The organism is Chryseobacterium flavum, assembly GCF_003385595.1.
GTDB lineage: Bacteria > Bacteroidota > Bacteroidia > Flavobacteriales > Weeksellaceae > Chryseobacterium > Chryseobacterium flavum.
This window is the reverse complement of sequence record NZ_QNUE01000015.1, coordinates 1-57,671: the sequence shown is the minus strand read 5'-3', so window position 1 is coordinate 57,671 and position 57,671 is coordinate 1. Positions and strand designations below refer to the sequence as shown.

59 protein-coding genes (1 of these 59 running past the window's edge) are annotated in these 57,671 nt (G+C 37.1%); 17 read left to right on the top strand and 42 right to left on the bottom strand.

The genetic code is table 11. The features are described from left to right. On the top strand, positions 1-87 hold the end of the coding sequence (locus DRF59_RS16550) for a DUF1223 domain-containing protein (protein WP_115962711.1). The gene continues 690 nt to the left of window position 1, outside the view; the window shows 87 of its 777 coding nt (coding positions 691-777); its start codon lies off the left edge, out of view; its stop codon occupies positions 85-87. A 68-nt stretch (positions 88-155) separates the two neighbouring features. Next, positions 156-548, top strand: coding sequence for a DoxX family protein (locus DRF59_RS16545; RefSeq protein ID WP_115962708.1), 393 nt, complete (start codon positions 156-158; stop codon positions 546-548). Between the two features lie 138 nt (positions 549-686). On the opposite strand, the gene DRF59_RS16540 is transcribed toward DRF59_RS16545, so the two are convergent. The 4 genes from DRF59_RS16540 to DRF59_RS16525 all read right to left on the bottom strand — a co-directional run bounded on the left by DRF59_RS16540 (position 687) and on the right by DRF59_RS16525 (position 4,315). Beyond that, the gene (locus DRF59_RS16540) at positions 687-1,679 is read right to left on the bottom strand and encodes an MBL fold metallo-hydrolase (protein WP_115962705.1); all 993 of its coding nucleotides are present in this window, start codon (positions 1,677-1,679) and stop codon (positions 687-689) included. A gap of 77 nt (positions 1,680-1,756) precedes the next feature. Then, positions 1,757-2,758 (bottom strand): aldo/keto reductase, encoded by a 1,002-nt coding sequence (locus DRF59_RS16535; RefSeq protein ID WP_115962702.1) that lies wholly within the window; start codon positions 2,756-2,758, stop codon positions 1,757-1,759. A gap of 86 nt (positions 2,759-2,844) precedes the next feature. Then, a complete protein-coding gene (locus DRF59_RS16530) occupies positions 2,845-3,750 on the bottom strand; it encodes a helix-turn-helix domain-containing protein (protein WP_115962699.1) in 906 nt (301 codons plus the stop codon). A gap of 115 nt (positions 3,751-3,865) precedes the next feature. Further along, a complete protein-coding gene (locus tag DRF59_RS16525; protein ID WP_115962816.1) occupies positions 3,866-4,315 on the bottom strand; it encodes a hypothetical protein in 450 nt (149 codons plus the stop codon). 385 nt (positions 4,316-4,700) lie between these two features. On the opposite strand from DRF59_RS16525, the gene DRF59_RS16520 reads away from it, so the two are divergent. After that, on the top strand, positions 4,701-4,988 hold the full coding sequence (locus tag DRF59_RS16520; protein WP_115962814.1) for a GNAT family N-acetyltransferase: 288 nt from the start codon (positions 4,701-4,703) through the stop codon (positions 4,986-4,988). Here DRF59_RS16520 and DRF59_RS16515 read toward each other — a convergent pair whose 3' ends face one another. After that, entirely contained in the window at positions 4,989-6,086 is a 1,098-nt protein-coding gene (locus tag DRF59_RS16515; protein WP_115962696.1) for an MBL fold metallo-hydrolase, read from the bottom strand. It abuts the gene before it with no gap. Between the two features lie 161 nt (positions 6,087-6,247). Between DRF59_RS16515 and DRF59_RS16510 the strand changes: the two genes are divergently transcribed. Beyond that, on the top strand, positions 6,248-7,795 hold the full coding sequence (locus DRF59_RS16510; RefSeq protein WP_115962693.1) for a S41 family peptidase: 1,548 nt from the start codon (positions 6,248-6,250) through the stop codon (positions 7,793-7,795). A gap of 46 nt (positions 7,796-7,841) precedes the next feature. Here the strand turns inward: DRF59_RS16510 and DRF59_RS16505 are convergent, their stop codons facing one another. After that, positions 7,842-9,470, bottom strand: coding sequence for an NADP-dependent glyceraldehyde-3-phosphate dehydrogenase (locus tag DRF59_RS16505; RefSeq protein ID WP_115962690.1), 1,629 nt, complete (start codon positions 9,468-9,470; stop codon positions 7,842-7,844). 170 nt (positions 9,471-9,640) lie between these two features. On the opposite strand from DRF59_RS16505, the gene tpx reads away from it, so the two are divergent. Both tpx and DRF59_RS16495 read left to right on the top strand, forming a co-directional pair. Next, a complete protein-coding gene (gene tpx / locus DRF59_RS16500) occupies positions 9,641-10,213 on the top strand; it encodes a thiol peroxidase (protein WP_115962811.1) in 573 nt (190 codons plus the stop codon). Between the two features lie 212 nt (positions 10,214-10,425). Continuing rightward, entirely contained in the window at positions 10,426-10,803 is a 378-nt protein-coding gene (locus DRF59_RS16495; RefSeq protein WP_115962687.1) for a helix-turn-helix domain-containing protein, read from the top strand. 85 nt (positions 10,804-10,888) lie between these two features. Here DRF59_RS16495 and DRF59_RS16490 read toward each other — a convergent pair whose 3' ends face one another. Next, on the bottom strand, positions 10,889-11,488 hold the full coding sequence (locus tag DRF59_RS16490) for a SusC/RagA family TonB-linked outer membrane protein (protein WP_115962684.1): 600 nt from the start codon (positions 11,486-11,488) through the stop codon (positions 10,889-10,891). Between the two features lie 441 nt (positions 11,489-11,929). Here DRF59_RS16490 and DRF59_RS16485 point away from each other — a divergent pair, with 441 nt between their 5' ends. Continuing rightward, positions 11,930-12,355: a hypothetical protein gene (locus DRF59_RS16485; RefSeq protein WP_123873704.1), complete on the top strand. Its 426-nt coding sequence runs from the start codon at positions 11,930-11,932 to the stop codon at positions 12,353-12,355. Further along, positions 12,355-12,807 carry an HAD domain-containing protein gene (locus tag DRF59_RS16480; protein WP_115962678.1) on the top strand — a complete coding sequence of 151 codons (453 nt, stop codon included), beginning with the start codon at positions 12,355-12,357 and terminating at the stop codon, positions 12,805-12,807. Before DRF59_RS16485 ends, DRF59_RS16480 begins: the two co-directional genes overlap by 1 nt. A 48-nt stretch (positions 12,808-12,855) precedes the next feature. Here DRF59_RS16480 and DRF59_RS16475 read toward each other — a convergent pair whose 3' ends face one another. The 10 genes from DRF59_RS16475 to DRF59_RS16430 form a co-directional block, all read right to left on the bottom strand. Then, a complete protein-coding gene (locus DRF59_RS16475; RefSeq protein WP_157967468.1) occupies positions 12,856-13,281 on the bottom strand; it encodes a cupin domain-containing protein in 426 nt (141 codons plus the stop codon). A gap of 1 nt (position 13,282) precedes the next feature. Next, the gene (locus tag DRF59_RS16470; protein ID WP_115962672.1) at positions 13,283-13,672 is read right to left on the bottom strand and encodes a tautomerase family protein; all 390 of its coding nucleotides are present in this window, start codon (positions 13,670-13,672) and stop codon (positions 13,283-13,285) included. Positions 13,673-13,715: 43 nt separating this feature from the next. Next, the gene (locus DRF59_RS16465; RefSeq protein ID WP_115962669.1) at positions 13,716-14,261 is read right to left on the bottom strand and encodes a Crp/Fnr family transcriptional regulator; all 546 of its coding nucleotides are present in this window, start codon (positions 14,259-14,261) and stop codon (positions 13,716-13,718) included. 169 nt (positions 14,262-14,430) lie between these two features. Next, positions 14,431-15,192: an MBL fold metallo-hydrolase gene (locus tag DRF59_RS16460; RefSeq protein ID WP_115962667.1), complete on the bottom strand. Its 762-nt coding sequence runs from the start codon at positions 15,190-15,192 to the stop codon at positions 14,431-14,433. 160 nt (positions 15,193-15,352) lie between these two features. Continuing rightward, positions 15,353-15,895 (bottom strand): Crp/Fnr family transcriptional regulator, encoded by a 543-nt coding sequence (locus DRF59_RS16455; protein ID WP_115962664.1) that lies wholly within the window; start codon positions 15,893-15,895, stop codon positions 15,353-15,355. A gap of 14 nt (positions 15,896-15,909) precedes the next feature. After that, on the bottom strand, positions 15,910-17,895 hold the full coding sequence (locus tag DRF59_RS16450) for a urocanate hydratase (RefSeq protein ID WP_115962661.1): 1,986 nt from the start codon (positions 17,893-17,895) through the stop codon (positions 15,910-15,912). 237 nt (positions 17,896-18,132) lie between these two features. Beyond that, positions 18,133-18,426, bottom strand: a complete 294-nt coding sequence (locus DRF59_RS16445) for a hypothetical protein (RefSeq protein WP_115962658.1) — start codon at positions 18,424-18,426, stop codon at positions 18,133-18,135. Between the two features lie 52 nt (positions 18,427-18,478). Next, on the bottom strand, positions 18,479-19,462 hold the full coding sequence (locus DRF59_RS16440; RefSeq protein WP_115962655.1) for a 2-hydroxyacid dehydrogenase: 984 nt from the start codon (positions 19,460-19,462) through the stop codon (positions 18,479-18,481). Positions 19,463-19,529: 67 nt separating this feature from the next. Then, on the bottom strand, positions 19,530-19,793 hold the full coding sequence (locus tag DRF59_RS16435) for a prevent-host-death protein (protein WP_115962652.1): 264 nt from the start codon (positions 19,791-19,793) through the stop codon (positions 19,530-19,532). A gap of 225 nt (positions 19,794-20,018) precedes the next feature. Next, positions 20,019-20,669: a protein-L-isoaspartate(D-aspartate) O-methyltransferase gene (locus tag DRF59_RS16430; RefSeq protein WP_115962649.1), complete on the bottom strand. Its 651-nt coding sequence runs from the start codon at positions 20,667-20,669 to the stop codon at positions 20,019-20,021. A 124-nt stretch (positions 20,670-20,793) separates the two neighbouring features. Between DRF59_RS16430 and DRF59_RS16425 the strand changes: the two genes are divergently transcribed. The 8 genes from DRF59_RS16425 (at position 20,794) to DRF59_RS16390 (ending at position 26,832) form a co-directional block, all read left to right on the top strand. Continuing rightward, complete coding sequence (locus tag DRF59_RS16425) at positions 20,794-21,756, top strand: Gfo/Idh/MocA family protein (RefSeq protein WP_115962646.1); 963 nt, start codon at positions 20,794-20,796, stop codon at positions 21,754-21,756. Then, positions 21,757-21,942: a hypothetical protein gene (locus DRF59_RS16420; protein WP_115962643.1), complete on the top strand. Its 186-nt coding sequence runs from the start codon at positions 21,757-21,759 to the stop codon at positions 21,940-21,942. Between the two features lie 122 nt (positions 21,943-22,064). After that, positions 22,065-22,484: an energy transducer TonB gene (locus DRF59_RS16415; protein WP_115962640.1), complete on the top strand. Its 420-nt coding sequence runs from the start codon at positions 22,065-22,067 to the stop codon at positions 22,482-22,484. A gap of 41 nt (positions 22,485-22,525) precedes the next feature. Continuing rightward, positions 22,526-24,256: a cellulase family glycosylhydrolase gene (locus tag DRF59_RS16410; RefSeq protein WP_115962637.1), complete on the top strand. Its 1,731-nt coding sequence runs from the start codon at positions 22,526-22,528 to the stop codon at positions 24,254-24,256. Between the two features lie 65 nt (positions 24,257-24,321). After that, complete coding sequence (gene bla-A, locus DRF59_RS16405) at positions 24,322-25,200, top strand: CGA/CIA family class A beta-lactamase (RefSeq protein WP_115962634.1); 879 nt, start codon at positions 24,322-24,324, stop codon at positions 25,198-25,200. 31 nt (positions 25,201-25,231) lie between these two features. Continuing rightward, positions 25,232-25,639: a hypothetical protein gene (locus DRF59_RS16400; RefSeq protein WP_115962631.1), complete on the top strand. Its 408-nt coding sequence runs from the start codon at positions 25,232-25,234 to the stop codon at positions 25,637-25,639. A 9-nt stretch (positions 25,640-25,648) separates the two neighbouring features. After that, positions 25,649-26,539, top strand: a complete 891-nt coding sequence (locus DRF59_RS16395; protein WP_185144930.1) for a 3-hydroxybutyryl-CoA dehydrogenase — start codon at positions 25,649-25,651, stop codon at positions 26,537-26,539. Positions 26,540-26,592: 53 nt separating this feature from the next. Beyond that, complete coding sequence (locus DRF59_RS16390; protein ID WP_002977986.1) at positions 26,593-26,832, top strand: hypothetical protein; 240 nt, start codon at positions 26,593-26,595, stop codon at positions 26,830-26,832. Positions 26,833-26,890: 58 nt separating this feature from the next. On the opposite strand, the gene DRF59_RS16385 is transcribed toward DRF59_RS16390, so the two are convergent. The 5 genes from DRF59_RS16385 to dnaN all read right to left on the bottom strand — a co-directional run bounded on the left by DRF59_RS16385 (position 26,891) and on the right by dnaN (position 32,880). Further along, positions 26,891-27,301, bottom strand: coding sequence for an META domain-containing protein (locus DRF59_RS16385; protein ID WP_115962625.1), 411 nt, complete (start codon positions 27,299-27,301; stop codon positions 26,891-26,893). Between the two features lie 210 nt (positions 27,302-27,511). Beyond that, positions 27,512-29,914, bottom strand: coding sequence for a phenylalanine--tRNA ligase subunit beta (gene pheT, locus DRF59_RS16380; protein WP_115962622.1), 2,403 nt, complete (start codon positions 29,912-29,914; stop codon positions 27,512-27,514). Positions 29,915-30,166: 252 nt separating this feature from the next. Further along, complete coding sequence (locus DRF59_RS16375; RefSeq protein WP_115962619.1) at positions 30,167-30,778, bottom strand: DUF417 family protein; 612 nt, start codon at positions 30,776-30,778, stop codon at positions 30,167-30,169. 62 nt (positions 30,779-30,840) lie between these two features. Beyond that, a complete protein-coding gene (locus DRF59_RS16370; protein ID WP_115962616.1) occupies positions 30,841-31,671 on the bottom strand; it encodes an AraC family transcriptional regulator in 831 nt (276 codons plus the stop codon). A 78-nt stretch (positions 31,672-31,749) separates the two neighbouring features. Continuing rightward, a complete protein-coding gene (dnaN, locus tag DRF59_RS16365; RefSeq protein ID WP_115962613.1) occupies positions 31,750-32,880 on the bottom strand; it encodes a DNA polymerase III subunit beta in 1,131 nt (376 codons plus the stop codon). Between the two features lie 266 nt (positions 32,881-33,146). Here dnaN and DRF59_RS16355 point away from each other — a divergent pair, with 266 nt between their 5' ends. After that, on the top strand, positions 33,147-33,503 hold the full coding sequence (locus DRF59_RS16355; RefSeq protein WP_115962607.1) for a diacylglycerol kinase family protein: 357 nt from the start codon (positions 33,147-33,149) through the stop codon (positions 33,501-33,503). A gap of 60 nt (positions 33,504-33,563) precedes the next feature. Here the strand turns inward: DRF59_RS16355 and DRF59_RS16350 are convergent, their stop codons facing one another. The 20 genes from DRF59_RS16350 to DRF59_RS16255 all read right to left on the bottom strand — a co-directional run. Continuing rightward, a complete protein-coding gene (locus DRF59_RS16350; protein WP_115962604.1) occupies positions 33,564-34,022 on the bottom strand; it encodes a GyrI-like domain-containing protein in 459 nt (152 codons plus the stop codon). A gap of 201 nt (positions 34,023-34,223) precedes the next feature. Then, positions 34,224-34,565, bottom strand: a complete 342-nt coding sequence (locus DRF59_RS16345; RefSeq protein ID WP_115962808.1) for a gamma-glutamylcyclotransferase family protein — start codon at positions 34,563-34,565, stop codon at positions 34,224-34,226. A gap of 1 nt (position 34,566) precedes the next feature. Next, on the bottom strand, positions 34,567-35,196 hold the full coding sequence (locus DRF59_RS16340) for an SGNH/GDSL hydrolase family protein (protein ID WP_115962601.1): 630 nt from the start codon (positions 35,194-35,196) through the stop codon (positions 34,567-34,569). A gap of 224 nt (positions 35,197-35,420) precedes the next feature. After that, on the bottom strand, positions 35,421-35,840 hold the full coding sequence (locus DRF59_RS16335; RefSeq protein WP_115962598.1) for a ribonuclease inhibitor: 420 nt from the start codon (positions 35,838-35,840) through the stop codon (positions 35,421-35,423). Continuing rightward, a complete protein-coding gene (locus DRF59_RS16330; RefSeq protein ID WP_115962595.1) occupies positions 35,821-39,516 on the bottom strand; it encodes a phosphoribosylformylglycinamidine synthase in 3,696 nt (1,231 codons plus the stop codon). The genes DRF59_RS16335 and DRF59_RS16330 overlap by 20 nt, the downstream gene beginning before the upstream one ends. A 187-nt stretch (positions 39,517-39,703) precedes the next feature. After that, positions 39,704-40,675 (bottom strand): WG repeat-containing protein, encoded by a 972-nt coding sequence (locus DRF59_RS16325; protein WP_115962805.1) that lies wholly within the window; start codon positions 40,673-40,675, stop codon positions 39,704-39,706. A 22-nt stretch (positions 40,676-40,697) separates the two neighbouring features. Continuing rightward, positions 40,698-41,714 (bottom strand): hypothetical protein, encoded by a 1,017-nt coding sequence (locus DRF59_RS16320; protein WP_115962592.1) that lies wholly within the window; start codon positions 41,712-41,714, stop codon positions 40,698-40,700. A gap of 47 nt (positions 41,715-41,761) precedes the next feature. After that, positions 41,762-43,189 carry an adenylosuccinate lyase gene (gene purB, locus DRF59_RS16315; RefSeq protein ID WP_115962589.1) on the bottom strand — a complete coding sequence of 476 codons (1,428 nt, stop codon included), beginning with the start codon at positions 43,187-43,189 and terminating at the stop codon, positions 41,762-41,764. A 662-nt stretch (positions 43,190-43,851) separates the two neighbouring features. Then, on the bottom strand, positions 43,852-43,992 hold the full coding sequence (locus DRF59_RS20815; protein ID WP_157967467.1) for a bacteriocin-like protein: 141 nt from the start codon (positions 43,990-43,992) through the stop codon (positions 43,852-43,854). A gap of 277 nt (positions 43,993-44,269) precedes the next feature. Continuing rightward, entirely contained in the window at positions 44,270-44,905 is a 636-nt protein-coding gene (locus tag DRF59_RS16310) for a DEAD/DEAH box helicase family protein (protein ID WP_123873703.1), read from the bottom strand. A gap of 277 nt (positions 44,906-45,182) precedes the next feature. Further along, on the bottom strand, positions 45,183-45,617 hold the full coding sequence (locus tag DRF59_RS16300) for a hypothetical protein (RefSeq protein ID WP_115962580.1): 435 nt from the start codon (positions 45,615-45,617) through the stop codon (positions 45,183-45,185). After that, positions 45,617-46,435 (bottom strand): hypothetical protein, encoded by an 819-nt coding sequence (locus DRF59_RS16295; protein WP_115962577.1) that lies wholly within the window; start codon positions 46,433-46,435, stop codon positions 45,617-45,619. Before DRF59_RS16295 ends, DRF59_RS16300 begins: the two co-directional genes overlap by 1 nt. A 502-nt stretch (positions 46,436-46,937) precedes the next feature. Continuing rightward, positions 46,938-47,195, bottom strand: coding sequence for a hypothetical protein (locus DRF59_RS16290; RefSeq protein ID WP_115962574.1), 258 nt, complete (start codon positions 47,193-47,195; stop codon positions 46,938-46,940). Positions 47,196-47,199: 4 nt separating this feature from the next. Then, positions 47,200-48,597 carry an RHS repeat-associated core domain-containing protein gene (locus DRF59_RS21230; RefSeq protein ID WP_115962571.1) on the bottom strand — a complete coding sequence of 466 codons (1,398 nt, stop codon included), beginning with the start codon at positions 48,595-48,597 and terminating at the stop codon, positions 47,200-47,202. A 71-nt stretch (positions 48,598-48,668) separates the two neighbouring features. Beyond that, complete coding sequence (locus tag DRF59_RS16280; protein WP_115962568.1) at positions 48,669-49,220, bottom strand: hypothetical protein; 552 nt, start codon at positions 49,218-49,220, stop codon at positions 48,669-48,671. Between the two features lies 1 nt (position 49,221). Beyond that, positions 49,222-50,193 carry an RHS repeat-associated core domain-containing protein gene (locus DRF59_RS21225; protein ID WP_206606751.1) on the bottom strand — a complete coding sequence of 324 codons (972 nt, stop codon included), beginning with the start codon at positions 50,191-50,193 and terminating at the stop codon, positions 49,222-49,224. A 51-nt stretch (positions 50,194-50,244) separates the two neighbouring features. After that, a complete protein-coding gene (locus tag DRF59_RS16270) occupies positions 50,245-50,568 on the bottom strand; it encodes a hypothetical protein (protein WP_123873702.1) in 324 nt (107 codons plus the stop codon). A gap of 18 nt (positions 50,569-50,586) precedes the next feature. Then, positions 50,587-54,165, bottom strand: a complete 3,579-nt coding sequence (locus tag DRF59_RS21015) for a DUF6443 domain-containing protein (RefSeq protein WP_206606750.1) — start codon at positions 54,163-54,165, stop codon at positions 50,587-50,589. A gap of 6 nt (positions 54,166-54,171) precedes the next feature. After that, positions 54,172-57,456, bottom strand: coding sequence for an RHS repeat protein (locus tag DRF59_RS16260; protein ID WP_115962562.1), 3,285 nt, complete (start codon positions 57,454-57,456; stop codon positions 54,172-54,174). 11 nt (positions 57,457-57,467) lie between these two features. Continuing rightward, a partial coding sequence (locus DRF59_RS16255; RefSeq protein WP_133297274.1) for a T9SS type A sorting domain-containing protein occupies positions 57,468-57,671 on the bottom strand: 204 nt, incomplete at its 5' end.

Genomic DNA, 57,671 nt, shown 5'->3' with positions numbered 1-57,671 from the left:
GTACCGGAGAATTGGGAAATCATTGCCTTTATCCAAAATCCGAAAACAGGAGAAATCTCAGGCTCAGCAAAAGCAGATTTCAACTAAATATTCTCTATTCCCTTTCATACAACACGTATTTAACCTACAACAATAACAATTAAAATAACATCACAATGAAAACAAAAACAACAAAAATCATTTATTGGTCCGGAGCTATTTTCATGTCTCTATGGTTTGGAGCCAGCGGCTTCTTTGAACTTACAAAAAATCCTGTTGTATGGGATATTACCCAGCAGCTTGGCTATCCTCCGCATTTCATTTACATTTTAGGGGTTTTCAAAATTTCGGGTATACTGGTCCTTCTGCTTCCCGACAGATTACTGAGATTAAAGGAATGGGTATTTGCAGGAATGTTTTTTGATATCATTTTTGCCTTTTTTTCAAAAATTGCCGTTCTTGGCTTTCCGGCAACTATAGATGCCATTATAGCATTCTTCGTGCTTTCGGTTACTTACTTAATGTTCAGAAAACTTTATTCTCCTGAACTGGTTTTTGGAGAGGATTAATAATCAAACATCTATAAATTACCCATGTATACAATATATCCTCCCATTGCCAGGGAGGATATGTTTTTGTCCCTTCAGTCTTTAGCTGCCGCACTCCGGATAAGGAAAAGACAGGGATCATTATATTATATTGTAAGATTAATTCATAAAGCCTTCTGGAATCCACTCAAATGCGGCTCCGCTTTTCTTTGTAAATCCCAGCCCCGGCCAGGGCAAATGGTAAGCAAAAGCTCTTGTTTTAGTTTCTGCCAGCTGCTGAAGAAGGTTCTTTCTTGAGGCTGCTGCGATATCCAGATCGGTATCTCCAAAATATCCCCATTCAGGATGCTGGAAGAGAATCACATCTGAATGAATAAGATCCGCAACATACATCAGTTTTTCATTGCCTGAAGATATGGTGGTAACTGTTAAGCCGGGAGTATGCCCCGGTGCCAGCTGAAAGTTGAAATGATCATACAAAGTATTGTTCAGATCATAAAACTTTATTTTCGGACGGATGGTCTTCAATATATTCTGAACTGCCGGAATAATCTGGTTAAGAAGATCAGGCTGTGTTTTTAACCCACTGTTGCTAAAATCTTTCACGGAAGTACTTTTCCAGAAATCGTACTCCACTTTTGAGATAAAAATATCAGCGTTGGGAAAAACAAGATTGTTCTGTTTATCTACTGCACCTCCTATGTGGTCCGGATGTGCATGGGAAATAAACACCTCTGTAATATCTTTTGGTGAAAATCCTGCCTTCTGTAGGCTTCTCAAAAGGAAACCTGTCCTTTCATCGGCAAATATTCCCATCCCGGTATCCATCAGGATCAGCCTGTTCTTCGTTTTAACCAGCAGGATATTCATCGCCATATCAATAAAATCCTCAGATCTGAAACTGTCTTTGAGAATAGCTTTCAGTTCAGAAAGGTTTCCTCTCGGTGCAAAAGAGTTCAGGTTGGTTTCATGAATGTATCCGTCTGTGAGAATAAATAGTTGCAGGTCTCCCAGCTGAATCTTTTTAAAGCCGGAAAGGTCTTCCTTATTTTTTTCAGTAATCTTCTTTTCTTCAGCAAAGACTCCGGAAAAGGGAACAAAACTTAATGTACCTGCGAGTAACCCGTTTTTTATCAGTTCTCTTCTATTCATATTGACAAGTGATTTTGTGTTATGTTCAAAAAAACAGGGCTTCTTTCATTCAGAAACCCAGCTTGTACTGTTTGTTCTTAGTTATTGACCAATTTCATAGACCCTTCGTTATATCTTTCTCCCACATTAGGGTATTTTTTAAGAATGGCATCTATGGTATCCAGATCTGAAGGGGTAAGCTCAATGTTCACTGCTTCAATGTTTTCTTCCAGGTATTTGATTCTCTTGGTTCCCGGGATCGGAATAATATCATCTCCCTGGTTCAGTACCCATGCCAATGCCAGCTGAGTTCCTTTTACGCCTTTGGAAGCAGCAAATTCATTGATCTCATTGGCCAGACGGATATTATTTTCAATATTTTCCTGTTGATAACGCGGTAATGACTTCCGGAAATCATCATCCCCGAAATTCTGCACTTCATTGATATTGGAAAAAAGACCTCTTGCTAATGGAGAATAAGGAACTAAAGTAATCCCGAGCTCTCTGATCACAGGAAGGATCTCTTTTTCAATGTCCTTTGTAAGAATTGAATATTCTGACTGTAAGGCAGCAACCGGGTGAATTTCATTTGCTTTACGGATGGATTCTGCTGAAGCTTCTGAAAGCCCGATATACTTCACTTTTCCTGCTTTTACCAGCTCTGCCATTGCTCCTACCGTTTCCTCAACCGGAACATTAGGATCTATCCTATGGGCGTAGTACAGATCAATCGTATCAATTTTCAGTCTTTGAAGGCTTAAATCTACCGCCTGCCTGATCCATTCAGGTGAACCATCAAAATAGGTGCCCGGGGCTCCGCTGTGACTGGCTTTTCCATCTTTAAACCTGAATCCGAATTTGGTGGCAATAAAAATCTTATCCCGGTTTGGAACCAGAACTTTGGAGATCAGTTTTTCATTTTCCCCATCAGCATACATATCGGCCGTATCCCAGAAGTTAACGCCCAAATCCAATGCCCGGTGTAATGTATTGATGCTTTCCTGCTCATCTGCGGGACCATAAGCAAAACTCATTCCCATACAGCCTAGTCCTATTGCGGAAAGCTGCTCGCCTGTGTTTCCTAACTTTTTAAATTTCATGATGTTTGGTTTATAATTTTACAAAACAAAATTAGAGTATGAAATCATCACTTCTGCTATAGAATTCAAACCAAGAATTATAAAATTCAAACAAGACTCATTCTTAAAGCATTCGGGGTTATTCCGGTTTGTTTCTTAAAATAATTCGTAAAATAAGCCGGTTCCTCAAATCCCAGCCCATAGGCAATTTCGGCAATATTCCAGTCGGTATGTTTCAACAGCGCCGTGGCTTCCTGAATAATTCTTGTGGTAATCTGCTGACTGGTGGTTTTTCCGGTAATTTCCTTCACGGACCTATTTAAGGAATTTACATGAATAGAAAGACTCTGCGCATAATCATTTGGGGTTTTTAATTTCAGGAATGCATCAGGGCTGTCTATAGGAAACTGCCTTTCAAGAAGTTCCATAAACAAGGAGGCAACCCGTTGTGAAGCATTCTGATAAGGTTCAAAACTTTCTGCAGGATGCATTTTCATTGTCTCATGGATCATCAGGTAAAGGTATGCCCTGAGCATATCATACTTATGAACATAATCCGATTGAATTTCAGTCATCATTTTTGAAAAAAGATCGGAGAGTATTTTCTGATGATCTTCCCCTACAAAGAAAACCGGTGTTCCCCCAATCTTAAAAAGCGGAGAATCCTGAAGGTTTCCCCACCGGCTTCCATTCTGTAAAAACTGTTCTGTAAACAGGCAGAACCACCCTTTCTGTTCTTCACTATCAGATTCCCAGGAGTATGGAATAACAGGATTGGAAAATAATAAAGCCGGCTGGTCCACCTGGATCCATTTATTGGCATAATGAAGCCTTCCTTTTCCTATAATCAGTGAAATTTTGTAATAATCCCTCCTGCTGTAAGGAGCTACAGTTGAACAATATTCCCGTGAAAACACATTGAAATGCCCCATTCCATGAGTGCCCAGACACTGAGGTCCCAGTCTGGAAGCATTCCTCTGATAAAAGCCTTCTAATGATTCTTTGGGCTCCATAATCTTAAATTATAAAATTCAAACAAATATACTTATAAAAACAATTGCCTGACAAATAAAACGGCTGACATAGATGCCAGCCGCTTAAAAGTGAATATATATAGTTGATAATGGTCTAATCCCAATCATCATGATCATGATGATTGTGCTGCTTTTTATAATACTTGGAACGTTCTTTGTAATATTTCTCCTGCTGCTTACGGTATTTTTTATAGTCGTTCTTATTTCTTCCGTAAACAATGACAGGATTCTGACCCCTGTAATACTTCTTTTTAAAGAGTATATATTTTTCTCTTCCCAGGATTCTTTCCAATTCCGAATACCGGTCATCTCTCCATCTTCCCGGCTCTACTACATATACCCGGTTCCATGTATTATAATCATGATACCTGTCATTCAGAGCATAAATCTGATTGGCCTGTGCTGCCGAGAGCACAAGGTCAGTAACTACTCTCTGCCAGTTGATATCTGTAATACTTCTTCTGTAATCGTTATAATAATCTGATTGAGCATAACTCAGGCTAAAAGTCCCGATAAAAAATGCTGTTAACAAAATTTTTTTCATTTCATCCACTTTAGAATTAAACATCATGACATAGTCAATTAAAGTGCCATTTTTTATTTTAAACTGCTAATGTTTGTTAACAAAAACCATAAAACACTGATTTTCTGAAAGATATTTTACAACCGATTCCTCCATGTAATTTATCAAAAAAGACCCGCTTCAATGTTTATAATTATTAAACAGCATATTTTAAACACATTTTTAAAGGAAAGATTTATGATTCGGGGACAGATTCCTCATTATCAATATTTTTGTATTTATATTATAAAATTCGTTAAGATTACCCCAAATATTTAATTTCATAAGATTAAAATTTGTAATTTTAAAGAAGAGAATGCTTTTTAGCATCTCCTGTAAATCATTAATCCACCAAATCTCAATAATTATGGAAAATATAAAGTTCAAAGTATCTCCATACCAGGATGAATTACAACTGCTCATCGATGATAAAAAAGTGGGCTATATGTCTATAGAGGTTGACGGGAGACTACTGATTGTATATTACACCAAACTGGATGAAAACCGTGAAGGCCAGGGATATGCCAAGCTTTTACTTGATGAGCTGGTACGGTATGCAGAAGAAAAAGATCTGCTGGTAGATCCGGAATGTGATTTTGTGCGTCAGCAGTTTGAGAATCATCCTACAAGATATAAGAATATCTGGCATGCCTGATCAGTCCTCCCACCAAATACAGAACTGCTGATCCGAGCTGTTCAGATCCACTACCTCCCCGATCATCGGGGTCAGGACAGACTGCTTATTTTCTTTTCCTAAGCGGGTTATCTTTTGCAGAGGCTCATTCCAGGGATGTAAAGCCAATGCAAATTTGGCAGCATGCACCGGAATAATATATTCTGCATTGATGTCAAGAGCTGCCCGGATTACATCTTCAGGAAGTGTGTGAATATACCGCCATGCTTCTCCATATTGCCCGTTCTCCAGTATAGCATAATCAAAGGGTCCATATTTTTCTCCGATCATTTTAAAATGGGAGTCATAGCCACTGTCTCCTCCTAAGAAAACCCGTCTTTTCGGCGTGATCAGTACGTAAGAGGCCCAGAGGGTATTATTCTGTTTTACCCCTCTCCCGGAAAAGTGTCTGGCAGGGGTAAAAATGATCTTTATATTATTTTTCAGTTCCACTTCTGCACCCCACTCTTCTTCAATAAGCTTATCCCCGGGATATCCCCATCTTTCCAGATGTGCTCCTGCCCCTAACGGGACAACTGCTGCACCCGTTCGTTCCCTGATGGCTTTTACCGTAGGATAATCCAGATGATCAAAATGATCATGGGTAATGATAAGATAATCCAGAGCCGGAATATCCTCAGGTTTAAAAATATCGGAGCCTTTAAATGCTTTATTGAAAAATTTAAAAGGAGAACCGTAAGAGCTAAGTACAGGATCAATGAGAAAAGAAACCCCATCCGTCTGAATATAATAAGAGGAATGCCCTAACCATATAAATACATCCCTGCTTTTATTAATGCTGCTCAGATCTGTATGTACAGAAGGTATATCTTTTAGAGGTTTCAGTAACGGATCTTTTTTTCCCAGAAAAAAGTCATAGGTAACCTTTGACATTTTGTAACCTTCCGCCAGAGAAGGTGTATAGCTGATATTCTGAAATTGCTTATCCCGGTAAAGTTTCGATTTTCTGATACGTTCCAATCGTTTTCCTTTTGGCACCGCACCGAATGCTTTCATATTGATCACCAGAAAGTAGCCTGCAACAAGGATCAGAATTATTGTAATAACCCAATACATCATCTGTATAAAAATAACATCAAATGTATTAACTTTTCAGGGATAGGAAAAATATAAACTGTATTGCTTTATTTTTTAACTAAAATTCTTAAATTTTATCATTCATTTAAGTGATGATTATTTTTAATCTTTTTATTTTAGCAGCCTGAAAAAACTCAAAGACATTGAAAAATTACCCGGTAATTTTACTTCTGGCTGTACTCTGGTCATGCTCTTCCATTAAAAAACATAATGAGCAGCGGGCTTCGTGTATTGAACCGGAACAGCTTAAAGAAGATGTGGATTATGCCTATTCAAAGCTTGAAAAAATGCATCCCCACTTGTATTGGTATATCTCCAAACAGGAGCTGGACCGTAAGTTTGATAGTCTCAAACAAACGCTTAATGAACCTCTTACCCCCCTTCAGTTTTATTTCCGGTTTCAGCCCGTGATTGCCAGTATCAGAGAAGGGCATCTTTCCCTGAGGATTCCCAGAAAGAAATTTACCAGGCAGGAAATTAAAAATTTTGAACAGCAGAAGGGGTTGTTCAGCCGTTTTGAATATTATGTAAAGCGGGACAGAATGTTTATTATAGAAAATAGGGATGGTATAGAAAATATAAAGCCGGGGACTGAAGTTCTAACCATCAATAGTATTCCTGTTTCAGAATATATCCGAAAATACAGAAACCTGATCAGCAGTGACGGTTATAATACTACTTTCCATGCTTATTATCTGAAAGATCTGTTTTTCAATTTCTATACAGCAGAAAACGGGCTTTCTGATTCTGCCATAATTGAAACCCTCTACAAAGGAAAAAAGAATACCATCACCTTACACCGGGAGTCTAAATCCGAATCAGATCTTGAAAAAGATAAGGAAATGAAAAAAAGAACCCAGGAAAGGAAAATAAATGATTATGTAGCTTCCAGCAATTCGTATAACAGAAGCTTTAAATTTCTGGATAAAGACAGTACCATTGCTTATATAAAAGTAAAAAGTTTTTCCAGGGAATATTCAAACCGGTTTTATAAAGAGACTTTTGCAAAGATCAGGAATGCAAAATCTCCTTACCTTATCATAGATGTACGAAACAACTATGGGGGATCACTACACGAGATCAATAACCTGTACTCCTATCTGGCTGACCAACCTTTCACCCTGATCAGACCATCACAGGTCACATCAAAAACCACTCCGCTTAAAACCAACTATTTCAGGAAAAGTTCTCCCTTTGAATATGCTTTAAAGAGTATCGTTTATCCAAGCTACTTTTTTGCGCAGGCTTTCAGCACCTATAAAAAGGATGGAAAAGTGTTTTATAAAATGAGGGTGGATAAACCTACAAAACCCAATAAAGAAGCCTTCCACGGGAAAGTTTTTGTACTGATCAACGGAGGAAGCTTTTCTGCCTCTTCCATTATTACAGCCAAACTTAAAAATGATAAAAGAGCCATTCTCGTAGGAGAAGAAACAGGAGGGGCTAATGACGGTACTGTAGCAGGGTTTTATTCTTACCAAAAGCTTCCCAATTCCAAGATCAGGTTTCCTATCGGACTGCTTCTGGTACAGCCTAATATCAACATGTCTGACAGTAAAAAAGGAGTAGTTCCTGATGTGATCGTTAAGGAAAGCATGCAGGATATTATTAATAAAAAAGACCCTCAGCTGGACTGGATCCGGAATACAATTGCAAAGGAAAAAGAAAAGCGCTCTGTAAAAAAACGTTAAAATATTTCGGCGGGCTCTTAGCCCGCCGAAATATTTTAATACTTGTTCAGAAAATATAATCTGTACTCAGGAAATTGGAATCATGATCCCTGACAATGGTATTCAATAATTCTTTGTTGGCATCGGTAAGTTTAGCGGCTACCAGAGACCGTATTGAAAATGAACGGAGAGCATCAAATACGGAGAGTGTTCCTTCCGCGCTGTCTTTTCTTCCTGTGAAGGGGAAAACGTCCGGGCCGCGCTGAGCCTGACAATTGATATTGACACGGCTTACCAGATTTACAAACGGATCAATCAACCTTGCCACCTCCTCTGGATCTTCACTGAAAATACTTACCTGCATCCCATGTGAAGCATTCACCTGGTATTCTATAGGCTCTTTTATATCTTCAAATGGCACTACAGGAATTACCGGCCCGAACTGCTCTTCATGATACAGCCTCATATCACTGTTTACCGGATATACCACGGCCGGAAATACAAAAGATTCTTCTGTATATCCTCCGTTTTTATTTAAAACTGCTGCTCCCTTCAATAAAGCATCTTCTATACATTCTTTCAGATAAGGAGGTTTACTGACTTCCGGAAGCGGAGTAACCTTCACATCTTTTTCCCATGGAAGTCCTGGTTTCAGTGCTGAAACAGCTTCACTTAATCTGGACGTAAATTCTGCAGCCACTTCTTTCTGTACAAAAATCAGCTTTAAAGCAGTACAGCGCTGGCCGTTGAAGGATAAAGCTCCAAGGATGCACTCACTTACCGCAACATCCAGATTTGCATGCTTCGTTACAATCGCTGCATTTTTAGCATCAAGGCTCAGAATGGCTCTTAACCGGTTTACTTTCGGATGTAGTTTCTTTAATCCGTTCGCTACTTTACTGGAACCTATGAACGCCAGTACATTCACTTTTCCGCTTTCCATGATCGGGGTAATGATTTCCGATCCTTTTCCATAAAGCGTATTTACCGTTCCCTTTGGAAAGGCTTCTTTAAATGCATTCAACAGCGGATAATGGGCCAGAACGCCATGTTTGGGAAGCTTGAATAAAATCGTATTCCCCATAATCAGGGCCGGAATCAGTGTTGTAAAGATCTCATTCAATGGATAATTGAACGGTCCCATACTTAAAACAACACCCAGCGGAGCCCTTCTGATCTGTGCAATGGTACCTTCCGCCTGCTGAAAGCGGGAAGATTCCCTGTCCAGGTCTTTTAATGCATCAATCGTCTGGTTGATATAGTCTACAGTACGGTCAAACTCCTTGGTAGAATCTGCCAGTGTTTTTCCGATTTCCCACATCAGCAGCTTAATAATCAGATCTCTCTGCTGAATCATGAGATATACAAACTTCTGCATACATCTGATCCGCCCTTCTACCGACATGGTGGGCCATTCGCCTAAACCGTTGTCATACGCTTTTACACAGGCATCAAGAACTTCCATTGCTTCTTCAGGACCAATTTCCGGAATACTTCCGAGCAGTTTTCGTTCCAGCCCGTTTCCGGATGGAATACATACAGGGGAATATATATTCTGGACTTCTCCCTTCCACTCTACCAGTTCACCATTCAGCAAATATTCCCGCTGATAGATTACGGGAACTTTATATTCTTCAGGAATTTCACTTTCACTTTTAAAAATATCTTGAAATGACGGGGTGCTAGTTGAACTCATATTTTCTTACGTTTAATAATTTGAATGTGGTTTTTAAAGAATAAAGGTAAATGTAAAAATTGATTTTAAAACAGGTCATTTAATAGATTTGTTCTATTTGAAAGCTGTTTAAACAAAAATTAATGATGACTCCTAAAAAAATAATAATTTTGTTTAAAAATAAATTTTCAATGTTTTCAAAAATAGTTTTCAGTGCATTATTCTTTCTGTCAGTTTCCGGTTTTGCCCAAACTGCTAAAACAGCCAATACGGTTTTGATGAAAGGACAGCCTGTACGTACTTATTCCAAATTACCGGCGGTCAATAAACCTGCTCCCAAATTCATCCTTACAGATGTTAATATGAATGACCAGACGCTGGAAGCCTACAAAGGAAGGTATGTGATCCTGAACATCTTCCCGAGTGTAGATACAGGAGTTTGTTCTGCTTCCGTCCATCATTTCAATGAAGAAGCGGCCAACCTTCCCAACACCGTAGTTCTCTGCATATCCAAAGATCTACCTTTTGCCCAGAAAAGATTTTGTGGCGCTGAAGGAATTGAAAATGTAGTGATGCTTTCAGACTTCCGTTCTGATTTCGGATGGAACTATGGAGTGGAAATGATAGACTCTCCCATGAAAGGACTTCTCAGCAGAGCGGTGGTGGTGATTGATCCTTCGGGAAATATCATCTATGAAGAGCAGGTACCTGATATTTCGCAGGAACCAAATTATGAAGCAGCTATTGCAGCAGTGAAAAAATAAATTTCCTATTTTTCAGCATAAAAACCTCCGGCATTGTGCGGAGGTTTTATTTTTTGATTTCAGCAAAGTATAGCTTTAAAAATTATTCTAATATAGACCATAAGCTTTAAAATTTAAATACGATCCATACAAATTCATTATAAGTAAGAATAAGCTTTCCATAAGACTATTTTTTTTGACTAATATTTTGCATATTTGTAGAAAATACGGTCATGCAAAAAGAAAAACTACGCAACCTGAGAAAAAGAAAGGGAATTACGCAACAGCAAATTGCTGATATGCTTGCTACAGATGTTTCCAATTATAACCGGAAAGAAAAAGGAGAAGTCGGAATCCGAAAGGAAGAATGGGAAAAAATTGCTAAGTTTCTTGAGGTTTCTTTAGAGGAAATATATGAGGAAGAGGAAGGTAGACAGATCAATAATTTTGAGAATAATAGTAACAGTAATAATATAGGGAATGTAAGTGGTAATTATTACTGCAATGTACCGGAATTCCTCCTGGAAAGCCAGAGAGATCTTATAGAGTTCCTGAAAGAAGAGAACCAAAGATTACACCAAGAGCTTGAAGCTTATAAAAACAAGCAGTAAACCCCTCTATAGATAAAAAACTCAGCATCTGCTGAGTTTTCCTTTTTCATGGTTATTACTTTTTATCCTTTACAGAAAGAAAAATTTATTTTTTGGATTTCCATTTCTTTTTGGTGGTAATGATGATAACGCCTTCTTTTCCTTTATATCCATATCTTTTAACGGCTTCTTCAGCCTGAAGAATACTGACACTTTCTACACGTTCAGGATTTAATGCACTGAATTCCTCTTTAGTGATATTTTTATTATCCAATATAATCATATGTTTTGCCTCCGGTCTTGTTACAGGAGCACCAATCCTGATCTGCTTTCTTTTATAAAGTGAATCATTAACTACTACTTTACCAATAGTTCCAGCCAGATATTCTGCCACACTTATTTCTTTAGGTTTTATTTCCTGTGCATTCACAGAAACAAAACCTCCGGCAGTTAAAACAAAACCAACAGCAAACTTTATAAAAAGAGCATTAATAAAAGAATATTGTAAATCCCTGTTGAGCTGGAATTCATTAAAGCGTCCGCATACATTCTCCTCCTGATCCGAAAAAGCATTGATGAGCTCCTGATCTGATAAAGCTGTAAAATCATACACCGTTTTGGAGCAAACAGAACAAAATCTTCCTTTTTCTTCGGGTGCCATCATTTCCCAGTTTTCATGACATGGTTTAGGTATGGTAATTTTCATAGGTATCCTTATAGTAAAGATGCTGCTATTATGAAAAGGGTTGGAAACCTGTAAAATTTAACCACAAAGTCACAAAAGTTTTTTAATTAATCCCATTCGCAGTTCTGAGCCTTAATATGTTAAAATTAAGATATCAAAAAATTCCGCAACATCCACACCTGTTTCTTTAATAAATATTTTAATGCTAAATAATAATTATAATAAACAATTTTCCATCTTTTAAAAATAAACATCTACATTTATTATTCATCATAAACAAAATAATTAAAGAAAAAAAATTATTAATTATCTCTCATCGAATAATAAAGAAATAGAGTAATACTAATTTAAATGTAAGGTATAAATATTGCATTAGTAATAAAATAATTATATTTACACAGTTTTCAAGACAAACACTTTGATTAATAAGTGGTTATATTTACTTTTATCAAAAGAATAGGCTTGATAACTAATGAAAATAAATTATCTGAGAAAGATGATAATGTAAAACCGGAGTTTCATAAGCAGTTAGATGATTTTCTGGCTAATGGTAATCATAAATACCAAACAGTTCAAAAACTGGTTTGTGTACATGTTATAGAAAGAATATACAGGAGGGTAAAGCTTGGTTACGGACATCATTTTGGAGGAATAAAAGTTAATATTGAAGAGAACTTAATTATTGATGGCAATCATCGGTATATAGCCTATGAAATGGCTGGCTTTGAATATGAGGTTATCCCCCAGGGTAAAAACCATTGTGATCAACCTCCATACAGGGACATCAAAAAGTTTTCTGTAGATTATGAATTTGACTGGGATATGGCACAGCCTGATACAAGAAAATTCTGTAATGATGATTTTTTAAAAGATTTGGATACTAAATAATGAAAGTATTTTTAGATATTGATGGTGTAATGGTTCATGCCAATCCTCATAAAACAGTAGAACTGGAGGATGACGGATTCTACAGATTTGCTTACAAAGCAGTATCTGCCATAAATTCTATTGATAATGCTGAATTTATTCTATCTACTTCACACAGGCATAGGTTCACCATTAACAATTGGGAGAAGATATTTGAAAAGAGGGGTATTCATTTTATTTCCATATCTATCATTGAAACGGAAAACTCATATAACGTATCAAGACGGGAGGAAATTGAAAGATGGGTAGAATTTAAACATTATAACGTTAATGAAATTATCATTATTGATGATGACAAGTCTTTAAACGGTCTGCCCAAACACCTCAGGGACAGAGTTGTTTTAACAAGTCCATACAGAGGTTTAGACGATGATCACGAGATTAAGAAAATAATAGAAAACAGAGCGTATTAATAGGCTCTGTTTTATTTATCCGGTATCCAGGCAGATGAGATGTATAAATCAATCAGCTTCTACCGGAAGATCTCCTCCGTTGAAATCAAATTCTACAAAATATCTATCTTCGCCGCCATGACTTTTAGGGGCTGAAGCTAAAATCAAAAGGGGTTTTGTTCCTGTATTAATAATCTGGTGCACCATATTGGGGCTTATTGAAAATGTATATCCTTCTTCTACATTTTGGACATAAGGATCCAGCACTTTTTCATTTTTAAATTCTCCTGTGGTTATTCTTCCCTGCCCTTTCATAATATAATAGATCTCAATTTTTTCTTTATGATAATGGGCTGGTAATATTTCATTGGGCTGCAGCTCTATCATAAAAAAGGCATTATTATCATCCCCGGTAAGAAAAACCACTTTTTGATTTATCACCTGATCATCTGTACTGCTTTCCAGCAGTTGTTCTGTATTTACAATCTCTACCATTTTATATATGATTAAAGTTTTGCAGTTCGCCATTACCAAATGACCAGTTTTCTTTGGAGTTTTCCAGTAGAGTAATGATAATGTTTTGTGGATTTATGTTGATAGAAGCCGAAATTTCTGTCGCAATACTTTTATAAAGTTTCTGCTTTTGTTCTCTGGTCCTGCCGGTAGAAGCAATGATCTGAATAAATAAAATTCCTGCGTCATGCTTCATACCCAAATATTGATCGGGAAAAAAGAGTCGTGACGGACTTATCTGCTCAATAATGTGAAAGTAATCATCTTCCGGGACATTAAATTCCTGAATCATTGCACTATGAACCGACTGGGAAATTCTACCGCACTCTTCCTGAGAATAATTTTCTGATAAAGTAATTCTGATTAAAGGCATTGTATTCTGTTATTTGTTACAATACAAAAATCAGCAAGAAAAATCATTTATGATCTTGATGTAGATCAACACTTTTAATTCTGGATAAAGTTTCAGGGCGAATTTTGAGATATGATGCTATAAGATGCTGAGGAAAATCCTGTTCCAGATGAGGTCTGCAGCGGAGCAATGCCAGATAACGTTCCCTCGCCTTTAACTTAATCAATGATGTTTCTTTAAAACATTTATTGGTAAACAATTCATCTGAAATTTCTTTGAACACTAAAGTCCATTCCTGATACTGCATCAGTTCTCTGTATACTTTTTTTTCGATTGCATAAATTTCCGAATCTGAATAGGCCTTTATATAGGCCGGGGAAGGAATTTCATTTAAAAAACTTCTATAAGACGTGATAACAGATTGCTTACTATACAATTCATTTACCAGCATATTAGCATCAGAATCTTCAAAATAAGAATATAGAGTACCACTTTTTACAATGCCAATATACCTGCAGATATCATCCTCTTTCACAAAATGATCATTCCGCTTTATCGTAATGGTTGTACTGATTCCTATAAATTTTTCTAAAGATTCGTATGGCAGCATATCTTATAAAATATAGGTACAATTTATTAAAAAATAAGAAGGTTTCAAAGTTGTTTTAATGTTTCACAGGAACTGTAAATTTCGCCAGAAATCAATCTCAAAAGAAAACGGGCCAGGCCCGTTATTATTGATTTTTTAAATGTTTTTCTAATCCTCCCAGTCCCATAATTTAAACCTCCATCAACACCGCTCCGTCCTTCAAAATCATATACTCCTGCCCTATTTCCTCCGACAAATGTTTCAGATCATGGTCGTCAAACAATTGAGGAATATAACATTTTTCATGTGCAAATAATCCGTAATGAATAGGCACCAACTTTCTGGCGTGCAGTAAGCGGGCTGCTGCAAAAGCTTCTTTCAAGCTAAGGGAAGCCGGAACGGGGCTGTACTCCAGACCTATAATTTCAAAATTAACCACCACTCCGTTTGCCGGTAAAAAAGCATAATCTATCGGTTCATTTTCTTTACCCAGATTCCAGAACTGATTATGCCAGATGGTATCTCCACCATGAAAGATTTTCGTTATTCCGTCTGATACAATCCATGAGGACTGTATTTCTCCTACTCCATCCATCGCAAAAACAGGTTTAAAGGTAATTTGATTTTCCGTAAATGTTTCATTCAGGTCAAGAACAACCATATCCACATTTTCCACAAACTTTTTTACGTAAGATTCCAGCCCGGAATATACCACCAGTTTCCCGTCTTCCTTTAGACATTTCTTGATGATGCTTTTATCAAAGTGGTCCAGATGCATGTGGGTAAACAGGATATAATCCGCCCTTACCTCATCTGAAAACCGGACCAGATCTTCAACAGCATCTCCCAAAACAGGTTTGTAATAAGAAAAATCTTCAACAGCATCTATTAAAATGGTTTTACCATGTGATGTAATTCTGATTCCTGCCCAGTTTAGTTTTTGTATTTCCATATTCTTTTTTCAGCAAAGGAAAAAACTTACGGAAGGCCAAACAATAAACAAAAGTTAATTAATTCAGACAGATAGAGAAATGAAGATGGAAGTTAATTTAAACGCAAAGCTTTATTTTAAAGTGGCCGTAACTTCTTTTCCTCATCTTCAAACTTACAGCTTACAAAATCCTTTTTCTGATTCTGCTTAAAGAGATCGGAGTAATCCCGATATAAGAAGCCAGGTATTTTAGCGGAATATTCTGAATAAAATGAGGTTTGTTCCTGAGCAGATATTCGTAAAGATCCTGCGGCGTATTTTTAAGAAGCAGCATTTCGCGTTTCATGGCTGCACTTAGTTTTCTGCTCAGATAGTAATTCTGTACAAAACGGCATTGAGGATTGACGGTAAACATTTCTTTAACCTCCTCCAGGGTGATTTCCCAGGCCAGGCCGCTGTTCAGGGATTCATAGATCCCGTCAGAGCCATTTTCACCTACTGTAAAGATATCTCCGGGAAAATAAAAATCTGCAGAAATTTCCGTATCAATATCCGGTGTCGTATGGATATAATATTTACGGATGAGCCCATCTTCAACAAGATAGGCTCTATTGTCCGTAAATATATTTTTTTTTGAAAATTCAACCCGGGAAAACTTTTCCCAGACAGGATCATTATCCTCAACATTAAGGTGTGAAAACAGTTTTTTGTTGATTCCTGCCATGGCTGTCTTTTTATTTATAATAAATTTTCATCTACCAGGTTTGGAAGGGTTACCTTTAACTTAGGCTCTGCTTCCATAGCCCTTTTAATGGCGAAAATAGCGCCTTCATTTCTGGCCCAGCTCCTTCTTGAGATTCCGTTGTTCACATCCCAGAACAGCATGGATTTCAATCTCCGGTCTGCATCATCACTTCCATCAAGCAGCATCCCGAAGCCACCATTAATTACTTCTCCCCAGCCAACACCGCCTCCGTTATGAATAGACACCCAGGTTGCTCCACGGAAACTGTCACCAATTACATTGTGAATTGCCATATCTGCAGTAAATCTGGAACCGTCATAAATATTGGAGGTTTCCCTGTAAGGTGAATCTGTTCCTGAAACATCGTGATGATCTCTCCCCAATACAACTGGTCCGATTTCACCGTTATTAATGGCCTTATTAAAGGCTTCCGCTATTTTCATTCTTCCTTCTGCATCTGCATACAGGATCCTGGCCTGTGATCCCACAACCAGCTTATTTTCCTGTGCCCCTTTGATCCACCGGATATTGTCTTTCATTTGCTGCTGAATCTCTTCCGGAGAGTTTTTGATCATTTCTTCCAGTACTGCGCATGCGATATCATCAGTTTTCTGAAGGTCTTCCGGTTTTCCGCTTGTACATACCCAACGGAACGGCCCGAATCCATAATCAAAACACATAGGTCCCATAATGTCCTGAACATAACTCGGATATTTGAATTCTCTGCCCAATGTCGGGTTCTCTGCCATCACATCTGCTCCGGCTCTGGAAGCTTCCAGTAAGAAGGCATTTCCATAGTCAAAGAAATAGGTTCCTTTTCTGGTATGTTTGTTAATGGCCGCAGCATGTCTTCTTAAAGTTTCCTGTACTTTCTCCCTGAACAGCTCGGGATCTTCCGCCATCATTCTGTTTGATTCCTCAAAACTCTGTCCTACCGGATAATATCCTCCCGCCCATGGATTATGAAGGGAAGTCTGATCTGAACCGATATCAATTCTCAAGTCTTCTTCATCAAATTTCTCCCACACTTCAACTATATTTCCAAGATAAGCCAGCGAAACGGTTTCGTTGTTCTGCTGAGCCTCTCTTACTCTTTTCACCAACTCATCAAGATCTTCATGGATCTCATTAACCCACTTCTGTTCATGACGGATTTTGGTGATCTTCGGATTCACCTCCGCACATACGGTAACACAACCTGCGATATTCCCTGCTTTAGGCTGGGCACCGCTCATCCCACCCAATCCGGAAGTTACAAAAAGTCCGCCTTTTGGTTCTTTTTTTATTTTTCTGAAAGCATTCAGTACCGTAATCGTAGTTCCATGAACAATTCCCTGAGGACCAATATACATATAGCTTCCTGCCGTCATCTGCCCATATTGGGTCACCCCAAGTGCATTGAATTTTTCCCAGTCATCAGGTTTGGAATAGTTTGGAATCATCATCCCGTTAGTTACCACCACTCTCGGGGCATCTTTGTGAGACGGAAACAATCCCATAGGATGTCCTGAATACATCACCAGCGTCTGCTCATCAGTCATTTCTGATAAGTATTTCATGGTCAAAAGATACTGCGCCCAGTTGGAAAACACTGCACCATTCCCACCGTAAGTGATCAGCTCATGCGGATGCTGTGCTACAGCATAATCCAGGTTATTCTGAATCATCAGCATGATAGCTTTGGCCTGCTCTGATTTTCCGGGATAGTCTGTAATTGGTCTGGCCTTCATTTCATAATCTGGACGAAAACGATACATATAAATCCTTCCGTAATCTTCAAGCTCTTTCTTAAACTCAGGAATTAAAGCTGCATGAAACTGAGGATCAAAATAACGTAAAGCATTCTTTAATGCCAGTTTTTTTTCTTCTTCCCCTAAAATCTCTTTACGCTTCGGAGCATGGTTAATATTGGTTTCATATGGTTTTGCCTGTGGCAACTGGTGAGGTATACCCTGCTGTATCTGTTCCTGAAAAGTCATATGTTATTTAAAGTTCTATATTTAAACAATGTTTGAAGTTTTAAAGATATTCAAATTGGAAAATATAGGCAAGTGAAAGAGGAAAATTGACTTATGGGAACATATCAGGTTTGTATACCTATGGCAGCCCGGATATTCAATACTGTAAAAAATATTACCAAAAATTTCTCCTGAAGAAATCTGTTCAGTATAAAAAAAGCCTTACTGAAAATCAGCAAGGCCAGTATATTAGCAAAGTTATGTGAGCACATCATCATTTTCCTCTTCGTGGTCATCTTCATTGTCACTGAGGCTCCAGTAATTGTTTTCTTCATCTTCCTCCCCTATTTCTTCCATTTCGTCATCATCTTCCGCTCCGGGGATATCCAGTCCTTTATCTAATTTATCCTCATCATTGTCTGCATCAAAAACAGGATTGCCGTCTCCGTCCAGCGGTATATGCTTTTCCCTTTTGAATATATCTTCGTTAGGATCATAATCCATGCGTTCCAACCTTCTGTTCTGTTCATTAATATTGTTTTCCGGTGCCATAATATTTTAGGTTTAAGATTTACAGAATAAGAACAAAAATAATTCCAAGTTGCTATTCATGTCCGGAATATACCTCAGGATTGGCACAATGCAGCATTTTCATGCCTTTTGAAACTGCAATAATATTTTCTGCAGCTAGTTTTGCCATTCCGTTTCTGGCTTCAACAGTTGCCGAACCAATATGTGGTAATACACAAACCTTTGAAAGTTCCAGAAGCGGATTTTCTTCAGACATCGGCTCAGGATTGGTAACATCCAGACCTGCTCCCCAGATCTGTTCTGAGGTTAATGCTTCATACAGGTCTTTTTCATTATGGAAACCTCCTCTTGCCGTATTGATAAAAATAGCATTGGCTTTCATCTTTTCAAATACAGAACGGTTAAAAAGATCCTCATGTTTAGGAGTGAAATTGGCATGCACACTCAAAACATCTGAACTTCCGATCAGTTCTTCAAATGAAACAAACTTCGCATTCAGCTCCTTTTCTGCATCTTCATTCCAATGACGGTTATGATACAGGATCTTCATATCAAAGGCTTTCTGAGATTTTTTCGCCATTTCAAAACCTATTCTTCCCAAACCAAAAATCCCCAGCGTTTTTCCGTAAAGTTCTTGTCCCAAAGCATGTAAAGGATCAAACGCTCCCCAGTTTCCATCTTTTACTTTCCGGAAATTAAAACTTGCTCTTCGTGCCACTGACTGCATCAATAAAAAAGCGACATCTGAAGTTGCTTTACTCAAAACATCCGGTGTGTTACCAACCGGAATATTCCTCCGGTTTGCTTCTTTGATATCCACATGATCAAATCCCACTGAATACAGTGCAATAGCCTTAAGATCCGGACAAGCCGTAAAAAATGCGCGGTCATATCTAAACTCAGTTCCTACACTTAATATAGCATCTGCCTTCTGACAATATTCCAGCCATTTCTCCTGCGACAGGAATTCTTGTTCCGGAAAAAATATTTCCAACCCTTCCTGTTCCAGCATCCTGATTCCGGTTTCAGGAATCATTTTATTTACAAAAACTTTCATTCTATCGTCATTTAATAAAAAAACCTCGCTCTGTAAAAAGCAAGGTTTCTAACTTTAATATTAAAAATTATTTTTTTTCATCTGAATGTTTTTTATTCTTATCCCAGGCTTCTGAAGCCATTTCCTGAATCTCTTCCCAAACGTCTTTTGCTGACTTCTGGGCGCGGCTCATAAATCCCTGTTTGGTGGCTTCCTGATTTTTACCTTTCATTTCATTGATATAATCCTTTACCTGTTGGGAATAGCTTTCTACACTATATCCGGGATTATTATGCAAATTCTTCTGAACATTACTGAAATCATGTGATGCCTTGAATCTATTCGTATCCATAATAATTAAGATTTAAGTGATTAGGTTCTAAAGAAGTCCAATTTCCGTTCCGAAACGGGTCTAAAAAATTATTAAAAAATATAAAATTTATTAATTCCATGCACCACACTAAAATCATAAAAACTACATCTTTATGAGCAAGGCATAATTACATACTACTTAAGTTTAAAGTATTTTCCAGCAGTAAGGCCTGAGACTTATGTGTAAAACTTTATGAAACAGATTTTATTGATTTGTACTTCCCAGCATTGGAACAAATTTGTAAGCTCCGAATTCTTCTTTTTCAAATTCAGTAGGACCCAGCTTTGTGAATCTGAATAAAACCTGCTCATCAACCGGCCCCAGCGGGATGACCATTTTCCCTCCTATATTCAGCTGTTTTAATAATTCTGTCGGTAAGGTAGAGGCTCCGCAGGTTACAATGATTTTATCAAAGGGAGCAAATGTCGGAAGCCCTGCAAAACCATCCCCAAAGCTTTGGAATTTCGGATACAGATGAAGTTCTCTGAGCTTCTTCTTTGAAAAATCAAAAAGATCTTTTTGTCTTTCCACTGTATATACCAAAGCCTTCATTGCCAGTAAAACAGCAGTCTGGTAACCACAACCTGTTCCTATCTCAAGTACTTTTTCCCCTGCCTTTACCTGTAACAGCTCCGACTGTTCTGCTACCGTTGAAGGATGGGAAATAGTCTGATGTGCCAGAATCGGAAAAGCCCGGTCCTCATAAGCAAAATCTTCAAAAATACTTTCGATAAAGAGGTGTCTCGGTACTTCACTCATTGCCCGAAGTACATTCTCATCCGAGATTCCAATTCTCTGCCGTAGATAATCCACCAAAATCTTTCTTTTTCCTTTATGTACAAACGAATCCTGCATTTGACAAAAGTAATAAATTAGATTTTAGATTGGTGGAATTAAAGGAAAGAATTATCCACAAAAAGCATTTTCTGACTTCTACAATCTAACTTCTTTCTTATCTTTACAAAAATTTAATACAGCTATGTTAAAAGCAGGTTTGGTAGGTGCCGGACATTTGGGAAAAATACATTTAAAACTTCTTAATCAATCAGATAGATATGAACTTGTAGGTTTCCATGATAAAGATGTTGAAAACGGAAAAAGACTAGAGGCCGAATTCGGATATAAATATTTTGAAAACTTTGATGAACTTCTTAACCAGATCGATATGCTGGATATTGTTACGCCAACGGTTTATCATTATGATTATGCTTTAAAAGCAATTGAAAAAAAACTTCATTTCTTCATTGAAAAACCGGTAACGCAAACTTTGGAACAGGCAGAGGAAATTTTGAGTTTATGCCGGGAAAAGGGAATCAAAGCCCAGGTAGGACATGTAGAAAGATATAACCCTGCTTTTATTGCTACAAAAGAGTATATCAAAAATCCAATGTTCATTGAAATTCACCGCCTGGCGGAGTTTAATCCCCGTGGAACTGATGTTTCTGTAGTGCTGGACCTTATGATCCATGATCTTGATATTTTATTAAGTATTGCCAGATCCAAAGTAAAGAGCATACATGCCAGCGGAGTTTGCGTAGTAAGCAAGACTCCGGATATTGCCAATGCCAGAATAGAATTTGAAAATGGATGTGTCGCCAACCTTACCACCTCAAGGATCTCCATGAAAGCCATGAGAAAAAGCAGGTTTTTCCAAAAAGATGCGTATATCTCTGTAGACTTCCTGGAAAAGAAAGCTGAAGTGATCAGAATGAAGGATGCTCCTGAAAACCCTACTCCATTTGATATGATCATAGAAAATGCTGAAGGTGAGAAAAATCAGATCCTGTTTGAGTATCCGAACATTGAGCCTAACAATGCCATTTTGGATGAGCTCAATTCTTTTGCTGATGCCATTACCGGTAATAAAAATGTGGAAGTATCCCTGGAAGATGGAACAGAAGCATTAAAAGTAGCCCTTGAAATTATGAAACTCATCAGTTAAATGAATATAAGGTCTGCTTTTTCTTTAGCAGTCATTGCAATACTATCTTGTAGCCAGAAGAAAAATGGTTATGAGATAGATTGTAATTTTGAAAAAAAGCAGGCACAGAATCAGTTTAACTATAAAATTATACCTGGAACATTTTTTCAGGATCAGGGCATGATTATCTGGGGAAGAAGAATTTAAAAAACTTCTGAAGCAAAATAATATCAATACCAGAGAATTGCTTACTTCCTGTCTTATTCTTCCCAATGATCAGTATCAGAACTGCGGTGAAATTGAAATGAACCGCCTCATAACCAAAAAATTTGGAAAAGACTTTATCGATTCCCTACGATATAGCCAAACAGGATTTTGTGAGAACGCATCCTAATGAAGTTTTTCCTTTCGAACAATGCGATCAGTTTTCCCGCTATCCCAATTCTACAACAGATCAGCAGGAGAAAATTCATGCTGACTATTTTGCTCAATACACTATTCCCCGGCAATATATTAAAAGGAACGAAGAATATTATTCGTATACTTCTGCGAGCTTTATTATTACAAAAGACGGAAATATTAAAGATTTATCAATAGAAAGTCGGTTTCAAAACAAAAAAAACAATATATTTGAAAAACAATTCAATAAACAATTGAAAGATTTTGTTTTACATACCCAATGGATTCCCGGCAAAATAAATAATATGAATGTTCATTCATATTATGGGGTTACCATTCATTATGATTAACCTCTAAAATAATCCCTACTATTTAAATCCTTACAACTATTATGAAAAGAGCTATCCTATTATCTGCTTTATTATTGTCTCAATTTGGGACATCACAATTATTAAAGACTTCAGGGCAAAAAATTGTTAATGACAAAGGTGAGAACATCCAGCTCAGGGGTCTTGGTCTGGGCGGATGGATGCTTCAGGAAGGATACATGCTGAAAACCGCTGATTTTGCAGGCCCTCAATATAAGATCAGGGAAAAGATTGCTGAACTGATCGGGGAAGAAGGAATGCAAAAATTTTATAAAGCTTACTTGAAAAACGGAGTTACAAAACAGGATATTGATTTTCTGGCTAAGGCGGGGTTTAATTCCATAAGACTTCCCATGCATTATAATTTATATACCCTTCCTATTGAAAAAGAGCCTGTAAAAGGTCAGAACACCTGGCTGGAAGAAGGTTTTAAAATGACGGATAATCTCCTTCAGTGGTGTGCAGATAATAAAATGTACCTGATCCTGGACCTGCATGCGGCACCAGGCGGCCAGGGAAATGACGTGAATATTTCTGATAATGATAAATCCAAGCCTTCCCTTTGGGAAAATGAAGACAATCAGAAAAAAACCGTTGCCCTCTGGAAGAAACTGGCTGAGAGATATAAAGACAGCCCATGGATCGGCGGATATGACCTGATCAATGAACCCAATATCAATTTTACAGGTAAGAATCCGAACGGAACGGATGAGATGTCTAATGCCCCGCTTTGGAAGCTTCAGAAAGAAATTACTGCTGCTATCCGGGAGACAGATAAAAAGCACATTATTTTCATTGAAGGGAACGGATGGGGAAACAATTATAACGGGCTGATCCCGATCTGGGATGACAATATGGTTTTCAGCTTCCATAAATACTGGAATTATAATGATGAGCCAACCATTCAGCATGCTTTAGACCTGAGAGAAAAACACAATATGCCGGTCTGGCTTGGAGAAACAGGTGAAAATTCAAATGTATGGTTTACAGAACTGATCCAGCTTTTAAATAAGCATAATATCGGATATGCATTCTGGCCTATGAAAAAGATTGATAATATTGCAGGCATTACCAATGTAAAAACAACCCCTGAATACGAGAAATTACTTGATTACTGGAAAAACGGAGGTGAAAAGCCATCCAAAGAATATGCAGAAAAAGCACTGATGCAGATTGCAGACCACTATAAACTGAACAATACTGAAATTAAAAGAGATGTTATTGATGCCATGTTCAGGCAGGTAACCGATCCTTCAACGAAGCCATTCAAAAATCATCAGGTTCCCGGAAGAGTATTTGCTTCCGACTATGATTTAGGAAGAATGGGCTCTGCTTATCTGGATAAAGATTTTATTAATCTCTGGGTAAGCGATCCGGCTAAAAGGTCTGAATGGAATTCGGGCCAACAGATGAGAAATGATGGTGTAGATATTTATAAGTGTAATGATAAAGTAACGAATCAATATTACGTAGGAAAAACAGAAACCGGTGAATGGCTTCAATATACGGTACATGCAAAAGAAGACAAAAATTATACTTTTGACATCAGATATTCATCTGCCAGTACGGGAAAAATAAGAATTGAAACAGCTTCCAAAGAAGTTCTGGCTTCCGTATCCCTGAATTCTACCGGCGGAAATGAGAACTGGAAGACCATTTCCATACCAAACATCCGTCTTCAGAAAGGAGAAAACAAGATCAGGATCTATTTTGAAGAAGGCGGTGCCAACCTGAATTATTTTGAAATAAAATAACAATATTTTATCTTAAATTGCAGATCCCTTTTACATGCTAAAAGGGATCTTTTAATTCCATCATTATGAAAAAAATAGCATTCCTTTTTCTTTTTGCCTCGGCTTTTTTGTCTGCACAGAAATCTGCGCTGGAACAAAAAATAAATATGATTACCAAAGGTAAAAATGCAACTGTCGGGGTATCAGTCCTGGGATTTGAGAACCCATTCAAGTACAGCAAATCCGGGGATCAGAAATTTCCGATGCAGAGTGTTTTTAAATTCCACATTGCAGCAGCTGTTCTGGATTTTGTTGATCAGGGAAAGCTGTCTTTAGATCAGAAAATTCCTCTGAATGCATCCAATTTACTTAAAAATACCTGGTCGCCACTTCGTGATAAGTATCCCGACGGAAATATAGAAGTCCCGTTAAGTGAAGTTATTGAATACACGGTTGCCAAAAGCGATAATAACGGCTGTGATATTCTGCTCCGCTTACTTGGAGGGACAAAAACTGTTCAGCACTTTATGGATTCTAAAGGGGTAAAAGGATTCCGGATCAGATATAATGAGGAGGATATGCATAAAGACTGGAGTGTACAGTATGAGAACTATAGTACTCCCAATTCGGCGGTTACCGTCCTGAAAAAGTTTTATGACGGAAAATTAGTATCAAAAAAATCTACGGATTACCTGATGAAGGTAATGCTGTCAACCTCAACAGGATTAAACAAAATCATTGAACAGCTGCCCAAAAATACGCCTGTAGCAAGAAAAACGGGAGCATCCGGAAAAAATAAAGAAGGGCTGACAGGTGCTGAAAATGAGATCGCAATTATTACTTTGCCGGACGGAAAACATTATGCAATAGCTGTATTTGTCAGTAATTCAATGGAAACCGATACCGTGAACTGTAAAATGATTTCAGACATTTCAAAGGAGGTATGGGATTATTTTAATAAATAAAATATTAAGCTTATTTTTAAAGCCAATTATTATGAAAAAAACAGCATTAACAGCAGCTTTATTTTGCTTTGCACTCTTTTATTCACAAAAGAGCCAAAACTATTTACAGATTGGCTATGCAAGTATCTGTTGCGGGCCTCCATCTGAAAAGCCGGTAATCAGCTACCTGAAACAGTTTAAGAAAAAAAACCAGCTAAAATCTCTGGAAATTCTGGTCCAGAACGGGATGGGAAGAGAAGGCGAATTTAACCTGTATGTGGGAACGGACCAGCTTACAAGAAATCAGAAAAGCCGTCTTGTACGGGGACTTATGGCCACTGTTTCCAACCAAAACAACAAAAGGGAACAAAACAGCAGCGGTATTGTAAATTTTGATTCAGCCGTTGTGGTAAACCAGTCAGAACTTAATATTAAAAATTTAACTATCTATAAAAAATAAAGGAAAATGATCAAAAACATTGTAGTTATCGGAGCGGGAACCATGGGGAATGGTATTGCACATACTTTTGCACAAAGCGGTTTCAGAGTAAACCTTGTGGATGTATCACAGGAGGCTTTAGACAGAGGATTAAAGACCATTACAACCAATCTTGACAGAATAATTGCAAAGGGAAACCTTACTGAAGAGCAAAAGACAGAAACATTAGGAAATATCACTACTTTTACGGCACTTAATGATGCTGTAGGAACAGCTGACCTTATTGTAGAAGCCGCTACTGAGAATCTTGACCTGAAGTTAAAGATCTTCGGTCAGATGGATGAGCTGGCTCCCGCAGGCTGTATTTTAGCAACCAATACTTCATCAATTTCCATCACCAGAATTGCTGCCGCTACAAAAAGAGCAGATAAAGTGATCGGAATGCACTTTATGAATCCGGTTCCTATTATGAAACTGGTGGAAATCATCAAAGGATATTCTACTTCCAAAGAGACGTTTGATGCCATCTATGAAATGAGCAAAACATTAGGTAAAGTTCCTGTGGAAGTAAATGATTATCCGGGTTTTGTGGCTAACAGGATTCTGATGCCGATGATCAATGAGTCTATTGAAACTCTTTACAATGGTGTAGCGGGTGTAGAAGAAATTGATACGGTAATGAAATTAGGAATGGCTCATCCTATGGGACCACTTCAGCTGGCTGATTTTATTGGTCTGGATGTGTGTCTTGCAATCCTGAATGTTATGTATGACGGATTCAAGAATCCTAAATACGCACCAAATCCGTTACTGGTAAACATGGTAACAGCAGGAAAACTGGGTGTAAAGTCCGGTGAAGGCTTCTATGATTATTCAGAAAGCAAAAAAGCTGAAAAAGTTTCAAAAATGTTTTTGAAGTAATTTTAAGTCAATAATTTTATTTATCTTTGATAACAAGTTAAAACATTAAAAAAATGAAATTACCAAAGTTTTTATTAGCAGATAATTCGGAATTTCCAGAAGATTTATTCGTAGTTCATACTGAATATCCAAGATTTATCTTAAATGTTGAGGAAGAAGAAGTTGAGTGGTTAGATGATCTTGAAGGAGACGATGAAGAAACTATGGCAGACGAAGCTACGAAAGTGGTAGAAGCAGCATTCAAATGGTGCGACGAAGAGTTGGCTAAGTACGACGAAGAAGAGGAAGATTAATAAATAACAATCTAAAACATAAAAAAGGAACTCAAATGAGTTCCTTTTGTTTTTTGTATTATTCAGTTTTATTGAATTTCAATAATAAAAGATTGTCTTTATAAAGTTCCAGGGTATTGCCGGAAATCACATATTTATTTGCTTTTCCCATCATATCCATAAAATTCTGTTCAACACCGATGTTGTTGCACATCATCTTTGTAGATCCCATCTGACCTGCCGAAAATCCACCGGTAGACGGATCTATGGTAGCAGTTCCAAAATAATTGTTACATCCGGCGTTTCCAGTGATCTTTTCTCCTTCAATATTCAGTGTAGGAATCTTACCTTTTACATTTTCAGCCAAAGTCCATTTTGTATTGGCAAGAGCAGGCTGGGCCTTTCCTACTTTAGAGGCAGACGGGCTGGTCATTGTTCCACATGATGCCAATACTGCTGCTGTACATATACTTAAAAAAAGATTTTTCATTTTTTTCTTTTTGAATTAACCAAATTTACGGATTTTATATTATTTAAACGGGCTGCGGGGATTTTTATTATTATTTAACATTCGGATATCGGGAAACGTCCGGGATTTCAGCACGTTTCCGGAATCAAAATACAAACGCACAGATTTTGGTTTAAAATAAAAAAACGGACTTAAAAAGCCCGTTTTTATAGTAAATATATTATTTTACATTTAGGATCTCAATTCAGCATTAAATTCTTTCTGGAAAGATTTAATCAAAGAATCCATTACTTCTGTAATCTCTTTTTCTTCCAGGGTCTTCTCTTCATTTAAAAGCTCAAAGCTCATAGCATATGATTTCTTTCCTTCCGGAAGGTTTTTCCCTTCATATACATCAAACAGGTTAACTCCTTTAATAAAAGGTGATTTATTCTTTTTGGCTGTCTGATATAATTCCTGATAACTTACGTTTTTATCAATCAGTAAAGCAAGGTCTCTTCTGATCTTGTTGAATTTTGGGATATCCTTAAATTTCAGTTCATTCTTAGAGCGCAATTCCTGAGCCAGCTCCAATTCAACTTCAGCATAGAAACACTCCTGATCAATATCAAATTCTTTTAACAATGCCGGAGCCACTTTTCCGATTCTTACTATTGTTTTCCCACCGGCTTCATAAGCTAAGGCATCAGAAAATCTATCATCCGATAATGCTACTTCTTTGTAATCTAGGGCAAGTCTTTCCAGTAAAACCTTCACATATGCTTTCAGGTTATAGAAGCTTACTGCGGATTTAGGCTGAAGCCAGTTCTCTGCCACTTCTCTTCCTGAAACCAAAACAGCAAGCTGCTTTCTTTCTTCGTACTTATCTTTTTTATGGTAGATTTTTCCGAATTCAAAGAATTTGATATCCTGGTTCTTTCTGTTAATATTATATACTGCATTCTGAAGAAGCCCTTCCAGTAAAGATTTTCTCATAAATGCCAGATCCCCGCTTAAAGGGTTTAATAATTTCACGGCATCTGTTTCATCTTTTACAGAAGTCAGGGAATTATTCATTACTTCGTTGAAGCCCAGACTTTGCAGAGCTCTTGCCCAGCTGTTTTCCAACTCATCCTGATCATTTGCACTTAATTTAACCGGAGTAAATGAAATCTTCTGAGGGGCATCTATTTTATTATATCCGTAAATTCTCAGTATCTCTTCAATAACATCAATTTCTCTTGTTACGTCTGCCCTGTAAGCAGGAACTGAGATTTCAAAACCATTCGGAATTTCATTCAGTACCTGGATTTCCAATGCTTTTAAAATTTCTTTTACTTTTTCCCTATGAATTTTTGTACCCAGTATCTGCTCAATTTTAGAGAATCTCAGAATGACATAACTGTCTTCAATTTTCTTTGGATATTCTTCCAGCAGATCTCCTGCCAATTTTCCTCCTGCCAGTTCCTGAATCAGTTTAATGGCATGGGTAATAGCCGTTCTGGTAATATTCGGATCTACTCCTCTTTCAAATCTGAAAGAAGCATCTGTATTCAAACTATGCAGCTTTGCTCCTTTTCTCACTGCTACCGGGTTGAAATAAGCACTTTCCAGGAATATTGTCTGGGTAGCATCAGATACTCCTGATGTAGCCCCTCCAAAGACACCTGCAATACACATTGGTGTATCTTTACCGTCTTTGATCATAATCTCTGTGCCATTCAGTGTTCTTTCCACACCATCCAGTGTAGTAAATTTAGTTCCCGGTTTTACCACCCCTACTTTCACTTTTTTATCTGCAATTTTATCTGCATCAAAAGCATGAAGCGGCTGGCCATACCCGTGAAGGATATAGTTTGTAATATCCACAACATTATTGATCGGGCTTAATCCGATTGCCTTCAGCCTGTCTTTTAACCATGCCGGAGACTCTTCTACTTTTACCTCTTCAATTACAGCTCCGATATATCTCGGGCATAATTCAGCATCTTCAATTACCAGTGTGAAATCATGTGAGCCTTCATTATTTAAGGCTTCAGAAGCCACTTTATTAAACTGAGATTTCAATTGGTTGGTTGAAAGGTAAGCGTGAAGGTCCCTTGCAACACCATAGTGAGACATTGCATCTGTTCTGTTTGGAGTTAAACCAATTTCAAAAACTTCATCATTAGTCAGTTCAAAATAGTCTGCAAAGTTTTTCCCGACTTCATATTTCGTTTCATCCAGCACCATAATCCCACCGTGATCTTCACTAAGCCCCAGTTCATCTTCTGCACAGATCATTCCCTGGGATACCTCTCCTCTGATCTTCGCTTCCCTGATCTCAAAAAAGTTTCCGGTTTTGTCGTAGATTTTAGTTCCTACAACAGCTACCGGAACCGTTTGTCCTGCTTCTACATTCGGAGCCCCGCAAACGATATTCAATATTTTTCCGTTTCCTACATCTACTGTAGTCTTTTTTAGCTTATCAGCATTCGGGTGTTTTTCGCAGGTTAAAACTTTACCTACCACAATTCCTTCCAGACTGCCTTTTACACTTTCAAACTTATCTATCCCTTCAACTTCAAGACCTATATCTGTAAGAAACTCACCGATTCTTTCAGTTTTCAATTCAGTCTTTACAAAGTCTCTCAGCCAATTGTTTGATATTTTCATCTGATAATTTTATTTTTTCTAAAGCCAGACTTCACCATGGGGTTTCATCTGATATATTTTGAAAATTTATTTGATTACTGTACTATTTGTGTGTACAGTTTTAAGCGTACAAATGTCGTGTTTTTTTGAGAAATACAGAAATTTAGAATCAATTTTAAGATAATAAATTTCGTTAAATCCGCTTTTACAAAGTAAGAGAGTGGCTTACACACCGGGCTTTACCATAATCAGAAGATTTTCAGCCGGATATTACTACAGAGGTTTAATAAGTTTTTTCAAGCTGTCAGAAAATAACACCAATCCTCCGCCCATCATAATAATATCTTTTAACACCAATCGTCCGGCTCCGGACAGATATGGAAAGCCATAATGAGGTGTGGGAAGGTCACCCCCCAGATCAGGAACGTAGACTTCCGGTGTTGTGATCAGGAATGACAAGGTTACAAGAGACATCAGGAAGGTCAACGCTCCTCCGGCAGCTCCTGCTTTTGGCGACCAGATTCCCAAAAGGACTAAAACTCCAATCATAACAATCATTGTTCCCAAACCATAAGAAAATACATAGGTCCCGTTCCGGATGTGCCAGTCAATATTCTTTTGTATCATCTTTCCTTCCGGATTTTTATACAGTGTATACTCCGGAACAGTTTTGCTCTCTTCATTCGTGACTTTATTTCCCGCATTTTTATAAAAAAAGCTCATCAGCGGGCTGTTTGCTACAAAAGGAACAATTCCGTCCGCTTCATACTGGAATGCTTTAAGGCCGCCAATCCAGGCCATCACAATGAATATTGAAATTCTGAGGAAGTTTACAAACCAGGTATCTGATTTTAATACATAACCGTATAATCTGTTGTTTTGCATATAATTTCTTTTATACAAAAATATTCAGACACATACAGCCTGAGAATAGATATTTCAGGACATTACATGGACATTTTTGCCACAATGGAGATCCCAACCTTTTCGCGGTAATTTTTAGGAGAACATCCTACCGATTTTTTAAAATATCTGCTGAAATAGAATTCGTCAGTAAATCCAAGTTCTGAGGCAATTTCCTTAACAGAACGATATGTCAGATGAAGAAGCTTTTTGGACTCCAGAATGATCCTTTCATTGATAAGCCGGGTAGGAGTCTTGCCAAATTCTTTTTTCACCGCCTTACTCAGGGTATTATTCGTGATATTTAATTTATCACTGTAAAATGTGAGTTCTTTTTCATTTTTAAAATGCAGCTCAAGCAGTTTCTGAAATTCCACTGCATTTTTTACAGGCAGCTTTTCTACTATTCCCCGTTCATTAGTACTGTTGCTTTTCTGTTTACTGCCTATGGCCAGAATAAGCTGTATGTAAGTTTTAATGATCGACTTTGAAAAATGATGGTTTTCAGTATTCTCTTGTTTGATACGGGCAAATATTTCAAGGATATAGCCATAATCTTCTCTGGTCAGTCCGATCCCCGGATTCAGATAAATATTGTTAAAAAGAAAACCATTGCAGGCTACTTCCTCTTTGTGATATTCTATGCAGTAATAATCCCCATGAAACAAAAGAATGTTTACCTTTTCATCAGCTTCAGAGACCAGTTTCAGTTTCTGATAAGGGGACAGGAATAATATATTATAGCCTTTATATGAATAATTGATCTCATCTACAGAGAAAACCCCCGTTCCCTTCCATAGCACAACGCTATAGTTTTCAGTCTGAAATTCTGATGGAAAGCCAGCTGTCTGATATGATTGTATTTCTGTTTCCATAGATGGTTTTAAAGAGTGATGCTTCCAACGAATAAAAGCCGGAAATTCCGGCTTTTATTTATCTTTTATTCTAATCTCTTACAATCCGATTACCGGCATTGATAGCATTAAGATATTTTCGTTTTCTTCCAGACCATCAAGAGGTTCAATGATACCAGGTCTGTTGGGTTGTGACATTTTCATTGTGACATCATCGGAGCCAAGGATCGTCAGCATCTCAGTTAAAAACTTGGAGCTGAATCCTATATTGATATCCTCTCCGTTATAATCACAAGGAATCTGCATATCTGCTTTATTTGCGTATTCAGTATCTTCTGCATGAAGATGAAGAATATTTCCTGAAAGCTTGAATCTTACCTGATTGGTAGATTTATTGGACATGATAGATGCTCTTTTGATCGCTCCTAACAGAAGGTTTCTGTTAATCGTTAATACATTCGGGTTTTCTTTTGGAATTACCGCTGTATAGTTCGGATATTTCCCGTCAATCAGTCTGCAGATCCAGATATGCTTATCAAAAGTAAATTTGGCCATGTTTTCATTGAAGTCAATTTTAACGTCTTCATTAGAACTTGCCAGAATATTTTTGAAAATGTTCAAAGGTTTTTTAGGCATGATAAATTCCATAGGTTCGGCATTCATCAGGTCTGTTCTTTTATACACAACCAGCCTGTGTGAGTCTGTAGAAACGAAATTGGTTTCATTTTCCCCAAACTGGAACAGAACTCCTGTCATTACCGGACGAAGAGAATCATTACTTGTTGCGAATAAGGTATTGGTCAGGGCTTCAGATAGTACTCCCGCCGGCATTACCACACTTTGAGAAGCATCAAATTCCGGCAATTCAGGATAATCATCCGCATTGTCCAGTGCTACTGCAAAGTTATCTTTTTCATCTAAAATCTCAAGCTGGCTTCCGGTTCCTTCAGCATTGTCCTTAACGGCAAATGTTAAAGGCTGTTCGCCGTAGGTCTTGATAAAATCCTGAAAAATTTTAGCAGGAACAGCAAATTTACCTGTATCATCAGACTTAACGTCTAAAGAAGTAACAAGAGTTGTCTCGCCATCAGATGCTGTAATGGTAACATTATTTCCGTCTAGTTCAAAAAGATAGTTTTCTAAAATAGGTCTCGATTGAGAACTTGATATTACGCCACTTACAGTTTGCAAAGCCTTCTGCAGTTCACCACTTGAAATAATAAATTTCATAGATTTAAAAATAAGTTTCTACAAATATAATAAATAGATATAACAAAGAAAAAAATAATCTTGAGGAGTTTTTAACAAACATCATCGACCGGTTCCCAGAAATGATATTTTGTCCGGAGTTCCAAATTCCTGAAAAAGCTATACCCTGAAAACAGTAAAGTAAAACTTCCCGCCACAATTTTTCATCATTAATATCTATCCAAATATAAAGGATAATCTGCAACAATCAAAATACAAATCCTATCTTTGTCAAAAAAATAACGGTCATGAAAAAACCTCCTGTTCATAAAAGTTTTCTGAATGCTTTCCATGGGGTATTTTTAATGATCAGGGCAGAAAGGAATTTCCAGATTGAACTTCTGGCATTCTTTGTCAATCTATTTCTGATTTTTTATCTGAAGCTGTCCTCCACAGATGCTATTTTTATTCTCATCGTTTCATTTGCCGTTCTAAGTGCTGAAATTTTCAATACTGCCATTGAAAAGATCTGTGATATCATTCAGCCTGATTTCGACAAAAGAATTGGCTTTATTAAGGATATTGCTGCGGGAGGAGTGCTCCTGACCGCAATAGCATCAGTGATTGTTGGAATCATTGTATACTGGAACTATATCTTTAATTAATAATCCGGCAACAATTTTCTTTAATCCAGCCGGAAATACCCGCAAATCCAACTACCGGTCTTATTTTACAGCAATTAAGATATCTACTTCTGCATCTGCAGGATTCTGGGCTTTTTCACCATAGATTTCAAAATCAGCAGTAAATATTCTTCCCAGGTCCATTTCCCATATTTTTATCCACTGATTAATGACCAACCCTTTTGAAAGGTCTCCCCTGACTGTAAATTTCATATAGTTACCTCCGTCAAAAGAATAACCTTCCATTCCTTCAGGAATATTGTCGAGATTTTCCACTTTACAGCCAAGAACTGTAGTATAGGGCCTGGTATGGTCTTTTTCATAATCCGTATACATGGAATAGATGGTATGCTCTGTTTTATCCGGGATCAGATCCGCTATATTTTCATTTGTCATTTTTTCCCAAAGTGCCGGAATATCTCTGGCTGCCTGTCCATTCTCATTAGTAGTTCTTACCGAGATACCGATTATCTTAAAAGGTTCCACTTTTACATTCTTCATTTTCTGATTTTTTTGTTATGGAACAAAGATAGGGACAGCTCATGACAAGAGTATGTCAGGAGTTAAAAAATGTCCTCATGAAATCATTTAAAATTCTGGTGAGCGATTCAATAAAAAAACGATCCGGAGACCGCTTTTTTAATATATCTTTCTGAATAGTTAAATACTTGAAGTCCTGGTTGGCCAAAACAGCATCTCTATTTATCCGGAACATTTTCCTACATAAATAAATCCTTTCCTTCCGGATTTAAAAACTGTTTCAATTCTTTTATAATCGTCTACTTCATATTCGTCTGCCTGAAGAATTTCCGTTTCTGTAACCTCAAAAAGCACCCCTTCTACCTGATCATTGTCATTCCCTGAAAATTCCAGTACCGGATGGTATTTCTGCCCGCTTTTCCTTAGTACTTCAGAATCTGTAATTTCAAGCATATGGAATTTATACCCTGATAAAGTATCTTTTTCTCCCTCTAAAAGTCTCCCGAAAGTTTCAAGTTGCACCTGTTCTTTCTGCAGGGTTCCGTAAGAAAATAAATAAGCCATTTTATACATATTTTTCGATGATTGGTATAGCTATTTCAGCCATCATTCCATAACCCTTTTCATTGGGGTGTACGCCGTCTGCGGACAATAAAATCTCCTTGTCTTCCAAGAACGCAGAATAAAAATCAATATATCCGAGCGAATGCTCTGCAGCAATATCTTTAAGGATCTGGTTGTAGGCAAGCACTTCTCCATTTGTTCTCAGCTTCCCTGAACTTACCACTACTCCGTTTACCTTTTCAGAAAAAGGAAGAATACTCACAAGATAAATTTCATTGGAAAATTGTCTGGCACAGCTGATGGCCGCCTTAATATTATTTCTAAATTTCTCTGGATCTACAATCTGTACCCCGTCTTTTATGGCGAGATCATTGGCTCCATAGCTTAAAAAAACAATGTTTCCATCAGGAGAATTTCTGGCTTCCAGTTCGTAAGGAATTCTTTTCAGTAATCCTTCTGTTGTTTCCCCACCGATTCCCAGATTAAATAGAATCAGCTCATCTCCATTTCCTTCATGAAATTTCTGTAAGGCGTATCTTTTCAGGATATCTACCCAGCCTCCAAAAACTCCGTCATACTCCCCGTAAGTAATGCTGTCACCGAAGAACAGCCCGTAAATAATTTTTTTCATTTAATACTTGTTGCTTCCTGTTTATCTGAGTAAAAATATTAAGAAAAAACTATTCGTAAGTAATAATCATCCTTCAATTGTATGATTGATCATAAGTCAACTATGTAAAATTACAGATTAAACAAGGCAAAGAGAGAATCAGCAAGTTGATCTGATGAAGCTAACCGGGAAATATATTGTTTCAAAAAAAACATTCATAACTCATAACTCATACTCATAACTCATTAATTATCTTCCAGCCTTAACATAATATGTGGGTGGGACTCTATAATGTCTACCAGAATTTCAAAAAGCGTCTGCCCCTTTCCTTCCTTTAATTCATCCAATTTCTGCTGAATCAATTGTATGTTGAAAGGTTTTCCCTGCCTGATCTTATTTTCATAAAATTCACGGGTAGCATTAGAGCCTAAATCTTCTTTTGACTTCCGTGATTCTTTCCAGATGATTTCAATTTCTTCTTTATTTCCGAATACCCCGAAACCACCGTAGAGAATGTCATCAAAGCCATCCAATGTCCCCACTTTCCAATCTGCATCTTTCATCAGTATTTTGGAAATTTCTTTGTAAAAACCGGCTAAAGACGAAAAATGACCGCCATTGATGACGATCATTTTTCTTTTATTGTTACTTGAAGTATTCAACACCGTTTTTGAATATGTTGTGATAATTCGCAGTTGGTATATTTCTCATGAGACCTTCAGCAAATCGTTCCGGGTGTCCCATTCTTCCGTAGATCTTACCGCATGGACTTGTAATTCCTTCGATTCCGAATAATGAGTTATTAGGGTTGAACGGCATCCCGTGAGCAATGTTTCCGTTAAAATCGATGTATTGTGTAGCAATTTGTCCGTTTTCATACAGCTTTTTGATTTCTTCTTCTGAAGCCATGAAACGTCCTTCTCCATGGGAGATCGGGATGGTGAAAGTCTGGTCTTTCATTCCTTTTAACCACGGGCTTTCGTCATTCACCACTTTTACCGTTACCATTTGGGAAATGTGTCTTCTGATCGCGTTATGGGCTAATGTTGGAGAGTTTTCATCCAGATCCTTAATTCTTCCGTAAGGCAACAGCCCTGACTTCACAAGCGCCTGGAATCCGTTACAGATCCCGATGATCATACCGTCTCTGTCTAACAATTCATGAACTGCATTTTTCATTTTCTCGTTTTTCAGAACGTTTACGATGAATTTTGCAGAACCATCCGGCTCATCCCCCGCAGAGAAGCCTCCGGAAAATGCCAGAATCTGGGAAGTTCTGATCTCTTCTACCCAGGCATCAATACTTTCATCCAATAACTGATGATTGATATTGATTAAAGGTAAACTGCTTACTACAGCTCCTTCTTTCCGGAATGCATTTAGTGTATCATACTCACAGTTAGTTCCCGGGAATACCGGAGCAAAAACTTTAGGCTGTGCTATTCCGTGTTTTTTAATGATGATATTTCTCGGATGGATTGAGTTTGACTTTTCATCAATTTCAATTGTAATCTTTTCTTTTTCTACCGTTGGAAAAAGGTTTTCAAATGTGTTTGTATTGGCAGATACAAGATCTGTAATATTGAATTCAAGACCATTGATTTTTACAATACCTGAATCTTTTACTTCTCCAATAAACTCAAGAGCCACAGAGCTTAATTCTTCTTTTGCTTCAATGATCAAGCTTCCGATATTTTTAGCCAACAACACGTTTTCATCAGCATTGATTTCAGCACCTAATCTGTTTCCGAAACTCATTTTTGCCAAAGCTACCGCAAGGCCCCCTTCTTTTACTGTTTTCACAGAAACAATTTTTCCTGCTTTGATATTTTCGAAGATAAATTCAAAAACTTGTTTTAAAGCCTCGTAATCCGGAAGTCCGCTTTCCTGGGAAATATGATTAAAGAAATACAGTTTGTTTCCTGCATTTTTCAGTTCAGGTGAAATGATATTTTGTTTATCTCCGTTCGCACATGCAAAAGAGATCAGGGTTGGCGGAACGTTAAGGTCCTGATATGTTCCACTCATAGAGTCCTTACCTCCGATTGCTGCCAGACCCAATTTGATCTGTGCATCGTAAGCTCCCAAAAGGGAAGCTAAAGGCTTGCCCCATTTTTCAGGATTCTGCCCTAATTTTTCAAAGTATTCCTGGAAGCTTAGTCTGATGTTTTTATAGTCACCTCCCATTGCCACGGTCTTCGCCACACTTTCTACTACGGCATAAGAAGCTCCTAATAATGAGTTTTGCTTTGAGATTTCAGCATCAAATCCCCAGCTTGCCAAAGAAACGGTCTTAACGTCTTTTGCTCCTAAAACCGGAAGGGCCTGCACGCTTCCTTCCATCAGGGTCTGCTGATATTTTCCTCCTAAAGGCATTGCTACTGTGGTTGCCCCTATTGAAGAGTCGAACATTTCAAGCAATCCTTTCTGGGAAGCTACGTTTTTATCTTTTAAGATGTTCAGGAAATTTTCTGCTGTGAAAGCTTTTGTTTCTTCTCTTACTTCTTCAAGGTGCGTGATTTTCACTTCCTGGGATTTTGAACATCCGTTGGTATCCAGGAAAGCTCTTGAAAGGTCTACAATTTTGTCTCCTTTCCAGAACATCTGCATTCTTCCGGAATCTGTCACTTTTGCCACTTCTACGGCAACAATGTTTTCAGCTTCACAGAATCTGATGAATTTTTCTTTATCCTGAGGATCTACTACCACAGCCATTCTTTCCTGAGATTCAGAGATAGCCAGTTCGGTTCCGTTTAATCCTTCATATTTTAATGGCAATACATCAAGGTTTATCTCTAAAGAGTCTGCAATTTCCCCGATCGCCACAGAAACACCTCCTGCCCCGAAGTCGTTTGATTTTTTAATCAGTTTCGTTACTTCAGGATTTCTGAATAATCTCTGAATTTTACGCTCTTCTACAGCATTTCCTTTCTGAACTTCAGAACTCATCGTGTGGATAGAAGTCTCGTCCTGTTCTTTTGAGCTTCCGCTTGCTCCTCCTACTCCGTCACGGCCTGTTGCTCCTCCTAAAATAATGATTGAATCACCATTGGCAGGCTTTTCACGTCTTACCCAATCTACAGGAACAGCTCCGGTAACAAAACCTACTTCCATTCTCTTGGCTTTGTATCCTTCGTCATAGATTTCAGAAACCATTGTCGTCGCAAGACCGATCTGGTTTCCGTAAGATGAATATCCGTTGGCAGCCTGTTTTGTAATGGTCTTCTGAGGTAACTTTCCAGGTAAGGTTTTATCTACGGATTCTAAAACATCTGCTGCTCCGGTAAGTCTCATCGCCTGGAATACAAAAGATCGTCCTGACAACGGATCTCTGATCGCTCCTCCCAAACAAGTGGAAGCTCCTCCAAACGGTTCAATTTCCGTTGGGTGGTTGTGCGTTTCGTTTTTGAATAATAAATACCAGGGTTCTTTTTTACCATCGTATTCTGCTTCGATCTGTATGGTACATGCATTGATCTCGTCAGAGATTACAAGGTTTTCAAGATTCCCTGTTTTATGGAAATATTTACCGCATACTGTTGCCAGATCCATTAATGAAATCGGTTTCAGCTCACGGCCTAAGAATTTTCTTTTTTCGATATAATCATTGAAAATAGTTTCCAGTGTGTGTTTGAACTGACCTTCAAACTGAATGTCTGACAATTCCGTTTCAAATGTCGTGTGACGACAGTGATCGCTCCAATACGTATCTAATACTTTTAATTCTGTTTCCGTAGGGTTTCTTTCTTCAGTTTTAAAGTATTCCTGAATGAATTTCAGGTCATCCAATCCTAATGCAAACCCATGATTATTGTAGAAATTTTCAAGTTCAGCATCATTGAAACTGATGAAGTTTTCGTGAATGATTACTTTTGACGGTGTTTCATCAGCTGGAATATCCAGAATAGATAAGTCTTTTTCCTGAGATTCCACTTTGTTGATCAGAAGGTCTTTGATTTTAACCAGATCTGCTTCGGAAACTCCTTCAAATTCGATCAGCTTACCACTTCTTACTTTTGATTTTTCATTTTCAGTCAGCAAAGCGATACACTGCTGTGCAGAATCTGCTCTCTGATCATACTGTCCCGGCAAAAATTCCATTCCGAAATGAATAGCCTTTGCAGGGTTTTCTGTGTGTAAAATATCAGTAACAGGGTCTACGAAAGTGTTGTTCACCACTTTTTCAAATTCTCCGTCATTCAGATTGAAAATATCATACACATTGTATACTTTCACATGTTGAACTGCCGGGACAACTGCTTTTACTTCATCAAAAATTTTTGGACTTTCAACATCGAAAATTCCTCTTTTTTCTACGAAAATTCTTTTGTTTTTAGACATTAGATGTCAGATTTTTAATATTAGATTTATTTTTCTTTTACTTTTTATGAGTTAAAGCTTCTTTCCTTAAACCCATATATATTGGAATTTTTTAAAGAGATTTTCCCTCCAACTATTATTCTGTACAAATTTAAAGGAATAAGTCATATATTCTTCAAATTTGAACTGCCGAATTTCCAATTTTATACTATTTATTGATAAATTTATTGGGATTGTCTTGATGTTCTTTCTGAAAATCCTCTGCATTTTTTATTTCTTCTTTCAACCAGCTTTCAAAAGGGACTTTTTTATCATTATAATCTTCTATGGCATAAAATGTTTTTCCATCTTCTGAGACCAGGAATTTGAAACGGTACAGCATATCCAAATCCTTCTTCCTGTAATTATATGTATTCACCTGATAATAGGGAAAATTCTCTTTTGGCCTTTCTACAATTTCAAAAAACAGATTCTTTTCATTTTCAGATAATTTGTTGGAAAAATTTACATAATAAAGATCTGAAAGCTTTTTCTTCTGCTTTTCAAAGAACTGAAGGATATTCTTTTCTTTTTCATTGTACTGAAACGGATTCGGGTAGTATTTCCCATCTATTTCAACATCATTTCCAGTCTGTTTTGCAACCGGCTGAACACTTTCTCCTTTGGTGTTCATTACGCCCCATTTTCCTCCTACAATAGATCTGTGCTCATCATTTGTTTTTTCCCAATCACAGCCGTCACAAAATGCAGCATATCCATAATTAAAGGGTGATGCAAAATCATGCTCAGCTTCAATAATGATCTTGCCGTTTCGGTCTGCAAATCCTACTTTTCCATTTTTAACCAATCTTCTCAACCCTTCAGAGAAATAATCTGCTCCATTGTCGTAAAGAAAAGGTTGATACAGGAATTTCCCATTTCTGTCATACACATATCCCCATGCATTTTTTTCGGTTTTCTCTCCATTTTTTTCACCGTCAAAAAGAATGGTCTCTCCTATCACCGGATCACCATCTTTCAGGTATGAAAAAATTTTAAACTGCGCAGGAACAATTATTTTTCCGGATTTATTTTTTACCCCTACCAGGGAATCAGCGGATTTGAAATAATGTAGAGGTTCTTTCTTCTGGGAAAAAGAAAGTATCGGGATCAGGAAAATAAATACCAACATTTTTTTCATGGTTTTCATGAGAATAGAATGGCTATTCTTCTTTGCTAAGGTCTGTTTTTTTCCTTGTATTTACAAGTACATAATATTTCTGATGGACATCATATTCAATCGGGTTTTCTGATTTCCACTTCTGGTAACCTTCAAAATCAAATGAGTGATCTTTTGGCGGAATCAGCAGATAGTAATAGCTTTCCATTAGAAATTCATCCATAAAACCTGCATTTCTCAACTTAGTAAGAAATTCAATCAGATTAGTTGTTTCATATGCTCCATTACTCGGCTTTGGATTTTGCTCTGTTTTATAATCAATGAAGCCGTTCAGTCCCGCCATCTGGTATTCCAGGTAAAGGCCGGGAAGTCCGGCTGCCCTTTCGTACTTATCAATATTATCATGAGTCCACTTCAGTTTATTGAAACTGCTGCTTAAGGTACTCCGAAGCATCAGTGAATCCCGAAAAGCCGCTCTGGCAACAAAATTATCTGTGAATTTGGATAAAGGATTTTTCTCTACCAGCTTTGAAGGAAGTAATTTTCTGATCACTTCTTCATGTTTTTTATCTAAAGCGGAAGTGTCTGACCCTTTCCAGCTCATTTCTGAGGTAAATATCCAGAACCCGGCCTCGTAAATCCTTACATTGGTTAATTTCCCGAGGTGCGAGAAATAGGTACTGATTCCATTCAGCTTAAATACACCTTCCTTAATCTCTACGAGTTTGTTAACAGCCTGTCTGGGAGCATATCTCCGGTCCCTGATATTTTTGAAATAAAAGCCAGAGAGTCTTTCTTCATCAAGCAGACCATTGATGATCTTAAATCTGTATAGCAGATCATTATTCTTGTCTTCATATTCTGCTGAAAAAATACTGTCGTTTTTAGCATTGGTTAGCAATGCTGTACGTGAAAGGTTATCCAAAGTGACAGGAGCCTTCATTCCTGAATGCAGATGTTCAAAATCCGTATCAGATTTGATTTTTTTATTCGCTTTTAAGTCCTGTGAAAAAATAATCACGGGAAACAGCAAAGTAATAATAAATGCAGCAATTTTCATATCAGGTTGAAAATAAAATATGCAGCCCAAAAGGACTGCATATCATGTTATACTTTAAGATCTGCTTCTAATCCTATTAAATCTTTATTCTGGACCAGAATCGGCTGCACTTCGTTCTTGACGAATTCCTCCGTCTGAATGGGTGCAAACCCTATAAAGTTTTTAGGGTCTAAAACTTCTTTTAATTTCGATTTATCTAATTTTAAAGAATCATCATTTAAGATTCTTTCAATAAGGTCATTTTCTTTACCTTCCACTTTTACCTTTTTCGAAGCTTCCATAGAATGTACTCTGATTACTTCATGGATTTCCTGACGGTCACCGCCGGCTTTTACTTCTTCCATGATGATATATTCTGTCGCCATGAAAGGAAGCTCTTCCATAATATGTTTGTTAATCCTGTTCGGATATACAACAATTCCATTCATAATATTGTTCCAGATCAACAGAATAGCATCAACGGCTAAAAATGCCTGTGGAATGGTTAATCTTTTGTTTGCAGAGTCGTCTAATGTTCTTTCAAACCACTGGGTAGAAGCTACCATTGCGGAACTCGTGGTCAGAGACATGACGTATTTTGCCAATGCCCCGATTCTTTCACTTCTCATTGGGTTACGCTTGTAAGCCATTGCTGATGAACCGATCTGGTTTTTCTCGAATGGTTCTTCAATTTCCTTAAGGTTCTGAAGTAAACGAAGATCGTTTGTGAATTTATGTGCAGATTGTGCAATATTTCCCAGTAAGGCTACTACTTTAGCATCAATTTTTCTATCGTAGGTCTGTCCGGAAACTCCGAAAACTTTCTCAAAACCGAATCTTTTTGAAAGTTCTTTGTCTAAGTGTTTTACTTTAGAATAGTCACCGTTAAAAAGTTCAAGGAAACTTGCAGCAGTTCCTGTTGTTCCCTTTACTCCTCTGAAACGAAGGGTTTCAAGGAAGAAATCCAGTTCTTCGATGTCAAGAACCAAACTCTGTAACCAAAGAGTTGCTCTTTTCCCAACCGTTGTTAGCTGTGCCGGCTGAAAGTGTGTAAATCCTAAAGTCGGTAAATCTTTATACTGAATAGCAAAATCCGAAAGATTTTTCATTACATTAACCAGCTTTTTCTTTAAAATTAAAAGCCCGTCACGGATCTGAATTAAGTCTGTATTATCTCCTACAAAAGCTGAAGTAGCTCCCAAATGGATAATCCCCTTTGCTGAAGGCGCCACATCTCCATAGGTATGAACGTGAGCCATTACATCATGACGGAATTTCTTTTCATATTCTGCTGCTTTATCATAATCGATATTTTCAGCATTTGCTTTCAATTCTGCAATCTGCTCATCTGTAATCTCAAGACCAAGGTCTTTTTCAATTTCAGCTAAAGCGATCCAAAGCTTTCTCCAGGTACGGAATTTGTTATTGTGTGAGAAGTTAAACAACATTTCTTCACTGGAATAGCGCTCTTCCAATGGATTTTTGTAGGAATTCATTCGTTCTTTTACTTTTTAGATGTACAAAAATACGGTTTTTCAGTGAGAGTTGAAAATCCGGTTTTTATGATTTTTTTACCATATTCTGAATCAAATAAAAGATTCTTACTTATACTTTTGCACTGAAGAAAAATTATGTAAAAGTACAAGACTGGAATCATCCGCTAAAAAATTGACTATCTCCTGAAATTTCCAAACTCACATGGATCATACAGTTCTGCTCTGATCCTATAATACTGTTCTGATTTAACACTGAATTGTTATCATCATAAAAGCCAAAAAAGTTCCTGAAACAGCTATAAACATTCCTGACATATTTAATGCTAACATTGTGGATTTACTTTTTAGGTCTTTGAAAAATGTTGCAATTGCTGGAAAGAAAAATTTAAACTCCCTTCAAAAGGGTGAAAGCCATTTCTAATTATGTATATGTTTACAAGTAATATTGCCACATTGAGAAAAATAATACAAACAGCAAGAATATAATTTGTTCCGGATCGCACGAAAGTTCTATAATTTAAGACTGCAAAATAATGTTTTTCTCACTCATATTTTTGTCTTGAAATAAAAATATGCAAAAGTTCATTCAAATTTTCTTAGTGGAAAGGCATAAAATAGGCTGCTCATTTCTGAGACAGCCTGTTCATTATTTATCAATCGGATTAATCAATAAGTCCGCATGTTGTTCCAACCGGAATACATTTTTTCACAAATGAACACCAGTAATATCCTGACAAACACATCGGGATACCTCCCTGAACTGTTTTTAATTCTCGTTTTGAAAGTTTTCTTAGGTTTTTCATAGTACTATTTTTTTTGATTTTTTCCTACTCTATATGCTTTTCGGATTACGCTTTAATTTGATAATACCAATATACATAAAAATCATAATTAGCTCATTGTATATAATTTACATCAAACTCAAGGTAACAGAATTTGAAAATTATTTTAACAGCTACTGTAATAATAAAATTGAATTTAAATCAAAAAAAGAAACCCCACTGCTTCAAAAATTAAATATTTCAAACCTTATGATACAAATAATTTAGAGGGATATGTAAGGTCTCTTTTAAAAGAAGATTATATAAATAAAGCAGAAAAAATTTCTTTCTGTACAAAACCGATTGCTTTTTCCTGCTCGTTTCTGTCGATTTCTCCGGCATTTCTGCGGTTCTGATACTCGATAATTCTCTGCGTTTGCTCTTTGCTTTCATCGACTGCCAATAAAAAACTTCTGCTCATATTGTCTTCGTAAGTTTCGCCTTTTGTCGTTGCTGATAAAGAACTGAACTGACCTTTTACAATTTTATGAGAAGATTTATTATTTTCCTTTTTGTCTTTTATGGTTACTGAACTTCTTAACACCTGGTTCGATATAAATTCTCTCAACGCATACAAAGCATCTTCTTTCAGACCGTCTAAATCTTCTATAATAATTATCTTTTGGAATAAATCAAATTCTCCCCAATTATATAAACTCGATTCTGTAATTCTCGTAAATCTCAGTACATCTTCCTGTGGCATCAGGTCCGCAATTCTGCTGATAATATGTGTTTTCCCGCTTCCCAAACTTCCTTGTACCAATGCGTGCAAAGGATTTTTATTTAGGTAACTTATGATGATTAAAAACAACAACAGTCTGCTGTTTTCTTCCCCGATAATTCCTGCTTTTTCTATGAGTTTGTTAAGTTCTTGTAGTAATCCTTTTTGCTCCAAAAATTCTATTATTGTTTTGGGTTCTGCTCTTGGTTCTACTTCTGTAACTTTGATTTTTTCCGTTTTTTTTTTCAGTTTTGAAGAACCGATTTTGTTTTCATATATTTACATTTCAATAGCAAACAAGGTTTTTTAAGCCTATAAGTTTCTTTATTATGGATTTCGGAAGTATAGTTCATTGATGCTTTTATTGCGAAGAGGAAAATTCAAAGCATTTTATAATAAAAAAACTCCACTCAATGAGTGGAGTTTTTATGTTATTTGTGGAAAGAACAAGTTATTTTTCCCATTCTGGCATATTTCCTAAAATTTGAACATTGAATATTTTATTGTAGCCTACCGGTCTAAAAAAGAACAGCTTAACACTCAATGGCTCTACAGTAGAATTAGGTTTTACAAATAAATACTCAACACATTTTTGAGATTCTCCTAATTCATTTGTATCTTTTATTTGCATCTCTTTAGACTCTACAACATTCCTAATTTTGCTATAATTCCTATTAAGATAATGTAATTGATTCAACATTGCAAATTGGTATTCTTCACTGCCATCAACTAATTTTAAATAGTTTGCTTCATCATTGTTTTGAACTGATTTCCAAAAATTCTGAATCGTTGTTTTAATCTGATCTTCATCTTTTTGTTTCTTATTTACACAACAACTTATACTTAATAAAATTAAAGCTAATGAGATATATTTAATGGCTTTCATTATGGTAAAACTTTTTTATTGGTATTTATCTGCTCGTCAAGAGGCTGTATTGGCAGTTTATTATTTCTTAAAATCTGTGTTCCATTTTGAATGATCAAAGAGTTTGGCATTAGTCCCGCTCCTGGATTAGGTACAGCTCCGTCAAAAACATAATTTATCACATCATTCCTTGTTTGCGTTGTCATGTCAATTCCGCTAGAATTTACCAAATCTATTGCAAGATCCATTTGAGTAGCTTGAAAATCTATTGCTTTCACATCTTTAGCAGCCTGTGTGTAAGCCTTTGTACTTTTTATAGCATCAGGAATGTTAGAAGCTAAATCTAGTAACCCGACCAATTCCTGCGCTCCTCCTGCAGCAGTATTGAGCTTATCATAATTCTTTATCATTTTGTTGGTCATTTCTAAACCTCTTTTTGTAGTGGTAAACTTCTGACTATCCATGCTTTCAGGTGTTTCCTGTACATTTTCCATTGTTGCGCCGTTTGGCGTAGGACCACTATAAGCATGAGATTTTAACCTTAAACCTGATGAACCGTCAGATATTCTTGCACCACCGGGATTATATCCTTTTGTAGATAATCCAATATCAGCAGCGGTAAAGGTTGCTCGACCGTTACTTACTTGTGATCCCGGAGCTCGAACAACTCTCATTGCATTACCATGAATTGCAAAAAATCCGGTATGATTTTTCAGTAATTCCAATCCCTCCAATTCAACACCCATTTCTAACTTATTCTCTTGAAAAGCATACGTAGAATTATAAGGATATTTTTCAGCAAGCGGATCTACTTGAGCAAGGCGTCCTATATCAGGCATGTATTCACGCCATTTAAACGAGTAAAAACCAGTTTCTTGCAATTCCTGTCCTTGGTACTTATATTGATACAACCTCGCAAATTGCGAGGTTTTTTTGTTCTAATTTCCCTACGATACACTCGTACGGAAGCGAGAGTGAATATTTCACATTTTTAATCAAGTTTTGAAAAATCTGGACTTGTGATTACGACATAATATTCTTTATTTCTGTTTCCTTCTGAATATCTCTTTTTGTAAATTTTACTACCCTTATTAAATATATTGACAATAATGTATTTCTGATTTAGAAATTCTTTAGATAAAGAAAACACATACTTCTGCGCAGATTGCTTTCATTAAATACTTTCTCTGTTGCTATAGATTCAAACGAACGATGAGAACTTTTGTGAAGTTCAATACATTCTAATTCGAAAGCAACGCTAAATTTTTCTTTTCTATACATAAAAAATGCCCCTAAAAAGTGTCTAACTTTTTGGGGGCAGTCCAAAAGTTGGATTTTTTATTATGAGCCAAATTTAGCTTTAATAAATTCGACGACTTCTTGTTTTGAATTATAGATTATAAATTCTATCTTATCATATTTCTCAGAAGTCTTATTAATAAATTCCTTTGCTTGCTGGATATTTTCAAAAATAGAATAAACCTCTTGATTTTCAATATTATTTTGGTAGATATTAAAATTTACATCTAAAACAATTCCTGTTTCACAATTTGCCATTAGAACAGTAAACTCATTTTCTTCTAAAGTTGGGAATTTCATAATTTTATCTTTCTAAATTTACTTTTTTCACATCTGCACCTGTAACAGTACCTTTCACTAAAGTTTCGGATTCACTTACAATTGTTCCAGGAGATTGCACTAAGTTAACAGACTTTAAATTTGGGCTTTGAACTAATTGACTATTAGGAATATCAGCCGTTAAAACAACTCCCTCTCTACTTGTTCTTAAAGCAAAATTTTCAGCAACAGCAGGATTAGTTGTCCATGATGTGTAGTTACTTTCAGTAGTGACAGTATTATGCTCTAATGGTGTTGCATTGCCTCCTCTTGGTGTTGCCGTTCCTTCAACAGCTTGACTATATGCTGGACTTGTACTATTTACTCCTCTATGTAGAGTTGTGGTTTCTGCTTCAGTAACAGTTGTTGTTTTTCTTACTTTAGTTCCTCCTGCTGCTTTATGTGTAACTACAGCAGCCGCTACCATAACGGTTGCAGAACCTATAGATTCCGCATCTCCTTTTGCTACACCTTTTGCAGTTTGAACGATTGCTTTAGCTCCGCTTGTTTCATACAGAGAATTTACATACTGTTTTGCTGCTGCTTTTGCTCCTCCTGTTCGGTATGCATTATAAACTTTTTTAAATTCTCTACCGCCTTGCAATACTCCTGATATTCCATTGGAAGTAGCTAAGCCTTTAACCATTCCTACAGTTGTGTTCCAGGCTCCTCTCCCAAAGCTTTTAACTTGTCCCCAAGTCGGCCAAGGCCACATTCCATCCGGGTCAATGAACATTACAGGATTATCAAAAGCGTAATTATAAGGTGAAAATCTTCTACCTAATTCAGCTGCTGGGTCAATTACACCCCATCTTCCAATATCCGGCATATACATCCTTGCTCCATAGTCATACATACCACTTTCCTGAAGCTCCTTACCATTGTACTTGTACTGATAAGCAGGGTTGCCTTCTAGCACATTTACTCCCTCATGCTTCAATCCAAAAGGATAATAATTATTTTCATCCAGAACTACTGTTGCGGTACCGTCATTAAAATAGCTCAACCTTATATTTCCTAAATGATCAACATAATTGTAAATATACTTATTTTTTACAAAATCAAAGTAGCCTTCAGCAGTAGGCATAAACTGCAATGTTGGGGAAACTGGTGGACAATCCAGACAGCCCAGTCCCGAACTTTCCAAAACATACTGAAATCCATCCAGATAATCAGTAGTGGTCAGAGCCAAGCTTGTATTGCCCTGCCAGTCTGATTTATAATATGAATATATTTTTTTAAGTTTTGTTCCGTCAGTTCTGTACAAATATGAACTCAAGCTGCCAAAGGCACCGCTGTTGTTATTCTTCTTTACTGAAACAGGAAGATTCAGAAAATTATACTTAATTTCATTAAGTCCTTTATCTAAATGGCTGATTAACAAAAACCCACCGCAATTGCGGTGGGTTTGCTTTTATCTGTTCACAGATTGCAAATCCGAAAGATTAGAGAACATTATTTTTTGAACTTCTTAATACACTGTTCAATAAATTGTGCCTGTGTAAAAATTACTTTTTTGTCATTTACATACATAAATAACGAATCGTTTTTAACTGTATTGGATTTTTTATCATGAACCTTTAAAAGAAAAATTGCCTGATAATTACCCGTTCTATCTTTTTTTGGTTCCAGATATCTTACACTTTCTCCAACTTTTATTTCGTGTTTGATACTGTCCTCTACTTTTTTATATTTTAATTCATTTGACTCAAAATCCTTTATCGTTTTGACATTTTCAAGCTCTTTTGTTAACTGTTGTTGTTGTTTATTTAAACGTATCAATTTCTGATTAGAATATTGCAATAAGAGGTCAGCTTCCTGCCATTCCATTAAAGTATCAAATTTAGCAAGCTGAATGGATTCTAAAGAAGAACCGTCTTGTCTAAGTTCTTGTGTAATTTTTTTTTTGAGAGATTGTGTCAAATCTTCTTTAAAACTCTTGGTTTCATCTTTTTTACAAGAAAAAATAATGAATAAAATTAGTAAACAAATTATTTTAGCTTTCATATTATCTTGATTTCATTATTCTTCTTAATACAGAGTCTTTTTGATTATTACGTTTTATGTCATCAGCGTTAACTCTACTACTCACTGAGTCCCTTTGACTTCTGGATAGACCACTTAGATGAATATCCTGAGTTTTAACTCCAACACCGGTTATTCTGTCTCCAGATCCTCTATAAATATTAAGACCAACTGCCTGGGAACCATGATAACTAAGTGTATCGGGTTCTGCTGCTACAGCATTTGAAGAACTTTTTGTTGATCCCGCTGCTGAAACCGCTAAATCAATTAAAGACATTACATCCACCATAGTATTCATCAAACTTATTCCCTGATCCCCTCTGCTTAAACCATTATGTATTCCTCCAAAATAACCTCCCACATCTACCATTTTGTCTATATCTCCTCTGAAGAATGGATTGGTATCTTCACGAGGACCAGATCCTCCAAGATTTGAATAGAAGTCTCCACCCTCATTTCCTAAATGTGATAACCATTTTGCAAGATCAAAACCAGGTTTACTTGTAATTGTAGTACCTATTAATGTGGTAGCAGACTCGCCATTATTAAACAATTGCCCATCTGCTGTAAAAGAACCATCAGAGTTTAAATTAAATTCCTGAACTGTTTGTCCATTTTCAACACCAAGCACTCTTGTATTATTTATAGCTGTTAAGTTAATATAGCCATCTAATTCAGCACTACTATCATGCCATTCAATGTTTTGAGTTAAATTATTTTGATACCAATCTTTTCCAGACCTTCCATCCGGATCAATAAATCGGATGGGGTTATTAAAAGCATAATTATACGGACTATGTCTAGTCATTTTCTCCGCTAAAGGATCTACCACACCCCATCTTCCGATATCCGGCATATAGAATCTTGCTCCATAATCATACATTCCGGTCTCTTGTAATTCTTTTCCGTTGTACTTATAACTATAATAACTTCCAAAATTGGAATTCCCAAACATCCCTGAAATATGGTTTAATGCAAAAGGATAATAGTTATTGATACCAAAACTCTATTTTGATTTGCTTTTATCCACTTCTCTAAATCCATTTTCCCACTTTTGGGTATCTGAATAGTATATTTTAGATTCACCTATAGAAGACTCTGCTTGAACCCAAACCATATAATTTAATGAATCTACTTTTTTATAATATACTGGTCCTTCTTCAGTTTCTTTAACTCCTATAGCATTTAAATTATTAGGAATTACATGTTTTAGTTTTCTATAGTTCTCAATCTTATTAATAATTTGATTAGCTTTCTTTATATTTTTTGATGTACAGCTTATTGTGAGCATACTAAACAATAGAATAAAAAATAATTTATAAACTTTCATATTTGAATAAATTTAATGTTACTGTCTTGACCTTGTTGGTTGACATAACGAACAAGGCTTTTCATTTGAACTTCTATTATCTCCTTCAACGTAAACAGGTTTTGTACTATAATTTTTTCTTGGAGGAGTTTTTAAGTTATCTTGTTTTGGTAATTCATTATAATTAGGTGCATTTTCTGGATTTGTTGCCTCTAATGTGTTCATGTAATTTAATAATTGTTCGCCAAAAGATAGTTTGCTGTTAGGATCAAACACATTTGCCCCAAACTCTGCTCCAAACTTATCACTAGGTAAATCCTCATAACTATATGCTGAATGCGCAGCGAACGCAACATCAGAAGCTTCTTGTAAATAGCCATCTTGTAAAGATTCGCCTACTGGATTCATTTTAGATTTACTTAACGTTTGAAGAGATACAGACCCTCCTTTTTCAGAAACTTCTTTTTGAGCTGCTATTTTTTCTTGTTTATAATTATACGATCTACCAGCGTAAAATAGAAAATGTACCATGTCAATCCATCCTGCTTTAGATGTGTAAACATATCTTCCTTCTCTATTATTAAAATAACCAGTGGCTGTGGGTAAACTTCTGCCTTGACTCCAGCTGAATTCAGTATTTCCTAATCTTGACATTGCACTGGCTGCATTTGCACCCGAAAGAGTCCCCATTTTAGAAGGCGTATTATTAAAGGTTTTTAAAAATGTAGATATAGTTCCAACTAATGGTAAAATAGGGTATCTACCATCAGGATCAACAAACCTTATTGGGTTATCAAAAGCATAATTATAAGGACTATGCCTTGTCATTTTCTCCGCTAGCGGATCAACCACACCCCATCTTCCGATATCCGGCATATAGAATCTTGCTCCATAATCATACATTCCTGTTTCTTGTAACTCTTTACCATTGTATTTATAATTCCGGTAACCTCCTAATAAACCTTTACCTCCACCAATATGATTGAGTCCAAAAGGATAATAATTGTTGCTGTCTGTAATCTCAAGAACACCTGCGCTGTTTTTGGCATAGTTTACCCTTGCATTTCCTAAATGATCTTTATACTGGTAAATATAACGATTTTCTGTAAAGCTGTAAAACCCTTCAGAAGTTGGTACAAAATCAAGATTCCAGGAAGGGGTTATGGTTCCGGGATCCAGTAAATCTGCACCTTTATAAGCTTCCTGTTCATAAGCAACACTGGTCCTGCACCATTCACAAGGGGATAATATCTCCTTGTAACTGTATTGGAAACCATCTAAATAATCAGTCAGGATATTTGTGGTGGACTGGCCTTTTCCTCCTCCGGTAGTATAGGTCTTTCTCAGTTTTACTCCATCGGCACGATATAGATAACTCAGTCCAATATTGACATAATTTCCCATAATATCTTTCTCAGTAATCGAAAAATTATATGGTAAATTAAGGTGATTGTATATAATACTCCCAATTCCTTTATCTTTCATATTGACCATATTCCCGTTTGCATCGTAATCAATAATGTTATTTCCTCCTTCATAGCCGGTATCATTCAGGGCGTTTTCTGTAATTTTAGTCAAACGGTTTCCGCTCAGCTCGTAATCCAGGTTGTCAACCAGTTTAGGGGTTAACTGTAATGGAGGTACCGCTGTCCTTTTAAGGTTGGTAATATTCCCGTTCAGATCATACGTAAGGTATTCATCAAAATTACCGCTATTTCCGGTTACCGGTTCTTTATAGAAGGCATTTTTTAACCTGTTTAAGGGATCATATTCAAAGTTATAACGCTTAAGAAGAGGATCTGAGTTACTATTCCAGTCGATCTCGGCAATATTCCCATTGTATCTGCCAGCTGCATTCGTTGGATTGATGGGATTATGATAACGGATCTCATATCCAAACAGCTTTCCGTTCAGGTTTGAAGGATCATTGATTTTGGTCATCCATCCCCGGATGTTGTATTTATAATCAATCTGCTGGAGAGGTGATGTGGCTACCACTCCTCCTACTTTCTTACTTTCCACCTGGGAAAGTTCATTGTATTTGTTCTGGGCTAAGATCTCAACAGGATTACTGTCCACCTTATGACGGTGCATGGTCAGTCTGTTCTGGGAATCATACGTGAAATACTCAAAGATATTTCTTTGGGTATCGGAAGCCAGCCTTTTATGATAGGTATTGGTCTGAAGGATCGTGCCTGAAAAGTCAAGCTTGTGGTTAAGTACCGTATATCCCCCAAGATGGTTAATGCTCCTTGAACCGATCACCCTTCCTTTCGTATCATACCAGGTATACGTCTTCGTCCAGTTGTCATCTTCTATATTCTTGACATACGAAGCTACAGGAAGTCCTTTTGTGCTGCGGTTCTGCGAAGGATCATCTGTCAGAAGAGGTTGGGCAAACACATTGGTCACTGCAGGGGAACCGGGAGGATAGCTATCATAATAATTGACACTCAGTATTTGGGCAATATTGCTTAAAGGAGAGGCCACCGCTGAATAGTATACAGCCATCCCGCTTATGGTAAAAGCAGTGGTGCTTCTTGTTTCATACAAATTATTGTTCAGCTCAACCGCATTCTGTAAAGATAGCCTGCTTCCTGTATTATTGATAAGACCTGTATATACCACTCTCCCGAACTGGTCATACTTGGTAAAAAGCCATTGCCCTTTACCCGCAAGGTTAGCATCCCGGGTCAGAACCAGCTGATCTGCCTTATTGTATACCATATGCTCCCATCCTTTTCCCGGAAGCTTCTTTTCCACCAAACGGTTCTTGCCGTCATAACGGTACTGGTAACACAAATCTTCCAATACAGTGGTGGTTACCTGCGTACCTACAGCTAAGCTTTTAAGGGCTAGGGATGCGGTAGGAGGAATGACAAAGGCAAGCTGGTTGTATTCATTGTAGATATAATAGGTATCAGCGCTTTCTGTAGCACTTAAAACTTTACGTACCAGGATAACTTGGCCTTGTCCATTCTTAAATTCTATGGTTTCATTGCCATCTTCATCCTTAACAGAGTTTTTATACAGCTGGTTGGCCTTATAGAACCCATTTAAGGAATTGGTATCATTAGCGACCTTTAACACAGAATTCGTCCTGTTTTCTGCAAAAGTGGTCGTTGTACTGTATTTTCTTACATCGGTATTGGTATTGACTGCATATCCAAATACAACAGGTTTACTGCTCCATGCATTTCCTACCTGGATCTGCTGCCGGATACGGTCTAACGGGGAGTTTTCTAAAATCTTCTCTGCATAGATCTTCTCTGATCCGTACAAAGAAGGCTGGGTGGCATTGGCCAATGGATTGGGAACGATTGCACCGTTCAAGGTACCAGGCTGGGGAACCGGTAAATAATCCCTGACCTGTCTTCCGAACAGGTCATATTCGATGTGGGTGACCACATCCCTGCCCAGAGGGGAAGCTTTTACATTCACCACCTGCTTGGGTCTGCCAAGCCCGTCAAAATATTGGACGGTATGGATCTGTTTATTGGTATTGGCGGAATCAAGGTATACTTTTGTCTGGATATAATTTTCAGTATTGGGCAGGGTTTGTGCATAAAGGGAGCCTGTTAGCAGCAAAAGCCCAATGGGAGTTATTATTTTCTTCATCGTGTATTAGTTTTTATAATTGTATTTCATTTCCTTCAGCACATTCCCGTTCACATCCACCACTTTCTCCAGACGGTTAGCCGTATCATAGATATAACTTTCCCTGATCCCGGAAGGTGGAGTGATGCTGGTCACCCCGATCAGTGGATTATAGGTATAGGTACTGATCTGATAGCCTGATAAACCCGTATTCTTCCTGAAGGTATCCAAAGCGGTAATTAATGCTCCTTCCTGGGCAGGATTTAATGCATCCGCATTGGAGGCATCCACAATAGCTGTTATCACTCCAAGGCTTACCAGCTGGTCATACGTGGCGCCTTCTACTTTGGCTATAGGCTGGGTATTGTTATACCCCCATACAATAGCAACAGGAACGCCCTCTTTGGTGGTGTACTGCAGGATATTTCCCTTGGCATCATATTTATCGTAGCTTACTTCAGTACGCGCGGTGCTAAGGTTTTGAAGGTCATAGGACAAGACGGAAGTCGGCAGCACAAAACCGGAGGTTTTGGTATTGGCTTCGGTCTGGCTTACCGGGTAAGTGGTTGATGTTTTGGAAAGGGTTTTGACAGCACTTCCGATAGTCTGGGTGCTTACTGTTTCTAATGGAATACCAATCATGTTCTTTTCAATCATCAACTGGTTGCTTTTTTCATGAGCGTAGCTGTAGGTGGTTCCAGTACTAAATCCATCAGGCAGAATGGTTGATTGCTTTATAAGATTAATAGGCTTCTGGATGTCGCTTAAAGAATATTCACTATTAACTTTAGTAGTAATTGTATTTCCGTTAATATAATCTTGGGTGATCATCTCAGTGAGTATATTTTTTCCGGACTCAACAGGATAGGATTCCAGAACCTGGGTAGAATAAAAGCCTCCGGATGCAGTACTTACATTCCTGTCAATCATAGTAATCTTTCCATAGGGTGCTATCATAAGCGGATTTCCATACGAATTGGATGATAGGGCATTTTTTGCATAAGTTAGGGTATAATTGTAAATAACTTCTTTAAGAGGACTGGTCCCATTTTCCGCATAAAATTTTTCATTAATCAGATTTTTATTGGTAAAACGGAACGGGTTAAACCCATTTCCAATAGTTGACAAATCCATTTGATTTTCTTCTGCAATAAACTGATAAACCTTTTTACCCTTTCCTAAAGTATGTTCAGTTACATATTCATAATTTACCACATCTTTTCCAAGCAGACTGGAATTGATAGCCTGATCTGCGCTCAGACTATACATATTACAAAGCAATGATTTACCCTCATGTTCAACCTCTCTTGGGATTGTACTTAAAAATTTCAATGGTGAAGCCAAAGATGCAGAAGACTGCTCACCTGCAAGCGTTGGGTTATGATACTGGAATTTTCGTTTTGTATATGTGGTTATTCCGTCAAAATCGTCTATGCTTTTTATTCTCAAACCGCCTACAACATTATTTTGATTACTGATTTCTTTCACATACTTAATTTTTGAAATCTTCAGGGTAACAGAACAATTGCCCATTCTTTTAACCCTGATTCTTTTAGGCGCCTGAGGGTTCTGAAAAAAAACACTCCCTGTTAAAGGTCCCGAACTATCAGGTCCACTGAAAGTAGATAACGTTTTCCATTGATTATTAACAAATTCATCAAGATAAGCGATTCCCATACTGCTTCCATTTTCAGGAATTTCATTAGGGGTCTGATTGGAACACGAATTAAGAAACTCAACCCAAATTTGTTCATCAGGGTTTATTGGGCTTACATCAAAATAAAAGTATTCACTGGAAGGAGTGGTCATTAATATTTGGTCATACTCATTCTGGTCATTGGTATAAGAATTATTAATATAACCATATATCGTCTCCTGCTTTTTGGGAATAACCAATTTCCCCCATATGGTATTATTTTCATAGACAAAAGAAGAAGATCCGCCGGTAGGATAAGTAATCTTCTTTAAGATATAGGCCTGAGTATACATAGGATCAACATTTCTATCTGATCCTTCTGTATAATCTTTATTAAAGTAGTGCATATTGGGGATCAGGCTTGCAGATTCTCCCTTTCCATTGGAATACCCCCAGATATCCTGCCCATAACTTCCTATAACTGGTAAATTTTCTTCATTATAACCAAAAGAATATTTGCTGTTTTCTAATAAATTATCTACTCTTAAAAGTTTTAATCTATATTTTCTGTAATCAGTAGTAATAAGTTGAGAAGTAAAATAATCATGCACTAATTTCAACTGCCTTATCGTTTTATTATTCAGATTATCCGTTACACTTATTTCATCTAAAGCATATGTATTTTCAGGAGTATCTGTAAATACATCCTTTCTGCCGCTTATGCCATTGATAATATTAGTATAATTGAACTTTACAGTCTCATTATTATAAATAATTTCTGTAGGTAATTTATCAATATACCGATTGGTGGTGGCAGTATGAATATCTTTTTGTCCGGCTACACAATGATCAATGGCTGTAGGAATCGGATAATAAATATCGGTATACCCATGGGTAACACTTTTATATGACATATTTTTTTCATATTTAAATGTAATTACCTCATTATTGGGAAGCTTGATTGTTTCCAGAAGGAATGAAGCTCTGTAAGCAAAAGGGGATGTACTTAATGCGGTAAGGGAATTACCTACTTTTAAGGTATATACAATACCTTTAGGATCAATAATGGTAAATCTATTTTCTGAATCAGAGTAAGAAATCTTGATATCTTCATAAGGAATTGTATGAAAATTTCCATCAGTATCTCTTACAAAGGAACCTGAAACAGTAGGAAGATTGTAATGGTATATATCCGGTTCGGTATCCACCACATCATCCTTGATCGCCTGCATCTTTACCAGAAGGTCACCCGTCAGGCTTCCCAGGTTAACTGGATCAATGAACTGGTAATCATAGATGTTACTTGGAAACCATCGGGAAGAACTGTTGGCATCTTCTTTTCCATGTACTTCTACAGAAATGCTGTTTGGAATAGATAAAGCCCATCCTAATCCTACAGTACTGGATGTCTCATCTACTTTTATCCCTCCGGTATTATAGGTAAGGTTAATAGGAATAGAAACTCCATACTTAGCAGAAATTGTATGCAAAGGAATAGAAATATTTAATTTACCTGTCCGGTAGTCTACCGGGAAATCCCCTGCTTTAAAGGCGCTGTATGTTTCGGGAGTTGACGGGAAAATTTTATTATAATCCTTTTCGTTGGAAAGTTGGGCTTGTGTTTGTCCGTATATTAATAAAAATACTAGGGAACATTTAATATATTGCTTTTTCATTGTAACCGTCCTTATTTCTTAATCAGTTTAGCATTCGCTGTTTTGTTGTCATTTGTTTTTATGCTCACCAGATAAGCTCCCTGTACCAAAGCTTGAGTATTGATCTTCGTTACCGGATTCTTTGTTGTGAGGCTTTGGAGCTGTCTTCCGCTCATATCGTAAACTGTAATTTGAGCATCTTTAAAGGCAAAACCTATTTCCACATAAGCATAATC

Bases quoted from the DNA above. Each gene is read 5' to 3' on its own strand.
- DRF59_RS16545 (WP_115962708.1), top strand. From the start codon at position 156: ATGAAAACAAAAACAACAAAAATCATTTATTGGTCCGGAGCTATTTTC.
- DRF59_RS16540 (WP_115962705.1), bottom strand. From the start codon at position 1,679: ATGAATAGAAGAGAACTGATAAAAAACGGGTTACTCGCAGGTACATTA.
- DRF59_RS16535 (WP_115962702.1), bottom strand. From the start codon at position 2,758: ATGAAATTTAAAAAGTTAGGAAACACAGGCGAGCAGCTTTCCGCAATA.
- DRF59_RS16530 (WP_115962699.1), bottom strand. From the start codon at position 3,750: ATGGAGCCCAAAGAATCATTAGAAGGCTTTTATCAGAGGAATGCTTCC.
- DRF59_RS16525 (WP_115962816.1), bottom strand. From the start codon at position 4,315: ATGAAAAAAATTTTGTTAACAGCATTTTTTATCGGGACTTTTAGCCTG.
- DRF59_RS16520 (WP_115962814.1), top strand. From the start codon at position 4,701: ATGGAAAATATAAAGTTCAAAGTATCTCCATACCAGGATGAATTACAA.
- DRF59_RS16515 (WP_115962696.1), bottom strand. From the start codon at position 6,086: ATGATGTATTGGGTTATTACAATAATTCTGATCCTTGTTGCAGGCTAC.
- DRF59_RS16505 (WP_115962690.1), bottom strand. From the start codon at position 9,470: ATGAGTTCAACTAGCACCCCGTCATTTCAAGATATTTTTAAAAGTGAA.
- tpx (WP_115962811.1), top strand. From the start codon at position 9,641: ATGTTTTCAAAAATAGTTTTCAGTGCATTATTCTTTCTGTCAGTTTCC.
- DRF59_RS16495 (WP_115962687.1), top strand. From the start codon at position 10,426: ATGCAAAAAGAAAAACTACGCAACCTGAGAAAAAGAAAGGGAATTACG.
- DRF59_RS16490 (WP_115962684.1), bottom strand. From the start codon at position 11,488: ATGAAAATTACCATACCTAAACCATGTCATGAAAACTGGGAAATGATG.
- DRF59_RS16480 (WP_115962678.1), top strand. From the start codon at position 12,355: ATGAAAGTATTTTTAGATATTGATGGTGTAATGGTTCATGCCAATCCT.
- DRF59_RS16475 (WP_157967468.1), bottom strand. From the start codon at position 13,281: ATGGTAGAGATTGTAAATACAGAACAACTGCTGGAAAGCAGTACAGAT.
- DRF59_RS16470 (WP_115962672.1), bottom strand. From the start codon at position 13,672: ATGCCTTTAATCAGAATTACTTTATCAGAAAATTATTCTCAGGAAGAG.
- DRF59_RS16465 (WP_115962669.1), bottom strand. From the start codon at position 14,261: ATGCTGCCATACGAATCTTTAGAAAAATTTATAGGAATCAGTACAACC.
- DRF59_RS16460 (WP_115962667.1), bottom strand. From the start codon at position 15,192: ATGGAAATACAAAAACTAAACTGGGCAGGAATCAGAATTACATCACAT.
- DRF59_RS16455 (WP_115962664.1), bottom strand. From the start codon at position 15,895: ATGGCAGGAATCAACAAAAAACTGTTTTCACACCTTAATGTTGAGGAT.
- DRF59_RS16450 (WP_115962661.1), bottom strand. From the start codon at position 17,895: ATGACTTTTCAGGAACAGATACAGCAGGGTATACCTCACCAGTTGCCA.
- DRF59_RS16445 (WP_115962658.1), bottom strand. From the start codon at position 18,426: ATGGCACCGGAAAACAATATTAATGAACAGAACAGAAGGTTGGAACGC.
- DRF59_RS16440 (WP_115962655.1), bottom strand. From the start codon at position 19,462: ATGAAAGTTTTTGTAAATAAAATGATTCCTGAAACCGGAATCAGGATG.
- DRF59_RS16435 (WP_115962652.1), bottom strand. From the start codon at position 19,793: ATGGATACGAATAGATTCAAGGCATCACATGATTTCAGTAATGTTCAG.
- DRF59_RS16430 (WP_115962649.1), bottom strand. From the start codon at position 20,669: ATGCAGGATTCGTTTGTACATAAAGGAAAAAGAAAGATTTTGGTGGAT.
- DRF59_RS16425 (WP_115962646.1), top strand. From the start codon at position 20,794: ATGTTAAAAGCAGGTTTGGTAGGTGCCGGACATTTGGGAAAAATACAT.
- DRF59_RS16420 (WP_115962643.1), top strand. From the start codon at position 21,757: ATGAATATAAGGTCTGCTTTTTCTTTAGCAGTCATTGCAATACTATCT.
- DRF59_RS16410 (WP_115962637.1), top strand. From the start codon at position 22,526: ATGAAAAGAGCTATCCTATTATCTGCTTTATTATTGTCTCAATTTGGG.
- bla-A (WP_115962634.1), top strand. From the start codon at position 24,322: ATGAAAAAAATAGCATTCCTTTTTCTTTTTGCCTCGGCTTTTTTGTCT.
- DRF59_RS16400 (WP_115962631.1), top strand. From the start codon at position 25,232: ATGAAAAAAACAGCATTAACAGCAGCTTTATTTTGCTTTGCACTCTTT.
- DRF59_RS16390 (WP_002977986.1), top strand. From the start codon at position 26,593: ATGAAATTACCAAAGTTTTTATTAGCAGATAATTCGGAATTTCCAGAA.
- DRF59_RS16385 (WP_115962625.1), bottom strand. From the start codon at position 27,301: ATGAAAAATCTTTTTTTAAGTATATGTACAGCAGCAGTATTGGCATCA.
- pheT (WP_115962622.1), bottom strand. From the start codon at position 29,914: ATGAAAATATCAAACAATTGGCTGAGAGACTTTGTAAAGACTGAATTG.
- DRF59_RS16375 (WP_115962619.1), bottom strand. From the start codon at position 30,778: ATGCAAAACAACAGATTATACGGTTATGTATTAAAATCAGATACCTGG.
- DRF59_RS16370 (WP_115962616.1), bottom strand. From the start codon at position 31,671: ATGGAAACAGAAATACAATCATATCAGACAGCTGGCTTTCCATCAGAA.
- dnaN (WP_115962613.1), bottom strand. From the start codon at position 32,880: ATGAAATTTATTATTTCAAGTGGTGAACTGCAGAAGGCTTTGCAAACT.
- DRF59_RS16355 (WP_115962607.1), top strand. From the start codon at position 33,147: ATGAAAAAACCTCCTGTTCATAAAAGTTTTCTGAATGCTTTCCATGGG.
- DRF59_RS16350 (WP_115962604.1), bottom strand. From the start codon at position 34,022: ATGAAGAATGTAAAAGTGGAACCTTTTAAGATAATCGGTATCTCGGTA.
- DRF59_RS16345 (WP_115962808.1), bottom strand. From the start codon at position 34,565: ATGGCTTATTTATTTTCTTACGGAACCCTGCAGAAAGAACAGGTGCAA.
- DRF59_RS16340 (WP_115962601.1), bottom strand. From the start codon at position 35,196: ATGAAAAAAATTATTTACGGGCTGTTCTTCGGTGACAGCATTACTTAC.
- DRF59_RS16330 (WP_115962595.1), bottom strand. From the start codon at position 39,516: ATGTCTAAAAACAAAAGAATTTTCGTAGAAAAAAGAGGAATTTTCGAT.
- DRF59_RS16325 (WP_115962805.1), bottom strand. From the start codon at position 40,675: ATGAAAAAAATGTTGGTATTTATTTTCCTGATCCCGATACTTTCTTTT.
- DRF59_RS16320 (WP_115962592.1), bottom strand. From the start codon at position 41,714: ATGAAAATTGCTGCATTTATTATTACTTTGCTGTTTCCCGTGATTATT.
- purB (WP_115962589.1), bottom strand. From the start codon at position 43,189: ATGAATTCCTACAAAAATCCATTGGAAGAGCGCTATTCCAGTGAAGAA.
- DRF59_RS20815 (WP_157967467.1), bottom strand. From the start codon at position 43,992: ATGAAAAACCTAAGAAAACTTTCAAAACGAGAATTAAAAACAGTTCAG.
- DRF59_RS16300 (WP_115962580.1), bottom strand. From the start codon at position 45,617: ATGAAAGCCATTAAATATATCTCATTAGCTTTAATTTTATTAAGTATA.
- DRF59_RS16295 (WP_115962577.1), bottom strand. From the start codon at position 46,435: ATGCCTGATATAGGACGCCTTGCTCAAGTAGATCCGCTTGCTGAAAAA.
- DRF59_RS16290 (WP_115962574.1), bottom strand. From the start codon at position 47,195: ATGAAATTCCCAACTTTAGAAGAAAATGAGTTTACTGTTCTAATGGCA.
- DRF59_RS16280 (WP_115962568.1), bottom strand. From the start codon at position 49,220: ATGAAAGCTAAAATAATTTGTTTACTAATTTTATTCATTATTTTTTCT.
- DRF59_RS21225 (WP_206606751.1), bottom strand. From the start codon at position 50,193: ATGTTTGGGAATTCCAATTTTGGAAGTTATTATAGTTATAAGTACAAC.
- DRF59_RS16270 (WP_123873702.1), bottom strand. From the start codon at position 50,568: ATGAAAGTTTATAAATTATTTTTTATTCTATTGTTTAGTATGCTCACA.
- DRF59_RS21015 (WP_206606750.1), bottom strand. From the start codon at position 54,165: ATGAAGAAAATAATAACTCCCATTGGGCTTTTGCTGCTAACAGGCTCC.
- DRF59_RS16260 (WP_115962562.1), bottom strand. From the start codon at position 57,456: ATGAAAAAGCAATATATTAAATGTTCCCTAGTATTTTTATTAATATAC.